At 68.9% G+C, this 53,149-nt stretch carries 56 protein-coding genes, 1 tRNA gene and 1 other RNA gene (1 of these 58 cut by a window edge); 30 read left to right on the forward strand and 28 right to left on the reverse strand.

Annotated elements, in window-relative coordinates; all coding sequences use genetic code 11:
• The coding region (locus BLQ14_RS12435; protein ID WP_143004495.1) for an integrase core domain-containing protein at positions 1-333 on the forward strand (333 nt) is incomplete at its 5' end.
• A 13-nt stretch (positions 334-346) separates the two neighbouring features.
• Here the strand turns inward: BLQ14_RS12435 and BLQ14_RS12440 are convergent.
• Positions 347-436 (reverse strand) — tRNA-Ser (locus tag BLQ14_RS12440).
• A gap of 161 nt (positions 437-597) precedes the next feature.
• On the opposite strand from BLQ14_RS12440, the gene BLQ14_RS12445 reads away from it, so the two are divergent.
• From BLQ14_RS12445 to BLQ14_RS12475, 7 genes are all read left to right on the forward strand, one after another.
• Positions 598-1,479, forward strand: coding sequence for a DUF2059 domain-containing protein (locus BLQ14_RS12445; protein ID WP_170068464.1), 882 nt, complete (start codon positions 598-600; stop codon positions 1,477-1,479).
• 226 nt (positions 1,480-1,705) lie between these two features.
• Positions 1,706-2,359 (forward strand): 50S ribosomal protein L21, encoded by a 654-nt coding sequence (locus BLQ14_RS12450; protein ID WP_092500902.1) that lies wholly within the window; start codon positions 1,706-1,708, stop codon positions 2,357-2,359.
• A gap of 6 nt (positions 2,360-2,365) precedes the next feature.
• On the forward strand, positions 2,366-2,635 hold the full coding sequence (rpmA, locus tag BLQ14_RS12455; protein ID WP_092500903.1) for a 50S ribosomal protein L27: 270 nt from the start codon (positions 2,366-2,368) through the stop codon (positions 2,633-2,635).
• 114 nt (positions 2,636-2,749) lie between these two features.
• A complete protein-coding gene (locus tag BLQ14_RS12460; RefSeq protein WP_092500904.1) occupies positions 2,750-3,319 on the forward strand; it encodes a GNAT family N-acetyltransferase in 570 nt (189 codons plus the stop codon).
• A gap of 143 nt (positions 3,320-3,462) precedes the next feature.
• Positions 3,463-4,503: a GTPase ObgE gene (gene obgE, locus BLQ14_RS12465; RefSeq protein WP_092500905.1), complete on the forward strand. Its 1,041-nt coding sequence runs from the start codon at positions 3,463-3,465 to the stop codon at positions 4,501-4,503.
• Positions 4,491-5,648 carry a glutamate 5-kinase gene (gene proB / locus BLQ14_RS12470; RefSeq protein ID WP_092500906.1) on the forward strand — a complete coding sequence of 386 codons (1,158 nt, stop codon included), beginning with the start codon at positions 4,491-4,493 and terminating at the stop codon, positions 5,646-5,648. Before obgE ends, proB begins: the two co-directional genes overlap by 13 nt.
• 59 nt (positions 5,649-5,707) lie before the next feature.
• Positions 5,708-6,973, forward strand: a complete 1,266-nt coding sequence (locus BLQ14_RS12475; RefSeq protein ID WP_092500907.1) for a glutamate-5-semialdehyde dehydrogenase — start codon at positions 5,708-5,710, stop codon at positions 6,971-6,973.
• A gap of 12 nt (positions 6,974-6,985) precedes the next feature.
• Here BLQ14_RS12475 and BLQ14_RS12480 read toward each other — a convergent pair whose 3' ends face one another.
• Positions 6,986-7,600: a histidine phosphotransferase family protein gene (locus BLQ14_RS12480; protein ID WP_092500908.1), complete on the reverse strand. Its 615-nt coding sequence runs from the start codon at positions 7,598-7,600 to the stop codon at positions 6,986-6,988.
• Between the two features lie 47 nt (positions 7,601-7,647).
• Between BLQ14_RS12480 and BLQ14_RS12485 the strand changes: the two genes are divergently transcribed.
• From BLQ14_RS12485 to olsA, 3 genes are all read left to right on the forward strand, one after another.
• Positions 7,648-7,830: a DUF3553 domain-containing protein gene (locus tag BLQ14_RS12485; RefSeq protein WP_092500909.1), complete on the forward strand. Its 183-nt coding sequence runs from the start codon at positions 7,648-7,650 to the stop codon at positions 7,828-7,830.
• 167 nt (positions 7,831-7,997) lie between these two features.
• Positions 7,998-8,792 (forward strand): L-ornithine N(alpha)-acyltransferase, encoded by a 795-nt coding sequence (gene olsB / locus BLQ14_RS12490; RefSeq protein WP_092500910.1) that lies wholly within the window; start codon positions 7,998-8,000, stop codon positions 8,790-8,792.
• The gene (gene olsA / locus BLQ14_RS12495; protein WP_092500911.1) at positions 8,789-9,658 is read left to right on the forward strand and encodes a lyso-ornithine lipid O-acyltransferase; all 870 of its coding nucleotides are present in this window, start codon (positions 8,789-8,791) and stop codon (positions 9,656-9,658) included. Before olsB ends, olsA begins: the two co-directional genes overlap by 4 nt.
• Here olsA and BLQ14_RS12500 read toward each other — a convergent pair.
• A complete protein-coding gene (locus BLQ14_RS12500; protein WP_092500912.1) occupies positions 9,644-10,285 on the reverse strand; it encodes a thiamine phosphate synthase in 642 nt (213 codons plus the stop codon). The two genes, olsA and BLQ14_RS12500, sit on opposite strands and share 15 nt — an antisense overlap.
• Positions 10,286-10,422: 137 nt before the next feature.
• On the opposite strand from BLQ14_RS12500, the gene BLQ14_RS12505 reads away from it, so the two are divergent.
• The 3 genes from BLQ14_RS12505 (at position 10,423) to BLQ14_RS12515 (ending at position 13,854) form a co-directional block, all read left to right on the forward strand.
• A complete protein-coding gene (locus BLQ14_RS12505; protein ID WP_092500913.1) occupies positions 10,423-11,166 on the forward strand; it encodes an RNA methyltransferase in 744 nt (247 codons plus the stop codon).
• A gap of 67 nt (positions 11,167-11,233) precedes the next feature.
• The gene (gene ctaA, locus BLQ14_RS12510; RefSeq protein ID WP_092500914.1) at positions 11,234-12,376 is read left to right on the forward strand and encodes a heme A synthase; all 1,143 of its coding nucleotides are present in this window, start codon (positions 11,234-11,236) and stop codon (positions 12,374-12,376) included.
• Positions 12,376-13,854, forward strand: coding sequence for a carboxypeptidase M32 (locus BLQ14_RS12515; RefSeq protein ID WP_092500915.1), 1,479 nt, complete (start codon positions 12,376-12,378; stop codon positions 13,852-13,854). The genes ctaA and BLQ14_RS12515 overlap by 1 nt, the downstream gene beginning before the upstream one ends.
• Before the next feature lie 63 nt (positions 13,855-13,917).
• On the opposite strand, the gene selD is transcribed toward BLQ14_RS12515, so the two are convergent.
• Both selD and BLQ14_RS12525 read right to left on the reverse strand, forming a co-directional pair.
• Entirely contained in the window at positions 13,918-16,095 is a 2,178-nt protein-coding gene (selD, locus tag BLQ14_RS12520; RefSeq protein ID WP_092500916.1) for a selenide, water dikinase SelD, read from the reverse strand.
• A 70-nt stretch (positions 16,096-16,165) separates the two neighbouring features.
• The gene (locus BLQ14_RS12525; RefSeq protein WP_245657100.1) at positions 16,166-17,275 is read right to left on the reverse strand and encodes a lipocalin-like domain-containing protein; all 1,110 of its coding nucleotides are present in this window, start codon (positions 17,273-17,275) and stop codon (positions 16,166-16,168) included.
• Between BLQ14_RS12525 and BLQ14_RS12530 the strand changes: the two genes are divergently transcribed.
• Positions 17,256-17,963 (forward strand): molecular chaperone DjiA, encoded by a 708-nt coding sequence (locus BLQ14_RS12530; protein WP_092500917.1) that lies wholly within the window; start codon positions 17,256-17,258, stop codon positions 17,961-17,963. The two genes, BLQ14_RS12525 and BLQ14_RS12530, sit on opposite strands and share 20 nt — an antisense overlap.
• Complete coding sequence (locus BLQ14_RS12535; protein WP_092500918.1) at positions 17,963-18,991, forward strand: endonuclease/exonuclease/phosphatase family protein; 1,029 nt, start codon at positions 17,963-17,965, stop codon at positions 18,989-18,991. The genes BLQ14_RS12530 and BLQ14_RS12535 overlap by 1 nt, the downstream gene beginning before the upstream one ends.
• Before the next feature lie 104 nt (positions 18,992-19,095).
• Here the strand turns inward: BLQ14_RS12535 and purD are convergent, their stop codons facing one another.
• Entirely contained in the window at positions 19,096-20,364 is a 1,269-nt protein-coding gene (gene purD / locus BLQ14_RS12540; RefSeq protein ID WP_092500919.1) for a phosphoribosylamine--glycine ligase, read from the reverse strand.
• 79 nt (positions 20,365-20,443) lie between these two features.
• On the opposite strand from purD, the gene xseA reads away from it, so the two are divergent.
• Complete coding sequence (xseA, locus tag BLQ14_RS12545; RefSeq protein ID WP_092500920.1) at positions 20,444-22,006, forward strand: exodeoxyribonuclease VII large subunit; 1,563 nt, start codon at positions 20,444-20,446, stop codon at positions 22,004-22,006.
• Positions 22,007-22,025: 19 nt separating this feature from the next.
• Here the strand turns inward: xseA and BLQ14_RS12550 are convergent, their stop codons facing one another.
• Positions 22,026-22,505: a hypothetical protein gene (locus tag BLQ14_RS12550; protein ID WP_245657101.1), complete on the reverse strand. Its 480-nt coding sequence runs from the start codon at positions 22,503-22,505 to the stop codon at positions 22,026-22,028.
• 151 nt (positions 22,506-22,656) lie between these two features.
• On the opposite strand from BLQ14_RS12550, the gene BLQ14_RS12555 reads away from it, so the two are divergent.
• Positions 22,657-23,085: a SufE family protein gene (locus BLQ14_RS12555; protein ID WP_092500921.1), complete on the forward strand. Its 429-nt coding sequence runs from the start codon at positions 22,657-22,659 to the stop codon at positions 23,083-23,085.
• A gap of 6 nt (positions 23,086-23,091) precedes the next feature.
• Here BLQ14_RS12555 and BLQ14_RS12560 read toward each other — a convergent pair whose 3' ends face one another.
• The 4 genes from BLQ14_RS12560 to BLQ14_RS12575 all read right to left on the reverse strand — a co-directional run bounded on the left by BLQ14_RS12560 (position 23,092) and on the right by BLQ14_RS12575 (position 25,088).
• Positions 23,092-23,754, reverse strand: coding sequence for a DUF1638 domain-containing protein (locus tag BLQ14_RS12560; protein WP_092500922.1), 663 nt, complete (start codon positions 23,752-23,754; stop codon positions 23,092-23,094).
• Positions 23,754-24,089, reverse strand: coding sequence for a YbjQ family protein (locus BLQ14_RS12565; protein WP_245657102.1), 336 nt, complete (start codon positions 24,087-24,089; stop codon positions 23,754-23,756). The genes BLQ14_RS12560 and BLQ14_RS12565 overlap by 1 nt, the downstream gene beginning before the upstream one ends.
• The gene (locus tag BLQ14_RS12570; protein ID WP_092500924.1) at positions 24,070-24,288 is read right to left on the reverse strand and encodes a hypothetical protein; all 219 of its coding nucleotides are present in this window, start codon (positions 24,286-24,288) and stop codon (positions 24,070-24,072) included. The genes BLQ14_RS12565 and BLQ14_RS12570 overlap by 20 nt, the downstream gene beginning before the upstream one ends.
• Before the next feature lie 95 nt (positions 24,289-24,383).
• The gene (locus BLQ14_RS12575) at positions 24,384-25,088 is read right to left on the reverse strand and encodes a corrinoid protein (protein WP_092500925.1); all 705 of its coding nucleotides are present in this window, start codon (positions 25,086-25,088) and stop codon (positions 24,384-24,386) included.
• A 204-nt stretch (positions 25,089-25,292) separates the two neighbouring features.
• Between BLQ14_RS12575 and BLQ14_RS12580 the strand changes: the two genes are divergently transcribed.
• Positions 25,293-26,396 carry a PA0069 family radical SAM protein gene (locus tag BLQ14_RS12580; protein WP_092500926.1) on the forward strand — a complete coding sequence of 368 codons (1,104 nt, stop codon included), beginning with the start codon at positions 25,293-25,295 and terminating at the stop codon, positions 26,394-26,396.
• A 122-nt stretch (positions 26,397-26,518) separates the two neighbouring features.
• On the opposite strand, the gene bmt is transcribed toward BLQ14_RS12580, so the two are convergent.
• Positions 26,519-27,535 (reverse strand): betaine--homocysteine S-methyltransferase, encoded by a 1,017-nt coding sequence (gene bmt / locus BLQ14_RS12585; protein ID WP_092500927.1) that lies wholly within the window; start codon positions 27,533-27,535, stop codon positions 26,519-26,521.
• 157 nt (positions 27,536-27,692) lie between these two features.
• Positions 27,693-28,007, reverse strand: a complete 315-nt coding sequence (locus tag BLQ14_RS12590) for a DUF1476 domain-containing protein (RefSeq protein ID WP_092500928.1) — start codon at positions 28,005-28,007, stop codon at positions 27,693-27,695.
• A gap of 179 nt (positions 28,008-28,186) precedes the next feature.
• Between BLQ14_RS12590 and purC the strand changes: the two genes are divergently transcribed.
• The 6 genes from purC to BLQ14_RS12620 are packed head-to-tail and all read left to right on the forward strand — an operon-like array spanning position 28,187 to position 34,196.
• Positions 28,187-28,948 (forward strand): phosphoribosylaminoimidazolesuccinocarboxamide synthase, encoded by a 762-nt coding sequence (purC, locus tag BLQ14_RS12595; RefSeq protein WP_092500929.1) that lies wholly within the window; start codon positions 28,187-28,189, stop codon positions 28,946-28,948.
• A 37-nt stretch (positions 28,949-28,985) separates the two neighbouring features.
• A complete protein-coding gene (gene purS / locus BLQ14_RS12600) occupies positions 28,986-29,240 on the forward strand; it encodes a phosphoribosylformylglycinamidine synthase subunit PurS (RefSeq protein ID WP_092500930.1) in 255 nt (84 codons plus the stop codon).
• Between the two features lie 14 nt (positions 29,241-29,254).
• Positions 29,255-30,298, forward strand: a complete 1,044-nt coding sequence (locus tag BLQ14_RS12605; RefSeq protein WP_092500931.1) for a zinc-binding dehydrogenase — start codon at positions 29,255-29,257, stop codon at positions 30,296-30,298.
• 12 nt (positions 30,299-30,310) lie between these two features.
• Positions 30,311-30,979 (forward strand): phosphoribosylformylglycinamidine synthase subunit PurQ, encoded by a 669-nt coding sequence (gene purQ / locus BLQ14_RS12610; protein ID WP_092500932.1) that lies wholly within the window; start codon positions 30,311-30,313, stop codon positions 30,977-30,979.
• A 44-nt stretch (positions 30,980-31,023) separates the two neighbouring features.
• The gene (locus tag BLQ14_RS12615; RefSeq protein ID WP_092500933.1) at positions 31,024-32,826 is read left to right on the forward strand and encodes a sensor histidine kinase; all 1,803 of its coding nucleotides are present in this window, start codon (positions 31,024-31,026) and stop codon (positions 32,824-32,826) included.
• 35 nt (positions 32,827-32,861) lie between these two features.
• Entirely contained in the window at positions 32,862-34,196 is a 1,335-nt protein-coding gene (locus BLQ14_RS12620) for a sigma-54-dependent transcriptional regulator (protein ID WP_092500934.1), read from the forward strand.
• Positions 34,197-34,265: 69 nt separating this feature from the next.
• Here the strand turns inward: BLQ14_RS12620 and BLQ14_RS12625 are convergent, their stop codons facing one another.
• The gene (locus tag BLQ14_RS12625) at positions 34,266-35,051 is read right to left on the reverse strand and encodes an enoyl-CoA hydratase (RefSeq protein ID WP_092500935.1); all 786 of its coding nucleotides are present in this window, start codon (positions 35,049-35,051) and stop codon (positions 34,266-34,268) included.
• A gap of 61 nt (positions 35,052-35,112) precedes the next feature.
• Here BLQ14_RS12625 and BLQ14_RS12630 point away from each other — a divergent pair, with 61 nt between their 5' ends.
• Positions 35,113-35,535, forward strand: a complete 423-nt coding sequence (locus BLQ14_RS12630) for a PaaI family thioesterase (protein ID WP_092500936.1) — start codon at positions 35,113-35,115, stop codon at positions 35,533-35,535.
• Position 35,536: 1 nt separating this feature from the next.
• Here the strand turns inward: BLQ14_RS12630 and BLQ14_RS12635 are convergent, their stop codons facing one another.
• From BLQ14_RS12635 to speD, 3 genes are all read right to left on the reverse strand, one after another.
• On the reverse strand, positions 35,537-37,081 hold the full coding sequence (locus BLQ14_RS12635) for a trimethylamine methyltransferase family protein (protein WP_092500937.1): 1,545 nt from the start codon (positions 37,079-37,081) through the stop codon (positions 35,537-35,539).
• A gap of 101 nt (positions 37,082-37,182) precedes the next feature.
• Positions 37,183-38,028: a polyamine aminopropyltransferase gene (speE, locus tag BLQ14_RS12640; RefSeq protein ID WP_092500938.1), complete on the reverse strand. Its 846-nt coding sequence runs from the start codon at positions 38,026-38,028 to the stop codon at positions 37,183-37,185.
• Positions 38,025-38,609 carry an adenosylmethionine decarboxylase gene (gene speD / locus BLQ14_RS12645; RefSeq protein WP_092500939.1) on the reverse strand — a complete coding sequence of 195 codons (585 nt, stop codon included), beginning with the start codon at positions 38,607-38,609 and terminating at the stop codon, positions 38,025-38,027. The genes speE and speD overlap by 4 nt, the downstream gene beginning before the upstream one ends.
• Before the next feature lie 433 nt (positions 38,610-39,042).
• On the opposite strand from speD, the gene rplM reads away from it, so the two are divergent.
• Together rplM and rpsI are read left to right on the forward strand one after the other, a co-directional pair.
• Positions 39,043-39,501, forward strand: a complete 459-nt coding sequence (gene rplM / locus BLQ14_RS12650; protein ID WP_092500940.1) for a 50S ribosomal protein L13 — start codon at positions 39,043-39,045, stop codon at positions 39,499-39,501.
• A gap of 2 nt (positions 39,502-39,503) precedes the next feature.
• Positions 39,504-39,995, forward strand: coding sequence for a 30S ribosomal protein S9 (rpsI, locus tag BLQ14_RS12655; RefSeq protein WP_092500941.1), 492 nt, complete (start codon positions 39,504-39,506; stop codon positions 39,993-39,995).
• A gap of 133 nt (positions 39,996-40,128) precedes the next feature.
• Here rpsI and ppk2 read toward each other — a convergent pair whose 3' ends face one another.
• The 7 genes from ppk2 to guaA all read right to left on the reverse strand — a co-directional run bounded on the left by ppk2 (position 40,129) and on the right by guaA (position 47,843).
• Positions 40,129-41,013 carry a polyphosphate kinase 2 gene (gene ppk2 / locus BLQ14_RS12660; protein WP_092500942.1) on the reverse strand — a complete coding sequence of 295 codons (885 nt, stop codon included), beginning with the start codon at positions 41,011-41,013 and terminating at the stop codon, positions 40,129-40,131.
• 128 nt (positions 41,014-41,141) lie between these two features.
• On the reverse strand, positions 41,142-42,065 hold the full coding sequence (metA, locus tag BLQ14_RS12665; protein ID WP_092500943.1) for a homoserine O-acetyltransferase MetA: 924 nt from the start codon (positions 42,063-42,065) through the stop codon (positions 41,142-41,144).
• 50 nt (positions 42,066-42,115) lie between these two features.
• A complete protein-coding gene (locus tag BLQ14_RS12670) occupies positions 42,116-42,976 on the reverse strand; it encodes an ATPase (RefSeq protein ID WP_092501014.1) in 861 nt (286 codons plus the stop codon).
• Between the two features lie 73 nt (positions 42,977-43,049).
• Positions 43,050-43,988 (reverse strand): DMT family transporter, encoded by a 939-nt coding sequence (locus tag BLQ14_RS12675; protein ID WP_092500944.1) that lies wholly within the window; start codon positions 43,986-43,988, stop codon positions 43,050-43,052.
• 114 nt (positions 43,989-44,102) lie between these two features.
• On the reverse strand, positions 44,103-45,224 hold the full coding sequence (locus BLQ14_RS12680) for an OmpP1/FadL family transporter (protein ID WP_092500945.1): 1,122 nt from the start codon (positions 45,222-45,224) through the stop codon (positions 44,103-44,105).
• Positions 45,225-45,363: 139 nt separating this feature from the next.
• On the reverse strand, positions 45,364-46,290 hold the full coding sequence (locus tag BLQ14_RS12685) for a DMT family transporter (RefSeq protein WP_092500946.1): 927 nt from the start codon (positions 46,288-46,290) through the stop codon (positions 45,364-45,366).
• Entirely contained in the window at positions 46,281-47,843 is a 1,563-nt protein-coding gene (gene guaA / locus BLQ14_RS12690) for a glutamine-hydrolyzing GMP synthase (RefSeq protein WP_092500947.1), read from the reverse strand. Before guaA ends, BLQ14_RS12685 begins: the two co-directional genes overlap by 10 nt.
• Positions 47,844-48,293: 450 nt before the next feature.
• On the opposite strand from guaA, the gene BLQ14_RS12695 reads away from it, so the two are divergent.
• Complete coding sequence (locus BLQ14_RS12695) at positions 48,294-49,838, forward strand: trimethylamine methyltransferase family protein (RefSeq protein ID WP_092500948.1); 1,545 nt, start codon at positions 48,294-48,296, stop codon at positions 49,836-49,838.
• Between the two features lie 57 nt (positions 49,839-49,895).
• On the opposite strand, the gene BLQ14_RS12700 is transcribed toward BLQ14_RS12695, so the two are convergent.
• Positions 49,896-50,195, reverse strand: a complete 300-nt coding sequence (locus BLQ14_RS12700; protein WP_092500949.1) for a DUF6477 family protein — start codon at positions 50,193-50,195, stop codon at positions 49,896-49,898.
• A 251-nt stretch (positions 50,196-50,446) separates the two neighbouring features.
• Here BLQ14_RS12700 and BLQ14_RS12705 point away from each other — a divergent pair, with 251 nt between their 5' ends.
• The gene (locus tag BLQ14_RS12705) at positions 50,447-51,574 is read left to right on the forward strand and encodes a DUF6456 domain-containing protein (protein WP_092500950.1); all 1,128 of its coding nucleotides are present in this window, start codon (positions 50,447-50,449) and stop codon (positions 51,572-51,574) included.
• A 7-nt stretch (positions 51,575-51,581) separates the two neighbouring features.
• On the opposite strand, the gene BLQ14_RS12710 is transcribed toward BLQ14_RS12705, so the two are convergent.
• The 3 genes from BLQ14_RS12710 to BLQ14_RS12720 all read right to left on the reverse strand — a co-directional run.
• A complete protein-coding gene (locus BLQ14_RS12710) occupies positions 51,582-52,319 on the reverse strand; it encodes a VIT1/CCC1 transporter family protein (protein WP_092500951.1) in 738 nt (245 codons plus the stop codon).
• A gap of 86 nt (positions 52,320-52,405) precedes the next feature.
• Positions 52,406-52,753, reverse strand: a transfer-messenger RNA (tmRNA) gene (gene ssrA / locus BLQ14_RS12715).
• Positions 52,746-53,149 carry the 3' portion of a FadR/GntR family transcriptional regulator gene (locus BLQ14_RS12720; protein ID WP_170068462.1) on the reverse strand. It continues 352 nt past the right edge of the window, so 404 of the gene's 756 nt are visible here — the last part of the coding sequence; the start codon falls outside the window, past its right edge; it ends in the stop codon at positions 52,746-52,748. Before BLQ14_RS12720 ends, ssrA begins: the two co-directional genes overlap by 8 nt.

Below are 53,149 nucleotides of genomic sequence, written 5' to 3' on the forward strand. Positions count from 1 at the left end.
AAGGCGATCCTCACCGACAACGGCCGCGAGTTCTGCGGCAGCGAGAACCACCCCTACGAGCTCTACCTCGACCTCAACGGCATCGAGCACCGGCGCACCAAGGTCCGCAGCCCCAAGACCAACGGCTTCGTGGAACGCTTCAACCGCACCGTGCTCGACGAGTTCTTCCGGGTGAAGATGCGCGAGACCTTCTACGAGACCGTGGAGGCGCTGCAGGCGGACCTCGATGCCTGGCTCGTCCACTACAACACCGAGCGCCCGCATCTGGGCTACCGGAACCAGGGCAGACGCCCCATCGAGACCGTCATGTCATTCGTCAGTCAAGAAGGTTAAGTGAACAGGCAAGTGGCGGAGAGACAGGGATTCGAACCCTGGGACCCCTTGCGGGGTCAACGGTTTTCGAGACCGCCCCGTTCGACCACTCCGGCACCTCTCCGCGGTCGCCACGGGAGATAGGACAACTGTGCCGCCCGTGCAAGCCCCCCGCTGCCCTTCGCCGTTGCCCCTCTCTGGCCCGCGACACATCGCGCCCTTTTGCCGCTTGGAATGGCGCAGCACCCAAGCTACCAATCCGGCAGAAGGGAGGGGGGTACACAGATGGCCAGGTCGCTTTTTGCCGCCACAGCCGCCCGCCGTGCGCCGGCGCTCGTCGCGCTTCTCGTTGCGCTGGTGGCGCTCGCTCACGTCCCCGCCGGGGCGCAGGAGCGGGATGTGGCCGCGCCCGAGGGCCTTGCAGAACTCCATTCTCTTCTCGGCCTGCCCGAGACGCTCGAGATCATGGCGCTCGAGGGGCTCGACTATGCGCGCGATCTTGATCGTGAGCTGCTCGGCGGCGAAGGCGGGGCGGGGTGGATGGCGCGTGCCGCAGAGATCTACGACGTGGCACGCATGGACAGGATGATGCGCCGCACGCTTGCGCGCGAGCTCGCGGGGGCTGATCTTGCGCCGATGCTCGAGTTCTTCGGCTCCGAGCGCGGCCGGCGCATCATCGAGCTCGAGGTCGCCGCCCGTCGCGCCTTTCTCGAGCCCGATGTCGAGCAAGCCGCCCGCGAGGCCGCGCGCGCAATGCGCGCCGAGCGTCCCCCGCGGCTAGAGCTTCTGGAGCGATTCATCGCGGTGAACGATCTCGTCAACGCCAATGTCGCGGGCGCGCTCAATGCCAATTACGCTTTCTATGCCGCGCTGGTGGAGGCCGGAGGGCTGCCCGAACAGCCCGGCGAGCGGGAGATCCTGGCCGATGTCTGGGCGCAGGAGGGGGCGATCCGCGAAGACACGGCCGAATGGCTGCTCGCCTATCTCGCCATGGCTTATGGCCCGCTCGACGATGCCGACCTCGAGGCCTACATCGCCTTTTCCGAAACGCCGGCAGGCCGGCGCCTCAACCGCGCCATCTTTGCCGCCTTCGACGAGCTCTTCGTCGACATCTCGCGCCGGCTCGGGACCGCCGCGGCACTGTTCCTCAGCGGTGAGGAGCTCTGAACGCTGACGGCCCGGCCGGGACGGCGCGCGCCCGGGCGGGGAGGGGTTGACGGCGCGGGCGTTCTCGCCGATAAGCGCGGCTCGCGGGCGGAATCCATATTCCGCCGGCCGCTTTTTCTGGTTTGCAACGACGCCCCGAAGGGCGCGCTGCCCGAGGCGCCGCAAAGCGCGGCAGAACGCCGGAGAACCCGGGGCCACAGGGCGCGGAAGTGAAAGGATGACGCCTATGTATGCGGTCGTGAGGACCGGCGGCAAGCAGTATCGGGTGACGAACGGAGATGTGCTCCGCGTCGAGAAGCTCGCAGCCGAGGCCGGAGAGAAGGTTCAGTTCAACGAGGTTCTGATGCTCGGCGGCGAGGAGCCGGTCATCGGCACCCCGCTGGTGGAAGGCGCGGCCGTGCTGGCCGAGGTGATCGACCAGATCAAGGGCGAGAAGGTCATCCATTTCGTGCGCCGCCGCCGCAAGCATTCCTCCAAGCGCACCAAGGGGCATCGCCAGCAGCTCACGCTGCTGCGGATCACCGAGATCCTCGCCGAAGGCGCCGACAAGACCGGCGTGAAGGCCGCGGTGGGCGCGGGCTCGGTTCCGCGCAGCGCAGCGCCCAAGCCGGCGGCGAAGAAGGCTGCCGCGAAGAAGGCGGCTCCGAAGAAGGCCGAGACGGCGGCCGCGGCGGAGGGCGACGATCTCACCAGGCTCTCGGGCGTCGGCCCGGTGCTGGCGAAGAAGCTGAAGGAGGCCGGCGTGACCACCTTCGCCCAGATCGCCGCCTGGACGCCGGAGGATGTGGCGGCGATGGACGAGAAGCTTTCGTTCAAGGGCCGGATCGAGCGCGAAGGCTGGATCGAGCAGGCGAAGAAGCTCGCCAAAGGCAAGGAGTAAGGACCGATGGCACACAAGAAAGCAGGCGGCTCCTCCCGCAACGGCCGCGATTCCGCGGGCCGGCGACTGGGCGTGAAGCTCTTTGGCGGGCAGCACGCGATTCCGGGCAACATCATCGTGCGCCAGCGCGGCACCAAGTGGTGGCCGGGCCAGGGCGTGGGCATTGGCAAGGATCACACCATCTTCGCCATCGCCGAGGGCCGCGTGACCTTCCACAAGGGTCTCAAGGGCCGCACCTATGTGTCCGTGCTTCCCGACGTGGAGGCCGCCGAGTAGCCGAAACCTCGGGCTGAGAGTTTTCAAGGGGGATCGGCGAAAGGCCGGTCCCCCTTCCTCGTTTTTCACCACGCGTGCGGGGCTCGCGCAGCATCCCGGAGGAGGAGTCGGGAAATGACGATCGCACAAAGAAACGTGCCGGCAGGCGGGACGGGCACGCGGGCACAGCCCGTCATCCCGGCCGAGAGGTTCGAGCTGCGCCCATTGCGGCCTTCGGACAAGGGGCTTCTGGAGCTCTATGCCGGCGACCGCCGCGTCGCCGAGATGACAAGCTCGATCCCCCACCCCCTGCCGCCGGGTGCGGCCGAGGCCTTCATCGCCCGGGCGAATGCGCCGGACCGCAATGAGGACATCTGGGCGATGGACGGAAGCCGGGCGGGGCTTTCGGAGCTTCTGGGGGTGATCTCGCTCAAGCGGCTCGACCGCGAGCAGTCCGAGGTTGGCTACTGGGTGGGTCCGGCGTTCTGGAACACGGGGATTGCGTCCGAGGCGGTGGCGGCGCTGGTCGCGGCAAACCCGCATGGCGCGCGCACGCTCTTTGCCTCGGTGTTTCAGGACAACCCGTTTTCGGCGCGTGTGCTCACCGCAAACGGCTTCGAATACATCGGTGACGCCGAAAGCTACTCGGTGGCGCGCGCCGCGCGCGTGCCGACCTGGACCTATCTGCGCGCGATGGAGGGGTAGGGCGCCCGGGCCCGCCTCGCCTGCCCATTCTTGCCACCTCCGGCCGGAAACCCCATATGCCGTGCCACGCAGCCCGCGCCGCTTGAGCCGGCGGCGGATTCGGGCTAGCGAAGATCCCTGCCCAATCCCGAAAGCCTTGTCCCATGAAATTCCTCGATCTTGCCCGCGTTCACATCCGCTCCGGTTCCGGTGGCGCCGGCTGCGTCAGCTTCCGGCGCGAGAAGTTCATCGAATACGGCGGCCCCGACGGCGGTGACGGCGGCAAGGGGGGCGATGTCTGGGCCGAGGCAGTGGAGGGGCTCAACACGCTCATCGACTTCCGCTACCAGCAGCATTTCTTTGCCAAGAACGGCCAGCCCGGCATGGGGCGCCAGCGCACCGGCAAGAGCGGCGAGGACATCGTGCTGAAGGTGCCGGTGGGCACCGAGATTCTCGAGGAGGATCAGGAAACGGTCGTGGCCGATCTCACCGAGGTCGGCCAGCGGGTGCTGCTTGCGCGCGGGGGAAACGGCGGCTTCGGCAACCTGCACTTCAAGTCGTCCACCAACCAGGCGCCGCGCCATGCCAACCCCGGCCAGCCGGGGGTGGAGCGCACGCTGTGGCTGAGGCTCAAGCTCATCGCCGATGCCGGGCTCGTTGGCCTGCCCAATGCCGGCAAGTCCACCTTTCTTGCCGCCACCTCCAACGCGCGCCCGAAGATCGCCGATTACCCCTTCACCACGCTTCACCCCAATCTCGGGGTGGTGGGCGTCGATGGCGCCGAGTTCGTGCTCGCCGACATCCCCGGCCTGATCGAGGGCGCCCATGAGGGCCGTGGCATCGGCGACCGGTTCCTTGGCCATGTGGAACGCTGCGCGGTGCTCCTGCATCTCGTCGATGCCACTTCGGAGGATGTGGCGGCCGACTGGCGCACGGTGCGCGCCGAGCTCGAGGCCTACGGTCACGGGCTTGCCGAAAAGCCGCGGCTGACGGCGCTTTCCAAGGCCGATGCGCTCGATACCGGGACGCTGGCCGAGCGCCGCGCCGCGCTGGAGGCCGAGACGGGCGCGCCGGTGATGGTGCTCTCGGCGGCAAGCGGTCAGGGGGTGACGGAGGCGCTGCGGGCGCTCCGCGCCGAAGTGCAGCGCGTCCGCGGCGCGGCGGCGCGGCAGGCGCAGGAGGAGGCCGGGCCGTGGCATCCCTGAGCGCGGCGCGGCGGGTCGTCGTCAAGATCGGCTCGGCGCTTCTGGTGGACGCCGCAAGCGGCGCGCTGCGCGCCGAATGGCTGCGAACGCTTGCCGAGGATGTCGCCCGGCTCAAGCGGCGCGGGGCGGATGTGGTGCTGGTCTCCTCGGGCTCGATCGCGCTCGGGCGCGCGGTGCTGGGGCTCGCGCCGGGGGCGCTGCCGCTCGAGCAGAGCCAGGCCGCGGCGGCGGTGGGGCAGATCCGGCTCGCGCGCGCCTATGAGGAAGTGCTCGCCCCGCATGGCCTCACGGCGGCGCAGGTTCTGCTGACGCTGGAAGACAGCGCGAACCGCCGCCGCTACCTCAACTCGCGCGCCACGCTCGCCCAGCTTCTCGCTTTCGGCGCGGTGCCGATCGTGAACGAGAACGACACCGTCGCCACCGACGAGATCCGCTACGGCGACAACGACCGCCTCGCCGCCCAGATCGCGGTGACGGTTGGGGCGGATGTGCTTGTGCTCCTGTCGGATGTGGACGGCTTCTACACCGCCAACCCGCGCGAGGATCCCGGCGCGCGCCGGCTCGAGGTGATCGAGCGCATCACCCCCGAGATCGAGGCGATGGCGGGCGATGCCGGCACGGGCCTTTCCAAGGGCGGCATGAAGACCAAGCTCATGGCGGCGCGCACGGCCACCCGCGCGGGCTGCGCCATGGTCATCGCGGCCGGGGCGCGCCCCCACCCGTTGCGCGCGCTGGAAGACGGAGCGCCCTGCACCTGGTTTGCGGCGCAGGACGACCCGCAGGCGGCGCGCAAGCGCTGGATCGCGGCGATGAAGCCGCGCGGCGAGATCGTCGTCGATGCCGGAGCCGAGGCCGCGCTGCGGCACGGGAAATCGCTGTTGCCGGCGGGGGTGGTTTCGGTCTCGGGCCGGTTCGGGCGCGGCGACCCGGTGGCGATCGTCGGCCCCTCGGGGCGGATCGGCGTGGGGCTTGCGCGCTATACCGCCGAGGAGGCGCGCGCCATTGCCGGGCATCGCTCCGCCGAGATCGAGGCGGTGCTGGGTTACCCCGGGCGCGCCTCGCTGGTTCACCGCGACGACATGGTCGTCGACCTGCCCGCCGAAGCCGGGTCCGGCGCCGAGACCGGAGCGGCGCGGCCGGCGTGACTTTGCCGCCGCCATGGCCTAGAGAGGCGGCATACGGGCCGAAAAGCACAGGACTTGCGATGAAGGACACCGACACCCTTTCCGCCGTCATGGCCGGGATCGGCGCGCGCGCCCGCGCGGCCGCCGCCGAGCTCGCCTTCGCCTCGCCCGAGGCCAAGCGCGCCGCGCTCGAGGCCGCGGCCCAAGCCGTGCGCGCCCGCGAGGCCGTAATTCTCGAGGCCAACGCCGCCGACATGGCCTTCGGCCGCGACAAGGGGCTTTCGCCGGCCATGCTCGACCGGCTCGCGCTGACACCGGCGCGGCTCGAGGCCATCGCCGCAAGCCTTGAGGCCATCGCCGCGCAGAAGGATCCGGTGGGCGAGGTCATCGCCGAGTGGGACCGGCCCTCGGGGCTGCACATCCGCCGCGTGCGCACGCCCCTGGGCGTGATCGGGGTGATCTACGAAAGCCGGCCCAATGTCACCGCCGATGCCGGTGCCCTGTGCCTGAAATCGGGCAATGCGGTGATCCTGCGCGGCGGCTCGGAGAGTTTCCACTCCTCCACCGCGCTGCACGCATGCCTCGTCGACGGGCTGCGCGCGGCGGGTCTGCCCGAGGACGCCATTCAGCTCGTGCCCACCCGCGACCGCGCCGCCGTCTCCGAGATGCTGAAGATGACCGAGTTCATCGACGTGATCGTGCCGCGGGGCGGCAAGGGGCTCGTGGGGCTCGTCCAGCGCGAGGCGCGGGTGCCGGTCTTCGCCCATCTCGAGGGCATCGTGCACATCTACATCGATGCCGCCGCCGACCCGGAGAAAACGCTCAGGGTGGTGCTCAACGCCAAGACGCGCCGGCCGGGCATCTGCGGCGCGGCCGAGTGCCTGCTGATCCACCGCGACGTGGCCGAGGGGCTGGGCCGCGAGGTGATCGAGGCGCTGATTGCTGCGGGGGTGACGGTGCACGCCGACGAGGCGCTTCAGAGGGTCGAGGGCACCGTGCCCGCCACCGAGGCCGACTGGGGGCGGGAGTATCTCGACATGGAGATCGCCGCGCGCGTGGTCGATGACATCGACGCGGCGATCGCGCACATCCGCCGCTACGGCTCCCAGCACACCGACGCGATCATGACCGAGGACGATGCCGCCGCCGCGCGCTTCTTCGAGCGGCTCGATTCGGCGATCCTGATGCGCAACGCCTCCACCCAGTTCGCCGATGGGGGAGAGTTCGGGATGGGCGCGGAGATCGGCATTGCCACCGGCAAGCTGCACGCCCGCGGGCCGGTGGGCGCCGAGCAGCTCACCTCCTTCAAGTACATCGTCGAGGGCGATGGCACGGTGCGCCCCTGAGGGCGGCCTGCATCAGAAGGAGAGCCGCAGCCAGCCCTCGCCATGGGCCACGGTGATCTCGCGCCTCAGCTGCAGCGCCACGAGCCGGGCGAGCAGAAACTGCACCTGTGCCGGCGACAAGCTGTGCGGGAGCGAGGTCGGGGGGACATCTGGCCCGAGTTGCGCCCATGTTTCGGGCTCGAACTTCAGCCGGTCGCCGTGCGCCTCGACCACCCAGCCGCCCGCCACGGCACGGCGCGCGGCGAGATGGCCGCCCCGCGGCAGCGCCGTGGCTGCACACAGAAGGGCCAGAAGCAGCAGCTTCGCCGTCGGCCGGGGCAGTGCCTCGCGAAGCTCGAGCGCAACCTCGATCCGGCCCTCGGCGGAAAGCGCCGGGGCGAGTTCCTGCAGCTCGGCGCGCGAGACCGTCTGATCGGCTATGGCCGTACCGAAGGCCATGCGGTAGAGACGGATGCGCAGGCTGGCGCTGCGCGCGCTTTCCTCCACAAGCGAAAGCTCCTGGCCTGGGCCTGCGCCGGCCATTTCCATCAGCTCGAGACCGTTGGAGATGGCGCCGAGCGGCGATATGAGATCATGGCAGATGCGGCTGCCGAGGAGTTCCGCGAGCCGGGCAAGCCTGTCAGGCATGGAAAGGCTCCGTCGGCGGAGAAGGGCAGCGGTCAGGGAATGAAGGCATGGACGACCTCAACGCATTGCTGGAGCCGGGCGATCTGGTGCGCCACCCGCAGCGCGAGGATTGGGGCCTTGGACAGGTGCAGTCGAACATCGGCGGCAGGATCACCGTGAACTTCGAGCATGCCGGCAAGGTGGTCATCGACAGCCGCCGCATCGCGCTCCTCCCCGTTCGCGGCGCCTGAGGCACCGCGGCGCACCGCAAGAGTGATCTGCGAATGGTTAACACAGCCTTAAATTGAAACAAGCCGCTTCCGGGGGCGGCGGCGTTTGCATCGCCCCGCGGGCTTGGCTAGATGCCACGGTCCTGGCAAGGTCTGGACGGGACGGCGCGGAGGCCGGCACGACAGTGATGACGGTGATGGAACCCGCCTTCGAGCTGCGCCTTGCAGCGTCAGAGGAGGAGACGCGCGCCGCGCAGCGGCTGCGCTATGACGTCTTCGTGCGCGAGCTTGGCGGCGACGGGCCGCTCGTCGACCATGCGCAGGGCCTCGAGCGCGACCGGTTCGACGCACACGCCGATCATCTCCTGCTTCTGGACCGCAACCGCGCGGCGCGGGGGCTGTCGCCCGTGGTGGGGGTCTACAGGCTCATGCGCGAAGAGCAGGCCCGCGCCGCTGGCGGCTTCTACAGCGCTTCGGAATATGACCTCGGCCCGCTCCTCAAGTCGGGCCGGAGGCTTCTCGAGCTTGGCCGCTCCTGCCTTCACCCCGACTACCGCGGTGGGGCGGCGATGATGCATCTGTGGAGTGGTCTTGCCGACTATGTGCAGCGCCACGGCATCGAGCTGATGTTCGGCGTGGCCTCCTTCCACGGCACCGATGTCGAGGCGCTCGCCGAGCCGCTCTCGCTGCTGCACGCCCGCCACCTCGCTCCCGAGGAAATCCGCCCGCGCGCGCTGGCGCCGCATTGTCGTCGGATGGACATGATACCGCCCGAAAAGATCGACCGCCGCCGCGCGATGCTGGCCACTCCGGCGCTCATCAAGGCCTATCTGCGGCTTGGCGGCTTCGTGGGCGAGGGCGCCTTCGTCGATCACGCCTTCAACACCACCGACGTGTGCCTCGTGCTCGACACCGCCCGCCTCAACCCCCGCCAGCGGGAAATCTACACTCGCCGGGGCGGGAGCGGAGGCCGCCGCGCATGAGCGCGACATGGCGCGAGGTGCCGCCACCGCCGGTGCCGCCGATCCCGCCGCTCGGCTGGCTGCGGGTGCTCTGGCGCGGCGCGGCGCTCGGCACGGTGACCTTCGGCTGCCTCGGCATCCTGCTTCTGGTGCGGCTCGTGGAGCGCCCGCTGTTCGGGCTTGACCGGCCCTGGACGCCTTACATCACCCAGTTCGTCTGCCGCTCGGCCTTCGTCATCCTGCGCCTGCCCCACCGCACCCGCGGCAGGCCGATGCTCGAGCGCGGCGCGGCGGTGGCCAATCACGCAAGCTGGCTCGACATCTTCGCGCTCAACGCTCCCAAGCGCATCTACTTCGTCTCCAAGGCCGAGGTGGCGCGCTGGCCGGCCATCGGCTGGCTCGCCCGCGCCACCGGCACGCTCTTCATCAATCGCGACCGGCGCGAGGCGGCGGCACAGAAGCGGCTCTTCGAGGAGCGGCTGAAGGCCGGGCACCGGCTGATGTTCTTCCCCGAGGGAACCTCCACTGACGGTCGGCGCGTTCTTCCCTTCAAATCAACGCTGTTTGCGGCGTTCTTTGAGCATGGTCTGAAGGAAACCATGCACATCCAGCCGGTCACGCTCGTCTATCGCGCGCCCGAGGGAGCCGATCCGCGCTTCTACGGCTGGTGGGGAGACATGAATTTCGGCACGCATCTTCTGCAGGTGCTGGCCGCGCCGCGTCAGGGCTCGGTGGAGGTCATCTATCACCCGCCGCTGCGCGTGGCCGATTTCCCCGACCGCAAGGCGCTGGCGCTGGCCTGCGAGCAGGCGGTGCGGGCCGGGCTCGACGAGGCGCTGGCGCGGGAGGCGGGCGCGGTCGCGGAAGCGGACTCAGCCCGCGGCTGAGGCGCGGATCGTCTCGGCGAAGGTGGCAAGCCGGGCGGCCGGGTTCTCGGCGCTCCAGATCTCGGGGCCGAAGGCGAAGAAGTCGGCGACCGGCGCGAGATCGCGCACCAGCGCCTCGCTCAGCCCGCCCTCGGCCACCACCGGCAGCTCGATCATCTCCGACCACCATTCGAAGAGCGCGCGCTCGGCGCGCCGCGCCTCGCCAAGCCCGGTCTCGCCCACCGGGCCGAAGGCGATGTAGTCGGCGCCGGCCTCGCCCGCCGTCATCCCGTCATGGCGCGAGGCGCCGCAGAAGGCGCCGATGATCGCCTCCCGCCCCAGCGCCTTGCGCGCGCGGCGCACCGAGCGCGCGCCGTCGGGCAGATGCACCCCGTCGAGCCCGTGGCGCTCCACCAGCATCAGGTGGGTTTCGATCAGCACCGGAATGTCGCGGGCATGAGCGATCTCGCGGATGACGTCGGCCGCGCGCCCCAGCCGGTCGGCATCGGCCGACTCCAGCGCCGAGGCGATGCGGATGCAGGCCACGGGTGCTGCGTCGAGCACCGGCGCGAGCTGGTCGGGAAAGGTCGCGAAATCGGGCTCGGGCGGGGTGATGAGGTAGATCTGCGGCAGTTCCGGCTCGGCCATGGCTCGCCTCATGTCTCGGTGTTGGCGCGCCGCCCTATAGCCTTTGGCGCGGTGCAAGGGAAAGGGGGCGCGACGCGTGCCTTGCCCTTGCCATCGGTCAAGCGTATCACGCCGCCGCTCCGATAGAATGACAGGCCATGACCGACGCGATCGAGCCCATTCCCCCCGCCTTCGTCCTCGTGCGCCCGCAGATGGGCGAGAACATCGGGGCGGCGGCGCGCGCGATGCTCAACTTCGGGCTCGAGCGCATGCGCCTCGTCGCCCCGCGCGACGGCTGGCCCAATCCGCGCGCGGTGGCGATGGCCTCGGGCGCGGGGCGGGTGCTCGATGCGGCGGGGCTCTTCGACACCACCGCCGAGGCCGTGGCCGACTGCACCCATGTCTATGCCACCACCGCCCGCCCGCGCGGGCTTGTGAAACGCGTGCTCACGCCCGAGGCGGCGATGGCCGAGGCGCGGGAGCTCACCGCTGAGGGCGCGCGGGTGGGCGTGCTGTTCGGCCCCGAGCGCTCTGGCCTCGAGAATGACGACATCGCGCGGGCCACGGCGATCATCACCGTGCCGGTGAACCCCGCCTTTCCCTCGCTCAACCTCGCGCAATCGGTGCTGCTCATGGCCTATGAGTGGGGGCGGCAGACCATTCCGCCCCCCGCCGGGGCGCCGGCGGCCGATCTGGCCACGCGCGAGGAGGTGGAGCGGCTGGCCGATCACTGGGAGGCGCGGCTTGAGGAGGCGGGCTTCTTCTTCCCGCCCGAGAAGGCGGCGGGGATGAAGCTCAACCTGCGCAATCTCTGGGCGCGGATGCCGCTCACGCGCGGGGACGTGCAGATATTTCACGGCGCGTTGCGCCAGCTGGTGCGGCGAAGAGACACCGGCGGATGACGGACCGCGCCGTTGCAGGCCGGGGGGCGCGGCCCTAGGCTCGCGCGAGGCTCAAGGAGAGAGACGCATGACCGGGAAGCGGACGATCTTCGAGGAAGTGGGGGCGAAGAGCCCCGAGGCGGCCCCGCAGGGCGGGCTCATCGACCGGGGGAGAAGCGGTGCGCGCGGCGCGATCCGGGCCTGGCTCGTGCTTCTCTTCGTGATGGTGGTGGCGATGATCGCGGTGGGCGGGCTCACCCGGCTCACCGATTCGGGGCTTTCCATCACCGAGTGGCGGCCGGTGACCGGCGCGCTGCCGCCAATGAGCGAGGCCGCCTGGCAGGAGGAATTCGCCAAGTACCAGCAGATCCCCGAGTACCAGCTTCAGAACCGGGGCATGACGCTCGAGGAATTCAAGTTCATCTACTGGTGGGAGTGGGGCCACCGCCAGCTTGGACGGCTGATCGGGCTCGTCTGGGCGGTGGGCTTCTTCGGCTTTCTGGCCGCGCGCAAGATCCCGCCGGGCTGGACGGGCCGGCTCCTCATCCCCGGCATCCTCGGCGGGCTGCAGGGGGCGGTCGGCTGGTGGATGGTGGCCTCGGGGCTCGAGGGCGCGCGGCTTGACGTGGCCTCCTACCGGCTTGCCACCCATCTGGGGCTTGCCTTCGTGATCCTTGGCGTGCTCGCCTGGTATGTGTTCCGCCTCGGCCGGCCGGAGCGGGAGCTGATGCAGGCGCGGCGCTTGCGCGAGGAGGGGCTGATGCGCGCGGCGGGCTGGCTGGCCGCGCTTGCCTTCCTGCAGATCCTTCTCGGTGCGCTCGTGGCCGGCATCGACGCGGGGCGCAACTACATCGACTGGCCGTGGATGGCCGGCGGCTTCCTGCCCCCCCAGCCCTTCGAGCTTGAGCCCTGGTGGCGCAACTTCTTCGAGAATGACGGCATGGTGCAGTTCATCCACCGCATGGTCGCCTATCTTCTGGTGCTCGCGGGTCTCATTGTCTGGTGGCGCGCGCGCCGCAGCCCCAACCCCGCAACCCGCACCGCCTTTGCCTGGGTGGCGGTGGCGATCTTTGCCCAGATGGTGCTTGGCATCGTGACGGTGATGCACTCCTCGCCCTGGTCGATCGCGCTTCTCCACCAGCTCGGCGCGGTGGCGGTGTGGGTGCTGATCCTGCGCGCCCGCTTCATGGCCGCCTATCCCCGCGCCGTCTCTGTCCGGGAGGGCCTGTAATGGGGGCCTATGAGGAGCTGATGGCCTTCCAGCGCGTCACCGAGGCGCTGGCGCAGGTCTCCGGCCGGCTCGGCTGGGATCAGGAAACGGTGATGCCGCGCGGCGCGGCGCGCCAGCGGGGCGAGGAGATGGCGGCGATGGAGGAGGTGCTCCACGCCCGCCGCACCGACCCGCGCATCGGCGACTGGCTCGCCGCGATCGACGAGGCCGCGCTTGACGACACGGCCCGCGCCAATCTGCGCCTGATCCGCCGCTCCTGGGAGCGGGCCACGCGCGTGCCGGCCGCGCTTGCCACCGAGATCGCGCGGGTGACGAGCCTCGCGCAGGGGATCTGGGCCGAGGCGCGGCGCGAGGACGATTTCGCGCGTTTTGCGCCGACGCTCGAGACGGTGGTGCGGCTCAAGCGCGAGGAGGCGGCCGCGCTCGCCGATGGCGGCGATCTCTACGATGCGCTTCTGGAGGACTACGAGCCCGAGACTTCCGCCGCCGAGATCGCGGCGCTGTTCGACGCGATGCGCCCGCGCCTTGTCGCCCTGCGCGAACGCATCCTCGGGCTCGAGCGCACGCCGCCCGCGCTTTCGGGCCATTTCGACGAGGCCGGGCAGATGCAGCTTTCGCGCGAGATGGCCGAGGCCTTCGGCTACGACTTCTCGCGCGGGCGGATCGACAAGGCGGTGCACCCCTTCTCCTCGGGCTCGGGCGATGACGTGCGCATCACCACCCGCACCGTCACCCACGATCCGTTCAACTGCATCTATTCCACCATCCACGAGGTCGGCCACGCCGCCTACGAGCAGAACATCGCGCCCGAGCATCACCTGACCCCGGTGGGGCGGGGCGTGTCGATGGGCGTGCACGAGAGCCAGAGCCGCTCATACGAGAACCAGCTCGGCCGCTCGCGCGCCTTCACCGGCTGGCTCTACGGGCGGATGCGCGCGCTCTGGGGCGACTTCGGCGTTGCCGATGCCGATGCCTCCTATGCGATCGTCAACCGCGTGGTGCCCGGCTTCATCCGCACCGAGGCGGACGAGGTGCATTACAACCTGCACATCTTCCTGCGCTTCGATCTGGAGCGCGCGCTGATCGCGGGCAGGCTCGAGGTGGCCGATCTGCCCGAGGCGTGGAACGCGCGCTTCCGCGAGGATTTCGGCGTTGCGGTGGACCGCCCCAGCCACGGCGTGCTGCAGGACGTGCACTGGTCGGTCGGGCTCTTCGGCTACTTCCCGACCTATGCGCTCGGAAACGTCTATGCCGGCTGCCTGATGGCGGCGCTCAGGCGCGACGTGCCCGACCTTGACGCGCATCTCGCCCGCGGCGACACGCGCCCGGCGACGGCATGGATGGCCGAGCATCTGCAGCGCTTCGGCGGGCTCAGGACACCGCGGGAGACGATCCGCCACGCCACCGGCGCGGAGCCGAGCGAGGCGCCGCTTCTCGATTACCTCGAGGCAAAGTTCGGCGAGCTCTACGGGCTGTAGGGGGGCTCCGGGTTTGCCCGGGCCTGAGGCCGGGCAGCGCCCGACCCGCCTCCCAGCTGTCCTTCATTTTATTACCAGCCTATTGCCTTGGTCGGTCACCCGCCCCACCTGCGCCGCGTCATATCCCGCGTTCAGCAGTGCTGTCAGAATCCTGTCAGCTTCCCCGGCCGGCACCGCCGCCAAAAGCCCCCCGGCCGTCTGCGGGTCGAAGAGGAGCGCCGCCCGCGCATTCACGGGCGCCTCGACCCGGCCCTCGGTGGCGGCGCGGTTGGCGGCCCAGAGAGTTGAGCGGATCCCGCGCGCGGCGAGCGCCTCGGCGCCGGGCAGAAGCGGCAGGCGGGAAAGCGCGATCTCCGCCCCCGTGCCCGAAGCCGCGCAGATCTCCAAAAGATGCCCGGCAAGGCCGAAGCCCGTCACATCGGTCATCGCCCGGGCCACCGGCGCGAGGATCGCCGCCGCCGCGCCCTGTGGCCGCGCCATCGAGGCAAGCGCTGCGGCGACCCATTCGCCCTTCGCCTCAAGCGCCATCTCGGCGGCGAGGATGGTGCCGGTGCCAATGGGCTTGGTCAGGATCAGCGCATCACCCGGCTGCGCGCCGCCCTTTCCCACCGGTGTCTCGGCAAGCCCGGTGACGGTGAAGCCCAGCGAGAGCTCCGCGCCAAGCCCCGTGTGCCCGCCGACGATGGCCGCTCCCGCCGCCTCCATAACCTCTGCCGCCGCACCCATGATCTCGCCCAGAGTGCGCGCCTGCAGGGAGGGCGACATCGGCGGCAGCACGACATTGGCAAGCGCGGCCTGAGGGCGCGCGCCCATCGCCCAGACATCGCCCAGCGCATGCACGGCGGCGATGCGCGCGAAGAGGCCGTAATCCTCGGTGAAGGCGCGCAGCTGGTCGGTGGTGATGACCTGACGGCAGCTGGCAAACTGCAGCACCGCCGCGTCGTCACCGGCACCCGCCGCGATGTCGGCGCGCGGCGGACGCGGCAGGGACGCCAGCATCTGCGCAAGCGTCGCCCCGCCCACCTTCGCCCCGCAGCCTGCGCACATCGGCTGGCCGCCCGCCAGCGCCTCGACCACGCCTTGCGCGGCCCGGCGCGGCGGGGGCGGGGGGCTCATGCGGGGCAGGTCGTGGAACTTCTCCATGAAGCGCCGGTCGATGCGGTCCTTCCAGCGCCACAGAAGCCGGCCCTCGAGCCTGAGCCCGAACTTGTCGGCGAGCGCTGCCTTCTCGCCGAGCGAGACGAGCTTGAGATAGTCGCGCTGCGGGCGGTAGCGGCGAAACCGCGCGCCCCCCGTGAGCGCCTCGGCAAGGTTGTGGGCAAGCACCGGCGCCTGGCGCACGGCATAGACCCCGGCCTTGGGGCGCGGGGCATGGGACATATGCGCGCAGTCGCCCGCGGCGAAGACGCGGGGGTCGGAGGTTCTGAGATCGGGGCCGATCTCGATGAAGCCGTCCACGAGCTTGAGCCCCGTCTCGGCAAGCCAACCATGCGGGCGCGCGCCCGCCACGCCCACGGTGAGGCGGGAGGGGATTTCGCGCCCATCCGCAAGCCGCACCGCCTGCGCCGTCACCTCCACCGGCGCCACGCCCTCGATCAGCGTGATGCCGGCTGCGGAGAGCCGCGCCATCAGCGCCCGCCGTGCCCCCGCGCCGATGTGGGGAAGCGCGGCGCGCGCCTCGATGAGGGTCAGGCGCGGGGCGAAATCGCGCAGCGCATGCGCCATGGCAAGCGCAAGCTCCACCCCGCCGACACCCGCACCGATCACGGCGATCTCGGGCGGCACCCTGCCATCCGCCACTGCCTTGCGAAATTCCGCCCACCGCTCGGCATAGGCGCCAAGGGGCTTTGCGGCGATGCCATGTTCGGCGAAGCCCTTGAGCCGGGGCGGGTCGGAGGCGATGCCGATGTCGATCGAGGTCACGTCATAGGCGATCTCGCCGCGGCCCTTCACCCGCACCCGCCGGCGGGCGAGATCGATCCCCTCGGCCTCGCCGAGGATCAGCCGCGCCCCGGCAAAGCGCGCGAGCCGCACAAGGTCGATCTCCAGCGCCTCGCGATCGTAGTGCCCGGCAATGTGACCGGGCAGCATGCCCGTATAGGGGGCGCTCGGGCCGGGGTTGATGAGCGTCAGCCGCGCGCCCGGCAGCGGCTTCATCCCCCAGCGGCGCAGCACCAGCGCATGGGCGTGGCCGCCTCCGATCAGCACCAGATCGCGGGTCAGCGGCAGGGGCAGTTGCATCGCGTGCGTATCCTCGACCTTTGGCGCCTCGCCATGGCGTCGGGGCCGCCATTTGGCGAGGGCAGGGCGCTCAATAGCCCGTCATCTCCAGATAGCCCATGCCCGAATGCGAGCCGGAAACCCGCACCGGCCCCTCCCAGTAGGGCGGCGTGAGCGCCTGCCAGGCGCCGTCGAAGACGGCCGCAAGCTCCATCTCGAGCCCGCGCGCGGGCAGCGCCACGCGCCAGCGCACCGGCACCCGCCGCCCCGCCACCCGTGCCGTGGCCAGCGGCGTCATCTCAAGCGCGCCGTCGGGATAGGGGGTGGCGGTGCCGTCGGCCGCGATCCATGTGGCCGCGGTGAAGACGCCTCCTGCGGCGCTGCGCAGACGAAAGCCCATGAGCTTCTCGCCCGTGTCGAGGTGCAGCGAGATCCAGTCCCAGCCGGTCTGATCGGGGGCAAGCGGCTGCGACGACCACTCGCGATCCATCCACGCTAGCCCCTCGACAGCGATGGTGCCCTCCGGCACGATGAGTTCGCCCCGCGCCTCGAGAAAGGGTTGCGAATAGTAATGGCTCGCCCGCCCGTCCGGTGACTTCACCGAGTAACCCCGGTCGCCATGCAGGACGAGCGACCCCCGCGCCTCAAGCGACAGCGAAAAGGCAAACTCGCCACCGACCGCGCGCGCCTCCATCGCCGCCTCGGGCGCGCCGCGCAGATGCCACTCGTCGATCCAGGCCGAAAAGGGATGCGCCCGCACCCCCGCCTGGCCAATGCCGCCGCGGCCCCGCCGCTCGGCGGAGAAGTGGCGCTCGGGCGTGGTCAGCCCGGCATGGGCGAGCCACAGCTGCGGGCTCTGCCAGCCCTCCGACTCGAAAGGGGAGAGCGCGCTGCGAAACAGCGTCCACTGACAGCCGAAATCGCGGCCTCGCCCGTCGCGCAGATTGGCGGTGAGATACCACCACTCGATGCGGAAGTCGGGATGCGGCCCGTGATCGGCCGGAAAGATCAGCTCCCGCCCCCGCTCGGGCAGGGCGAAACCCTCCGCCGCGGCTCCCAGCCCGGCAAACCCTTGCGCGCGCGCGCCACCGGCAAGGCAGGCGAGTGCGCCGGCAAGAAAACCCCGCCGCGGCAGAGCCTGAAGGTTCCACCCGGCGCACGGTTGATCTAGTCTCCGCCGCATGTCGATCTGGTCCCGCATTGCCGAAGCGCTCTCCCGCCTTGCCCGTGGCGAGGGCCTTGGCGCGCTCTTCGAGCGCCGCCGCCGCCCGCCCGAGCTCTCCGTCGCCTTCACCATCGCCGTGATCGCGCTTGGTGCCAAGATGGCCAAGGCCGACGGCCATGTCACCCGCGACGAGGTCGCGGCCTTCCGTGAGGTCTTCGTGATCCCGCCCGAAGAGGAGAAGAACGCCGCGCGCGTCTTCAACCTCGCCCGCACCGATGTCGCCGGTTTCGAGGACTACGCCCGCCGCATCGCGCGCATGTTCAAGGACCGCCCCGAGGTGCTGTGCGACCTCATGGAGGGGCTCTTTCACATCGCGCTCGCCGATGGCGAATACCACCCGCATGAAGATGCCTTCCTCTCCCGCGTGGCGGAGATCTTCGGCATCCCGCGCGCGCGCTTTGCCGCACTCAGGGCACGTTTCGTGAGGGGCGCCGAGCCCGACCCCTACGCGGTGCTCGAGGTCTCGCCCGATGCGCCGCTCGAGGAGGTGCGCGCTGCCTGGAGGCGGATCGCGCGCGATTGCCACCCCGACCGTCTGATGGCCCGCGGCCTGCCCGAGGAGGCGATCGAAATAGGCCAGAAACGCCTCGCCGCCGCAAACGCCGCCTGGGAGGCGATTCGCGCCGAGCGCGGCGGCGAGAGGCTGCCCGAAGCGGCGGGCTGATGCGCATCGCCACCTACAACGTCGAGTGGTTCACGAATCTCTTCGACGCCCACGGCCGGCTTCTCGAAGACACCGGCGCCTCGGGGCGCGAGGGCATCACGCGCGCCGAACAGCTCACCGCGCTCGGCATCGTCTTCACCGCGCTCGATGCCGACATGGTGCTGGTGGTGGAAGCACCCGACAGTCACGAGCACCGCTCGACGGTCGCCTGCCTCGAAAGCTTCGCCGCGCGCTATGGGCTCAGGTGCCGCAACGCGATCCGGGGTTTCGAGAGCGAAACCCAGCAGGAAATCGCGCTGATGTTTGACCCCGATGTCGTCACCGCGCGGCACGACCCGATGGGCGACCCGCGCGGGGAGGACATCTTTGACGCCCCGCGCTTTGATGCGAGCTTTGCCATCGACCTCGACGTGGACGCCGAGCCCGAAACCGTCACCTTCTCCAAGCCGCCGCTCGAGGCGGCGGTGACGGTGCTGGCCAGCGGCTTTGCCTTCCGTCTCATCGGCGTGCACATCAAGTCGAAGGCACCGCATGGCGCGCGCAATCCCGAGGAGGCGCGGCGCATCGCCATCGCCAATCGCCGCAAGCAGCACGCCCAGTGCCTCTGGCTGCGCCGCCGCATCGAGGGGCACCTCGCCGCGGGCGACCCCCTGATCGTGCTCGGCGACTTCAACGACGGCCCCGGCCTTGACGAATACGAGCAGCTCTTCGGCCGCTCGGGCGTCGAGATCGTGATGGGCGAGGGCGCCTCGGGCCCGAAACTTTACGATCCCAACGCGCGCCTTGCCTTGAGCCAGAGGGTCGGCGCGATGCCCGTGACCGCGCGCTTCTGGATCGCCGAGGAGAGGCGCTGGATGCAGGCGCTCCTCGACTACATCATGATCTCGCCCGATCTGTGCGCCCGCAACCCGCGCTGGCGCATCTGGCACCCCTTCGATGATCCGGTGTGCTACGACACGCCCGAGCTGCGCGAGGCACTCCTGACCGCCTCCGATCACTTCCCCGTCACGCTCGACATCGATCTCTGAGCCGTTCGACCTCCCTCGTGCCGCCGGGGCGCCGGGCGCGTGCCCCGGCCCCCATCACCCTGGGCAAAATACCCACTGCGCCACGGCACCGCCGGGCGCGCGGCTCAGCGCTTCAGGGCCCGCCAGCCGATGTCGCGGCGGAAGTAGCCATCCGGCCAGTCGATCCGCTCGATCAGCCCATAGGCGCGCGCGGCCGCCTCCTCGAGCGTGTCGCCCCGGCCCGTGGCGTTGAGCACCCGCCCGCCGGCCGCCTCGATGCGGCCCTCCACCTCGCGCGTGCCGGCGTGAAACACCATCTCCCGGCTCGTCTCGGGCAGCTCTTCGAGCCCGCGGATCACGGTGCCCGTGGCATATCTGCCCGGATAGCCGCGCGCGGCCATCACCACCGTCATCGCGTGATCGTCGGCCCAGTTCACCTTTGCCTCGCCAAGCCGTCCCTCGGCGCAGGCGTGGATGAGATCGAGCGCCTGCCCGCCGAGCCGCATCATCAGCACCTGACACTCCGGATCGCCGAAGCGCACGTTGTATTCGACAAGCCGCGGCGCGCCGTCCTTCACCATGAGCCCGGCATAGAGCACACCCTGATAGGGCGTGCCGCGCCGGGCCATCTCGGCAAGCGTCGGGCGAACGATCTCCTCGAGCGCGCGCGCGGTCACCTCGCGCGTCATCACCGGCGCCGGCGAATAGGCGCCCATGCCGCCGGTGTTGGGGCCGGTGTCGCCCTCGCCGATGCGCTTGTGATCCTGCGCAGTGCCGATCTCGAGCATCTCCTCGCCGTCGGCCAGCACGAACAGCGAGGCTTCCTCGCCCTCCATGAACTCCTCGATCACCACCTCGGCGCCCGCCGCGCCGAAGGCGCCGGCGAACATCTCGTCCACGGCCGCCTCCGCATCCTCGAGGTGCATGGCCACCACCACGCCCTTGCCCGCGGCAAGCCCGTCGGCCTTGACCACGATCGGCGCGGCCTTCTCGCGCAGATAGGCCTTGGCCGCCGCAGGCTCGGAAAACCGCGCCCAGGCCGCCGTGGGCACCCCGGCCGCGGCGCAGATCTCCTTGGTGAATCCCTTCGAGGCCTCGAGCCGCGCCGCCGCCGCCGAGGGGCCGAAGACCAGAACGCCCGCCGTGCGCAGCGCATCCGCCACCCCCGCCGCAAGCGGCGCCTCGGGACCGACGATGACAAGGTCGATGCTGTTTTCCACGGCAAAGGCAGCAACTTGTGCGCCGTCATTGATGTCGAGGCGCGCGCATTCGGCGATGGCGGCGATCCCGGCATTGCCCGGCGCGGCGATGAGCCGGTCGCATTTGGGGTTCTGCATCGCCGCCCATGCAAGCGCATGCTCTCGCCCGCCGCCGCCGAGAATGAGAATGTTCATGCCCCGCCTTCCCCTTGCTGGCTTTTCCTTGGCCCGGCGCTGTTCTAGGCTGCCCCCTGCTGTGAGACAAGGCAGGCACATGACCGATCTCATCGACAACCCGCAGCCCGGCGAGAACGCCCACGAATTCACCGTCTCCGAGATCTCCGGCGCCATCCGCCGGGTGATCGAGGACGAGTTCGGCCGCGTGCGTGTGCGCGGCGAGGTGGGGCGGGTGTTTCTGGCCCGCTCGGGCCATCTCTACTTCGACCTCAAGGACGAGCGCAGCGTGCTCGCCGCGGTAAGCTGGAAGGGGCAGGTGGGCCGGCTCACCGTCCGCCCCGAGGAGGGGATGGAGGTTGTGGCCACGGGCCGGCTCACCACCTTCGCCAGCCAGTCGAAGTATCAGCTCAATGTCGAGGATGTGCGCCCCGCCGGGGTGGGCGCGCTGATGGCGATGCTGGAGAAGCGCAAGGCCAAGCTCGCCGCCGAGGGGCTGTTCGCGCCCGAGCGCAAGAAGCGTCTGCCGTTCCTGCCCGAGGTGATCGGGGTTGTCACCTCGCCGGCAGGCGCGGTCATCCGCGACATCCTGCACCGGCTGCGCGACCGCTTCCCGCGCCATGTGATCATCTGGCCGGTGGCGGTGCAGGGCGAGGCCTGCGCGCCCGAGGTCGCCCGCGCCATCGAGGGCTTCAACCGCCTCGCGCCCGGCGGGCCGATCCCGCGGCCCGATGTCATCATCGTCGCCCGCGGCGGCGGATCGATCGAGGATCTGTGGGGGTTCAACGACGAGTCGGTGGTGCGCGCGGTGGCGGCCTCGGATATCCCGGTGATCTCGGCGGTGGGGCATGAGACAGACACCACGCTGATCGACTACGCCGCCGATCTGCGGGCGCCCACGCCCACCGCCGCGGCCGAGATGGCGGTGCCGGTGCGGCTTGAGCTTCTCGCCAGGCTCACCGACATGGAGGCGCGCCTGACCCGCGCCATCGGTCTCGCGCTCGACCGCCGCCGACAGCGCCTCGCCGATCTGTCACGCGCGCTGCCGCGCCCCGAGTCGCTGACGCTCGCCCACGCCCAGCGGCTTGACATGCTCTCCGAACGGCTGCCACGCGCGCTGCGGGCGGTGGTGCAGGTCAAGCGCCTGCAGCTCACCCGTACCGCCGCGCCGCTTCGCCCCGGTGCGCTGAAGGCGCTCAGCGCCGAGCGCCGCCGCCTGCTCGAGGACCGCGCCGAGCGGCTCGAGCTGGCCATGCGCCGCAATCTGCAGCGCCGCAGCGAGCGGCTTCAGCGGCTGGCCGCCGGCCTGCGCCCCGCGCCCCTGCGGCGCGAATTGCAGGAAGGGCGGCGCGCGCTCGCCCGTCTTTCTGAACGGCTCGCCGCAGCCGGGCGCACGCGGCTCTCGGCAGCGCGCGAGCGGCTCGCGGGGCTTGAGCGGCTGCGCCAGAATCTGGGCTATACCGAAACGCTCCGGCGCGGCTTTGCGGTGGTGCGCGCGGGCGGGCATGTCGTCACGCGGCGCGCGCGGGCGGCCGAGGCCGAAACGCTCGAGATCGAGTTCTCCGACGGCAGGCTTGATGCCCGGCCCGTGCGGCGAGAGGCGTCATCAGCCCGACGTCCGCGCTCGGACTCCTCGGAGGGCGGGCAGGGAACGCTCTTCTGATGGTGCGGCTGGCGCCCGCTCAGCGGCGCGCCACCAGCGCATTCGTCCGGCCGCGCACCTGAATGGCGCGCACGCCCTCAAGCTTTTCGTCCGAGACGAAGCGCGCCACCACGACTTCGCGTGATCGCGGCGGGCCAACGCGCTTGGCGACCGGGGGCGGGGCGATGCGGAATTCGTAGGCTAGCGTCCCGGCGACGGGCAGCTCGTCGCCAAGCGGCACAAGCTCTGCCGCCCACCATCCCTGGGTGGGAGGCAGGCCGCGCGCGGTGACGATGGCGCCGCCGGGGCGCCGGGCGATCTCGAGGGCCACCACCCGCTCAACGAGCGGACGCGGGTCGCGGACGGTCTCGGCCTCGACGGCGTCGACGGTGACCTCCTCGGCCTGACCGAACCAGTTGAGGGGGTTGAGCCTGCCCAGGCCCTGCACGCATCCGCCAAGAGACAGCGCCAGCCCCGCGAAAAGGGCCACGCCCAGCGTGATCGCGCGTCTTCTGCCCATGCTCCGGCCTCCTCACCCGCACCTCCTTGGGGGTAGCCGAAACCGCGCGGCTTGAAAAGCCGCAGTTGCCCCGGTGCCTCGCGTCCTCTGGACATGGCAGCCGCGCGGGCCTAGCTGTCGGTGAGCCCTGAATGAAGATGAGGATGAAGCGGTGGCCAGCGAAGCCTTCGAGGATATTGCCGAGACCTTCGAGTTTCTCGACGACTGGGAGGACCGCTACCGCCATGTCATCGAGCTTGGCCGTGAGATGCCGCCGCTTGCCGAGGCGCTCAAGGTGCCGGCGACCAAGGTCGAGGGCTGCGCAAGCCAGGTCTGGCTGGTGCCGCGCATCGAGGGCGAGGGGCCCGAGGCGCGGTTCTGTTTCGACGGTGATTCGGATGCGATGATCGTGCGCGGGCTCATCGCCATCCTGCGCGCGCTATACTGCGGGCTCACGCTGCGCGAGGTGCTCGAGGTTGATGCCCAGGCCGAGCTTGCACGTCTCGGGCTTGACCAGCACCTCTCCTCCCAGCGCTCGAACGGGGTGAGAGCGATGATCGGCCGCATTCGCGCGCTTGCCGAACAGGCGGTCGCGGCCTGACGCAGATTACTCCCCAAGCCAAGCCTGAAGCTCGCGCGCAAGATCGCCGTAGCCGGTGAAGCGGCGCTCATAGGCAAGCCCGAGCCGTGCCGCGCACTCCCGCGCCTTCGCATCGAGCGCGGGGTCGTCGGTCTGGGCGAGATAGACGAGCTTCTCGTAATGGCCGAAGTAGGCGTCGCGCAGCTCGGGGTGGCGGTCGAGGCCGAGCGGCTTCCACACGAAGGCGTCGAACTGGCGCACCAGAAAATCGGTGAGATAGAAGGCGGTGAATTCGTCCTCGGCGCGGGCGGCGAAGATCTCGTTGCCCTCGAAGAAGGAGTAGCAGTGCGGGCCGGGCACCATCTCGATCCCGAGCTCTTCGCAAAGCGCCGCAAGCCGCCCGCCGGTGCCGCAGTCGGCATAGACGAGGTGGATTGCCTGATAGGCGCCGCGATGGCGCTCCACCGCCTCGCGCACTGCCTGGGGGATCTTCTCGGGCGTGTTGTGCAGGATCGCCGGCAGGCAGGCGAGGTCGACATGCTCCCAGCCATTGGCGCGGATCAGCGCGAGAATCTCGCGCGCGAGCGCACCGCAGGCCAGAAGCAGAACCCGCCCCCGCGCCGCCGGCGCAAGGCCCGCTTCAGTGAGCGTCGCGTCATCGGGCAGGGTTGGGCTCTTGCTCCCGTCCATCAGGCCAGCCGCACCGCCGTGCCATAGCAGAGGATCTCGCTCGCCCCCTGCTGGATCATCGAGGTCTCCATCCGTACGGCCACCACGGCATCCGCACCCAGCGCGCGTGCCTCGGCGACCATCCGGTCAAGCGCCTGTTCGCGCGCGCCGGCCAGAAGCGAGGCGTATTCGCGCACCTCGCCTCCCACCAGATTCCTCAGCCCCGCGACGATGTCCGCCCCGATATGCTTGGCACGCACCGAGGAGCCGCGCACGAGGCCCAGCGCCTCGGCGATCTCGTGGCCGGGCACCGTTTCGGTGGTCAGCACCGGCATGTCACTTCTCGATGCGGTCATAGCGGTCGTCCTCGGAGTTTGAGAGCCGCTCGGCGATCACGCGCCAGACGATGTAGCCCACGAGCGCCGCCGGGATCAGTGCCAGCCACACCGCCCCGCCCACCTCGAAGGCGGCGAAGATCAACGCGCCGAGCCACACCGTGACCGCGGCGGCGACGAGGACGATCACGATGATCAGCACCAGACGGTCAAGCGGCATGGCCTGCCTCCCCTAACGGCCCGCGCACCATCATAGCCGCGGGAGCCTTGTCAGGCCAGCCGGGCTTCCGAGCGCGACGGCAGAAGGGCCGCAGCTCAGCCTGCCGCCATCTGGTTGTGCTTGCGGGCGATGAACTGCTTGGCCGTCTCGACCGCCACCGCGGCATCGCGGCAATAGGCATCGGCGCCGATCGCGCGGCCGAATTCCTCGTTGAGCGGCGCGCCGCCCACAAGCACGATGTAGTTGTCGCGGATGCCCTTCTCCACGAGGGCGTCGATGACAACCTTCATGTAGGGCATGGTCGTGGTCAGCAGCGCCGACATCCCGAGAATGTCGGCCTCTTCCCGCTCGAGCGCCTCGAGATAGTTCTCGACGGGGTTGTTGATGCCGAGGTCGATCACCTCGAAGCCCGCGCCCTCCATCATCATCGCCACGAGGTTCTTGCCGATGTCATGGATGTCGCCCTTGACGGTGCCGATCACCATCTTGCCGACCTTGGGCGCGCCGGTCTCGGCCAGAAGCGGCTTGAGGATCGCCATGCCCGCCTTCATGGCGTTCGCCGCCAGCAGCACCTCGGGCACGAAGAGGATGCCGTCGCGGAAGTCGTCGCCGACAATCTTCATGCCCCCCACCAGCGCCTCGGTGAGCACCTTGTAGGGCTCCCAGCCGCGCTCGAGCAGAATGCGCACGCCTTCCTCGATCTCTTCCTTCAGGCCGTCATAGAGGTCGTCGTGCATCTGCTGCACGAGTTCCTCGTCGTCGAGCTCGCTCAGGATCAGTTCGTCGTCTTCTTCGGCCATCGCTCAACTCCGGCAGGGCGCCGCCGGGGCGCCGTTGGTTTCAGCCCTCAATGCGCGCAGCGCCGCCGCCGCGCCAGACGAATTGCGACATTCGGACGCGCGCAACCGACTCGCAGCGGCCGGGCGGTGCGCAACGGTCGATCCGCGCCGATGACGCTGCGGCGGATGGTGGAAAATGTTCTCAATTTGTTCTAGTCTCGCTCCATGACTGGCATGGATGATTCGGCAACGCCCTGGCTGATGGGCGCTCGGGCGCGGGGGCGCGGCGCCGTCTCCAACCGGGTGGGGCGCTTCGAGCCCGCGGCGCGCACCGATGCCGACGACGGCTGGGCGCGCCCGCCCGAAGACACGCTGCCGCCCCTGCGCACCGAGGTCAGCATCGAGATCCCGCGCAGCGTCATCACCCGCAACGCCTCGCCCGATCTCGGCTTCGAGCGCTCGATCAACCCCTACCGCGGCTGCGAGCACGGCTGCATCTACTGCTTCGCGCGGCCCACCCACGCCTTTCTGGGGCTTTCGCCGGGGCTCGATTTCGAGACCCGCATAATCGCCCGCCCCGGTGCCGCAGAGGTTCTTAAAAAGCATCTTTCGGCAAGCAGTTACCGACCGAAGCTCATTGCCATCGGCACCAACACCGACCCTTACCAGCCCATCGAGGCGCGCTTTCGGGCGATGCGTGCCATTCTCGAAGTGCTGGCCGAGTTCCGCCACCCTGTCGGCATCGTCACCAAGGGCAGCCTGATCGAACGCGACATCGACATTCTCGCGCCGATGGCCGAAGAGGGGCTCGTGCACGTGGGTATCTCGGTGACCACGCTCGACGCGGCGCTTGCGCGCAAGATGGAGCCGCGCGTGCCTGCCCCCTCCCGCAGGCTCGAGACGATCCGCCGGCTGAGCGCGGCCGGCATTCCGGTGCGCGCCATGGTCTCGCCGGTCATCCCGGGCCTCACCGATCACGAGATCGAGGCGATCCTTGCCGCTTGCGCCGAGGCCGGTGCGCGCGCGGCGAGCTGGATCGCGCTGAGGCTCACCGGCGAGGTGGCCGAGCTCTTCACCGAATGGCTCGAGGCGCATTTCCCCGACCGCGCCGCAAAGGTTCTCGGCCGGGTTCGCAGCCTGCACGGCGGGCGCGACTATGACGGGCGCTTCGGGCACCGGATGCGCGGGCAGGGCGTTCATGCCGAGCTGATCGCCCGGCGCTTCGAGATCGCGGCGCGCCGGTTGGGGCTCGACGGCCCGCTTCCACCCCTGCGCTGCGATCTCTTCACCGTGCCTCGAAAGGGGCCGACGCAGTTGTCGCTCTTCTGACCCGTTCACCGCACGGGCGTGGTGTGCCGGCGCGCGTGCGGAAACATGCATGGCGGCTGCCCGAAGCTCGCGCATTTTCTCACAAACGACCGATAAATATTTGAGGGAGCGTCGTTTTGTCATCACCCCCGGCGCCGTCTGCGCGCGCGCTCTGGCCGCTGGGCCGTATCGGTACCGGAGCCGTCGCCAGGTGAGGAGAAGGCGCCGAGGCGCGCGGCAATCTCCTCGAGCGATGGCCGGGGGCCCGGCGGTGTGGTCTCGAGCGCCTCGCGCATGCGTGCCAGATGGTCGGGCGTGGTGCCGCAGCAGCCGCCGATGATCCGCGCGCCGCAGTCGCGGGCGAGCACGGCGTAGTCGGCCATCAGCTCCGGCGTGCCGTCATAATGGATATGCCCGTGCTCGTACTTGGGTATCCCGGCGTTGCCCTTGGCGATGATGGGCCGCTCGCTGCCCTGAGCGACGAAACCCAGCACGGTGCGCAGAAGGTCGGAGGCGCCGACCCCGCAGTTGGCGCCGTAGGCGATGGGCGGGTTGGGGAGCTTCTCTACGAGCGTGGCGAGTTGTGCCGGCGTCACGCCCATCATGGTACGCCCGGCGGTGTCGAAGGTCATGGTGCCGCACCAGGGCATGCCGGTGAGCCGCGCCGCCTCGGCCGCGGCGCGGAATTCCTCAACCGCCGAGATCGTCTCCACCCACAACACATCGGCGCCGCCTTCCTTCAGCCCCTCGGCCTGCTCGTGGAAAATCTCCACCGCCGCCTCATGGGTGAGGCTTCCCATCGGTGCCATGATCTCCCCTGTCGGCCCCATGGAGCCGGCCACCACGATCGGCCGGCCGGCCCGGTCGGCCTCCTCGCGCGCAAGCTCCGCGGCGACGCGCGAGAGCTCGCGGGCGCGCGCCTGAGCCCCGTGCAGCTTGAGCCGCGCGGCGTTGGAGCCGAAGCTGTTGGTGAGAAACAGATCGCAGCCCACCTCGACCCAGCCGCGATAAAGCGCGCGCACCTTGTCGGGGTGATCGGTGTTCCAGAGCTCGGGCGGCTCGCCCGAGGCCAGCCCCATGTTGAAGAGATTGGTCCCCGTCGCGCCATCGGCGAGAATCCAGTCGCGCTCGGCAAGCAGGCGGGAGAGCAGGTCGGCCATCGGATCACCACGCAGCAAAAGGGCCGCGCAGAAGATTCCCGCGCGCGGCCAGTCATGTCATCTGTCTCATTTCACGGCTCAGACCATGACGCAAATTCATATTTGTCATGATCTGTTTGAGGATCGCCTCAAGTTGAAGGTGGGCTGTGCCGTGCGCTCAGCTCTCCTCCATGAGTTGCGCCTTGGCGATCTTCATCAGCTCGGCCATCTTCGCGCGAATCGTCGCCTCGTCGACCCGGTCGCCAAGATCAGCGGCGACCTTGCGGAACACGTCCTCGTCACCGGCTTCCTCGAAATCGGCCCTGATCACTTCGCGCGCATAGGCTTCGGCGTCTTCGCCGGTCTTGCCCATCAGTTCGGCCGCCCACAGGCCAAGGAGCTTGTTGCGCCGCGCCTGGGCCTTGAACTGCATCTCCTGGTCATGGGCGAATTTGGCCTCGAAGGCATGTTCGCGCTCGTCGAAGGTGGTCATGTCGATCCTTTCGGCGTCACTTGGAGTTTCCTCCGATATGGACCGGGCACGCGGCTGCCGCAAGGGGCGAGAGCGGTTGTGCGGCGTTGCTTGCGAGGGCGGGGGGCTTGGGCTAAGTGAGCGCGCAACGGGCGCCGCCGGCCCGCGCCGCGGCGCCGCTTCCGATTCGGGGGTGCCCCATGGCACGGCGCAAGAAAATCTACGAAGGCAAGGCGAAGATCCTCTATGAAGGGCCGGAACCCGGCACGCTGGTGCAATATTTCAAGGACGACGCCACCGCCTACAATGCCGAGAAGCACGCGGTGATCGACGGCAAGGGCGTGCTCAACAACCGCCTCAGCGAGTTCTTCATGACCGGCCTCAACGCCATCGGCGTGCCGACGCATTTCATCCGCCGGCTCAACATGCGCGAGCAGCTGGTGCGGCAGGTGGAGATCATCCCGCTCGAGGTGGTGGTGCGCAACTTCGCCGCGGGCTCGCTTTCCAAGCGGCTCGGGCTCGAGGAGGGCACGCAGCTGCCCCGTCCGATCGTGGAGTTCTACTACAAGGACGACAGGCTCGGCGATCCGCTGGTGGCCGAGGAGCACATCATCGCCTTCGGTTGGGCCAGCCAGCAGGATCTCGACGACATGGTGGCGCTGGCGCTCAGGGTGAATGACTTTCTCTCCGGCGTCATGCTGGCCGTCGGCATCCGCCTTGTCGACTTCAAGATCGAGATCGGCCGGCTCTGGGAGGGCGACTTCCAGCGGCTGGTGGTGGCCGACGAGATCAGCCCCGACAGCTGCCGGCTGTGGGACATCGAGACGGGCCGGCATCTCGACAAGGATGTCTTCCGCCGCGATCTGGGCGATCTGGCCGACGCCTACTCGGAGGTGGCCCGGCGGCTCGGGGTGCTGCCCACGAACGTCACCCATTCGGGCAAGCCGCGGCTGATCAACTGAGCCGCAGGCGCGCCAGAGAGGCAAGGAGGGCAGGTCGATGAAGGCACGGGTCACGGTGATGTTGAAGAAGGGCGTGCTCGACCCGCAGGGGCAGGCGATTGCCCATGCGCTGGGGGCGCTCGGCTTTGAGGGCGTGGGCGAGGTGCGCCAGGGCAAGGTGATCGAGATCGAGCTTGACGAAAGCAACGCCGCCCGTGCCGAGGCGACGGTGCGGCGCATGGCCGAGGAGCTGCTGGCGAACACGGTCATCGAGACCTACCGGGTGGAGATTCTTCCCGACGAGGCAGGCTAGGCCGAGAGGGCGCCATGAAGGCCGCGCTTCTGACCAGATACCGCGCGCCGCTCGAGATCACCGAGCTGCCCGACCCCGACTGCCCCGGTGACGGGGTGGTGCTCGAGGTTCTCGCCTGCGGCATCTGCCGCTCCGACTGGCACGCCTGGACGGGTGCAGACCCGGATGTGAAACTGCCGCATGTGCCCGGTCACGAGTTCTGTGGCGTGGTGGTGGAGACCGGCCCCGACTGCGGACGCTGGAAGCGCGGCGACAGGGTGATCGCGCCCTTCATCCTCGCCTGCGGCCAATGCCCCGACTGTCAGGCGGGCAACCAGACGATCTGCGCCAATCAGGCGGTGCCGGGCTTCACCATCCCCGGCGCCTTCGCAAGCCGCATCGCCGTGCCGCATGCCGACACCAACCTTGCGGCGCTGCCCGAGGGCATGGACCCGGCCCTTGCCGCGGCACTTGGCTGTCGCGTGACCACCGCTTGGCACGCCCTGACGGGGCGCGCCGCGCTGCGGCCCGGCGAGTGGCTCGGCATCTGGGGGTTCGGCGGCATCGGCATGTCGGCGCTTCTTTTGGCGCGGGCGCTGGGCGCGCGGGCGGTCGTCGCCGACGTGGTGCCCGAGAAGCTCGCCGCCGCGCGTGATCTGGGCGCGGCGGCGGTGATCGACGCGCGCGTGGGTGATGCGGCAGAGGCGATGCGCGAGGCCACGGGCGGTGGCGTCGATGTCGCCATCGAGGCGCTCGGCCTGCCCGTAACGGCCCGCAACGCCCTGCGCTCGCTGAAAAAGCTTGGGCGCATGGTGCAGGTGGGCATGCCCGCCGGCGAACACGCTGCAGTGGAGATGCCGTGGGACGTGCTCTATTCGTCGCAGGCCGCGATTTACGGCACGCGCGGGATGCCGGCACACCGCTACCCCTCGCTTTTCGCCCTGATCGAGGCCGCCGGGCTCGATCTCTCGCCGCTCATCGCTCGGCGGGTGAAGCTTTCCGACGTCTCCGCCGAGCTTGCCGCCTTCGACGGGCCGACGCCGCCGGGGGTGGCCGTCATCACCGATTTCACCGCCTGAGGAGAAACGCCCATGCGTGCCGCCGTTCTGGTATTTCCCGGTTCCAACTGTGACCGTGATCTCGCGGAGGCGCTCGAGCGCGCCGGCGCCCGCGTCACCATGGTCTGGCACAAGGACAGCGAGCTGCCCGCAGGCCTCGACCTCGTGGCGATTCCGGGCGGCTTCTCATTCGGCGACTATCTGCGCTGCGGAGCGATCGCCGCGCATTCGCCGATCATGCGCGAGGTGGTGCGCTTTGCCGGGGCGGGCGGGCATGTGCTGGGCATCTGCAACGGCTTTCAGGTGCTCACCGAAGCGGGGCTTCTGCCCGGCGCGCTGATCCGCAACGCGGGGCTCAAGTTCGTGTGCCGCACGGTGCGGCTGCGGGTGGAGACGACCGCCACCCCCTACACTTGCGCCTACAGCGAGGGTCAGGAGATCGCGCTGCCGGTGGCCCATCACGACGGCAACTATCAGGCCGACGAGGCCACGCTCGACCTTCTGGAAGCGGAGGGGCGGGTGGCCTTCCGCTATCTCGACAATCCCAACGGCTCGGCGCGCGACATCGCCGGCGTCACCTCGGCCAACGGCCGCGTTCTGGGCATGATGCCTCACCCCGAGCGCGCGGTGGACGCGCTCACCGGCAACACCGACGGTGCGCCGCTTTTCGCCGGTCTTGTCGCGGCCATGGCAGATGCCTGAGCGTCGCGCTTGAGGCAAGGGCGGGCGCGGCCTACCTTTGGTCCATGAGCGCGCCGCGAAATCCCTCGGGCCTGTCCGAAACCACCGGCGTTGCGGCGCCGGACTGGCTGCGCCGGCCGCTGCCCTGGGGCGGCAGGATCGCCGTTGTGCTTCTCGTCATCGTCGCGGTGGCGGTGGTGTGGGTCACCAACAGGCTCCTGAGCGAGCGTTACACCGCCGACACCCGCGCCCGCGCCGAGGTGCGGCTGGCGCTCTATGTCGGCAACCTGATGTCGGAGCTGCAGCGCAACTCGGTCGTGCCGCTGTTGCTGGCGCGCGATCCGCTGCTGATCGGGGCGCTGAATTCGGGCGATTTCACCAAGTCTTCGCAACGGCTGATCGAGTACGGGCAGGAGATCGGGGCGGCCTCCATCCTGCTGATGGATGCGAGCGGGCGGATCGTCGCGGCAACGGACCGCTCGAGGCTTGGCATGGTGCATCGGAACGATCCCTTCTTCGTCTCCGCCCTGCGCTCCAACGAGACGGTATTTACCGAAGAGCGGCTCGAGAGCGGAGCATTCCGCTTCACATACAGCCGGCGGGTGGAATCGGCCGGGCAGCTGCTTGGCGTGGTGGCGGTGGAGGCCAATCTGCGCAAGTTCGAGCGCAGCTGGGCAGGCACCGCCGACGCCGTTGCCGTGCTCAACAGCGCCGGACAGGTGATTCTCTCCACCGAGCCGCGCTGGCGGGGGCTCAGCGAGGCCGAGGCGCTCGCGGTGCAGTCGGCCCCTTCGGCGATTGCCCGCGCGATACGGGCCGCGACGGACTGGACGGCGACGCCGGCCGAGGCCTTCTACAGCGGTGACGCATTGATGCGCACCACGGCGCGCATACCGTTTCAGGGCTGGCAGATGATCGCGTTTACCAGCTACGGCAGCGTGCGCGCGCGCGTCAACGCGGTTCTGGCGATGGAAATCATGGGCTTTGCCATGCTGCTCGCCGGCGCGTTCTGGCTGGCCAGCCGCCGCGCGCTCGCGCGCCAGATCTTCTTTCAACGCGAAACCGCGGAGCTGCGCCGCCTCAACGCCGCGCTTCAGCGCGAGATCGCCGAGCGTGAACGCGTCGAGAAGAGCCTCCAGGTGGCCGAGCAGACCATCGCCCAGGCCTCCAAGCTCGCCGCCTTGGGAGAAATGTCCGCGGCGGTGAGCCATGAGCTCAACCAGCCTCTCGCGGCGATGAAGACCTATCTGGCGGGAGCGAAGCTTCTGCTGCAACGGCGGCGGCCGGACGAGGCGCTGTCCTCCTTCCAGCGTATCGACGATCTTCTCGAGCGCATGGGGGCGATCACCCGCCAGCTCAAATCCTACGCCCGCAAGGGCGCGGAGGCGGCCGAGCCGGTGGACCTGCGCGAGTGCATTTCCTCGGCGCTGACGATGATGGAGCCGCAGCTCAAGCGCCGGAGGGTGGAGGTCACCCGCGCCGTGCCGGAGACGCCGGTGATCGTGATGGCCGACCGTTTGCGCCTTGAACAGGTGCTCATCAACCTCTTGCGCAACGCCGTTGATGCCACGCGGGATGTCGCGGCGCCGCGCATCGACATCGTGCTCACCGCCGGCGAGGAGGCGATGATCAGCGTGCGCGACAACGGTCACGGCATTGCCGATCTGAACGCGCTCTTCGAGCCCTTCTACACCACCAAGGCGCCGGGTGACGGGGTGGGGCTGGGCCTTGCAATCTCCTCCTCGATCGTGACTGATTTTGGCGGCAGGCTGACGGCGCGCAATGGCACCGAGGGCGGGGCAGTGTTCGATGTGCATCTGCCGCTGGCGCGGGTGGGCGCCGAGAACGGCATGAAGGCGGCGGAATAGATCGCTGGCAACCGGGGCAAGTGGGGAGAACACCCATGTCACAGGCAATGAAGATCGCCATCGTCGATGACGAGAAGGACATGCGCCAGTCAATCGGCCAGTGGCTGGCGCTCTCGGGTTTCGAGACCGAGACCTACGCCGGCGCCGAGGAGGCGCTCAGGGCGATCGGCCCGGACTGGCCGGGCGTCGTCATTACCGACATCAAGATGCCGGGCATGGACGGAATGGCGTTTCTGCGCCGCTTGATGGCGCAGGATTCGGCACTGCCGGTGATCGTGATCACCGGCCATGGGGATGTTCCGATGGCGGTGGAGGCGATGCGGCTCGGCGCCTTCGACTTTCTCGAGAAGCCCTTCAACCCCGACCGGCTGACCGAGCTCGCCAAGAAGGCCTCCCAACGGCGGCGCGTCGCGCTCGACAACCGCCAGCTGCGGCGCGAGCTTGCCGATGGCGGCACGCTGATGAAGAAGCTGATCGGCACGAGCCCGGTGATGGACCGGCTGCGCGAGGAGATCCTCGACATCGGCCATGCCGAGGGGCATGTGCTCATCCAGGGCGAGACGGGGACCGGCAAGACGCTGGTGGCCCACGCCCTGCACGCGGTCAGTCCGCGGGCCGGGCGGCCGTTTGTGCTGGTGGCCTGCGCGGGGCAGGAGGAGGAGGCGCTCGGGCGGCGCCTCTTCGGCCCGCTCGAACCTTCCGAAGGCGTGCCGGCGCTGGAGGAGGCGCGCGGGGGCACGCTGGTGATCGAGGACATCGAGGCGCTGCCCGAGGCGCTGCAGGCCCGGCTCCTGAACTGGATCAACGCCCAGGGAAGCCCGCCGGAGACGCGCATCATCGCCATCTCCAACCTCCAGGAGCAGGGAAAGACCTGTGCCGACCGGTTGCGGCCCGATCTCTATTACCGTCTCAGCGCGATGTCGTTGACGCTGCCGCCGCTGCGCGCGCGGGGGGAAGACATCCTGATGCTCTTCACCCACTACGCCGACCGCTTTGCCGAGGAATACGGCTGCGCAGCGCCCCAGATCAGCGCCCAGGAGGCGGCGCAGCTTCTGCAGGCGCCCTGGCCGGGCAACATCCGCCAGCTGATCAATGTGGCCGAACGGGCGGTGCTGCAGGCGCGCCGGGGCGGGGGGACAATCGCCTCGCTGTTGATGAGCGAAGGCGAGGAGGTGCAGGCGGTGATGACCACCGAGGGCAAGCCGCTGAAGGAATATGTGGAAGCCTTCGAGCGGATGCTGATCGACAACACCATGCGCCGGCACAAGGGCTCGATCGCGGCGGTGATGGAGGAGCTGTGCCTGCCGCGCCGCACGCTCAACGAGAAGATGGCGAAATACGGGCTGCAGCGCTCGGATTATCTCCCCTGAGCGGGACGGGCGCGGGCTTGCGCCCTCGCCCGTGCCTGCGGCGCGGGTATTTGGCCCAGGGTGATGGAGCTACTGCCGCCACTCCGGGCGGCGCTTCTCGAGAAAGGCGGCGATGCCCTCGGCAGTGTCGCGGTCGAGCATGTTCTCCACCATCACCTCGCCGGTGTAGGCATAGGCCTGGGCAAGCGGCATTTCCAGCTGTTCGTAGAAGGCGCGCTTGCCGATCCTGACCGCGGTGGCGAGCTTGCCGGCGATCTTGCCGGCGAGGGCTGCGGTCTCCTCGCGCAGAACCGCTCCCGGCACGACCCGGTTGACAAGGCCAAGCTCGCGCGCGCGGGGGGCCTCGATGAAATCTCCGGTGACCAGCATCTCGAAGGCCTGCTTGCGGGGCACGTTGCGGCTGAGCGCGACCATGGGGGTGGAGCAGAAGAGCCCGATGTTGACGCCATTGACCCCGAAGCGGGCGTCTTCCGCGGCCACGGCGAGATCGCAGGAGGCGACGAGCTGGCAGCCCGCGGCGGTGGCGATGCCGTGGACCTCGGCGATCACCGGCTGGGGCAGGGTGGGGATGGTCTGCATCAGCCGGGCACAGCGCGAGAAGAGGTCGGCGAAATAGGCCGCACCGCCGTCTGGCGCCTGGCGGCCCTGGGTCATCTCCTTGAGGTCATGGCCGGCGCAGAAGGCCTTGCCGCTGCCTGCGAGGATCACCGCGCGAATGGCGCGGTCTTCCTTCAGCCGGTCGAATTCGGCCTGCAGCGCGGCCAGCATCGCGTCTGACAGCGCATTGAGTCGTTCGGGGGCGTTCATCGTCAGGCGCGCCACCGCGCCGTCGTCCTCGCGCAGAACCAGGGTCATGGGGCTTGTCCTTCCTTGCTGTCTCGGCCAACCCTAGCGCCGAGAGGCATGGGGGAAAAGCATGACGCTGGCGATGAATGCCGACGAGCTGATGGAGTTCATGGCCGCCGAGTTTCCGCAGGTGGCCGAGCAGTTCCGCATCGAGAATCTCACGCCGGAGAGTCTCACGGTGCGCATGCCTGTCTCCGATCGGCATCTGCGCCCGGGCGGGACGGTTTCGGGGCCGAGCATGTTCGCGCTGGCGGATGTCGCGATCTACCTGCTGGTGCTGAGCCGGATCGGGCCGAAGGCGCTGGCGGTGACCACGAACTGCTCGATCGACTTCATGCGCAAGCCGGCGGCGGGGGTGGATCTTCTGGCCGAGGCGCGGCTTCTGAAACTGGGGCGCAGCCTTGCGGTGGGCGAGGTGCACATCCACTCCGAGGGGGTGGCGAAATATGTCGCGCGGGCGAGCCTGACCTACGCGATCCCGCCTGAGCGCTGACTCAGATCACTTCGCGGCGGCCGGAGATCTTGCGTGATTTCGGCAGGATGTCGGCGTCGGCCGCGGCGCGGATGGCGGCGATCTCGCGGCAGGCATCCTCATCGGGCAGGGCCGGGGGCGGCGGCGCGGCGATGAGCTCGAGCGCACGCGCGCGGGCGGCCTCGAAGGCGCCGGCGCGGCCCGCCTTCTCGTAGTCGTCGCGGCCCATGCGCTGGAAGACGCCCGGCCGATACTGGTTGCGGCAGTGCTCGAGCGTGTGCGTCGAGGCGAGGAAATGCGCGCCGATGCCCACTTGCCGCACCTCTTCCCAGTTGAGCGCGGCGTCGTCGATTTCCGGGCTCTGGATGGTGGCGCGCAGGAAGGCGCCGAGCTCGTCATCGAGCACCGCCTGGACGGGCGAGAAGACCGTGGCCGTCTCGAGCTGCCCGACGCCGCCCAAGATGTCGGCGCCGGCAAGCGCGACCATCTGGCCAAGCATCGCGCGTTCGGCCATCGACTGACCGTCGACATCGGGGGTGTCCGAGCCCATGCCGTAAGTATGGGTGAGAAGGCCGAGATCGCGCAGGCAGGCAACCGCGAGCGCCTTGGCCTGCAGGCTTTCGGGGCAGGCGTGCAGCGCCCGGCCCGTGGCCATGTCGAGGGTGAACATCAAGGGCGTGGCGATCACCGGCGTGCCGGGGGCAAGCACATGGGCCATGGTGACCATGGCGATGATCTCCGCCAGTGCCATCAGCGCATTGCCGCCAACCGATAAGGGCGCGGTGCCGCCCGCCGAGGGCAGCGAGCAGGCGTGCACCGGCAGGCCCGCGCGGCCCGCCTGAATGAGCGCCTCCACGTCCATCACCTTGAACTCGAGCGGCGAGAAGGAGCAGACGATCATCGAGGCGATGGGCCGGGCGGGGGTGGAGCCCGCCGCCTCGACGATGCGGACGAGATACTCGACGTTCTCGACATTGTAGGGCTGCAGCCAGATGTGCTTGTCGGTGCGGGTGACAAGCTCGCCCACGGCGTGGATGTCGCTGGTGAGCTCATGCACGCCATAGCAGAAGGGATGGGCGATGAAGCCAACCTGATCGAGCCCGTTACCCAACGCGGCGATGGTGGCGACATCGCCGATGTCCATGTTGCGGTAGCGGCCGGTGTCGGGTTCGATGAAGCCGTGCGCGCCCGTGCCGGTGCGCATGATGAAGCCGTGATCGGCGCGCGGCAGCGTGATGTCGCGCTCGGGGCGCTTGCCGCAGAGGGTGACGGTTTTCGGCGTGGCGTCCAGCGCCTCCGATTGCAGGGCGCGCGGCAGGCGGATGCGGATTGCCTCGCGCCCCGGCTTGGCGCCCGCCTTCAGCATCGCCGCGCGGGCTGGCTCATGGACGACGGCGATGCCGTGTTCGGCAAGGAGCTGCCGGGCACGGGTGATGAGATGCGCGCGCGCCGCCTCCGGCGCCATGGCAAAGGCCGGGCGCGGGCGGGGCGGGGCGGCGAGATGGAAGGCATCGGCAGGCGGGGGCGCGGCGGCGAGCTCGGCGTTGCGTCTTGATCTGCGTGCCATCGTGGCCCCCTCGCGCGGTTTGGCGGCACACACCGTTTAGGCTCACTGCGGGCCCACTTGAGCGGGAAAAGCCTGCGCGAGATGCGCGCGCAAATCAAGCCTCAGGGCAGAAGGCGCTGGATGTAACCCGGCAGTGCAAAGGCGGCGAGGTGAACTTCGGGCGTGTAGTAATCGCAGGCAAGCCCCGCCGCGGCATGGCGCGCCTTCAGCGTCTCAAGATCCACCTTGCGCGCCTCCCCGTCCGTGCCCCAGCCAAAGGCCATCGGCCCGCCGGCGTAGGTGGGGATGGTGGCGATGTAGCAGGTCCAGTCGGCGAACAGCGCCTTGAAGGCGCGCATCGTGTTGGTCAGCTCCTGGCCCTGCAGGAAGGGCACGCCGTTTTGCGTCACGAGGATGCCGCCCGGTGCCAGCGCGCGCCTTGCATGGCCATAGAAGGTGTCGGTGAAGAGCACCTCGCCCGGCCCGATCGGATCGGTCGAATCGACGATGATGACGTCAAAGCCGCCTTCCGTCTCGCGGATGAACTGCGCGCCGTCGGCGATGACGAGCTCAAGGCGCGGGTCGTCGAAGGCGCCCTGGCTGAGGTTCGGCAGGTATTTCTTCGAGAACTCGATCACGCCCGCGTCGATCTCGACCATGGTGACATGCTCGACGCTTGCGTGCCGCAGCACCTCGCGCGCCATGCCGCCGTCGCCGCCGCCGATGATGAGCACCCGCCGCGCCGCGCCATGGGCGAGGATCGGCACATGGCTCATCATCTCGTGGTAGATGAAATTGTCGCCCTCGGTGGTCTGCACCACATCATCGAGCGTCAGGATGCGCCCGAAGGTGGGGTTCTGGAAGACGCGCAGCCGCTGGTGCTCGGTCTTGCTGTCATAATGCAGCTTCTCGATGCGCAGCGACTGCGCGAAGTCGCGGTGCAGCTTCTCGGTGAACCACTCGCTCACGCCGCCTTCTCCGCCGCCAGTGCCGCCTCCACGAGCCCCTCGCCGCGGCGCAGCTCGGTCACCCGAACGTCATCGGTTGCGAAGGCGCGCTTGAGGATGGGCACGGCCTTCCACGGGTCGGCATCGCCGCACATGAAGACATCAAATGCCCCGTAGCCGATCTCGGGCCAGGTGTGCACCGAGATGTGGCTTTCGGCGAGAACGGCAACGCCGGAGACGCCCTGCGGGGTAAACTTGTGGGTGTGGATGTGCAGAAGCGTGGCGCCCGCAGCCTCGATCGAGTCGAGGAAGGCGCGGCGGATGCGCGCCTCGTCGTCAAGCCCGTGGCCGTTGACCACCTCGATGATGAGGTGCGTGCCGGCAAAGACGGCGCCATCGCGGCGGATGAAGTGATCCTCCCGCTCCGATTCGGTGAGCCGCGCAATCGCCGCCGCCCGCTCGCCTGTATGGGCGTCGAGGTCCGCTTTTGCGTCGGTGGTGGTTGCGGTGGTCGTCGCGGCAATGCCGCAGGGTGCGGTTTCTTCCTCGTGGGCGCCTGTCTCCAGACCGATCCCCAGTTGGAAGAGGTCGGCGCGTTCCATGGGCGCGTCCCCCTCTCTCAGCCAGCAGATGGAATCCAGAGGCTCCTTAGCGCCCCCCCGAGTGCTCCGGGGTTGGGATCGGACCCTCGCGTGCCGGCGGCAGATAAGGGTTCGTGCGGATTCGTTCAAGCCTTTTCTTCGCCCGCGTCAGGATTCCGCGAGCATCCCCGCCTCCGCAGCATGCCCGCGCGCGGTGCTGCCCGCGTGACTGGCGGCGTGACTGGCGGCGGGACTGGCAGCCGGACAGCCGAGAAAGCGGTCAGGAAATGGGGTATTAAATAACCCCAATCACAAGGCGCTGATATGCCGTCAGTATTTTCGCGCAATGCCTCTTGACTGTATCGCCCGCCGCGATAGAAACGCGCCATCCCGAAGCGGCCCCGGCAGGGTGCCGGCTTTGGCTGCGGAATTCCGATCCTGAAGGATGCAAGCAATGAAGACCTACACCGCCACTCCGGCGGAGATCGAGAAGAAGTGGATCCTGATCGATGCGGAAGGCGTCGTTCTGGGCCGGCTCGCCTCGATCGTCGCCAACCGGCTGCGTGGCAAGCACAAGCCGAGCTTCACCCCCCACATGGACATGGGCGACAACGTGATCGTCATCAACGCGGACAAGGTGCAGCTCACCGGCCGCAAGCGCGAGAAGCCCAACTACTGGCACACCGGCTATCCGGGTGGCATCAAGTCACGCACCACGGGCCAGATCCTCGAGGGCCCGCACCCGGAGCGGGTGGTGATGCAGGCGGTGCGGCGCATGCTGCCGAAGAACCGGCTGGCGCGCCGCCAGATGACGCATCTGCGCGTCTATGCGGGGCCCGAGCATCCCCATGCGGCGCAGAACCCCGAAGTGCTGGACGTGAAGTCCATGAACCGCAAGAACACCCGGAGCTGAGCATGGCCGAAGAAATCAGATCGCTCGAAGAGCTGGGCGCTGTCGCCGGCGCCGAGGCGGCCGTGGCGGCCGAGCCCGAAACCCCGCGCGAGCCGGTGCGCGACGAGTTCGGCCGCAGCTACGCGACGGGCAAGCGCAAGGACGCGGTGGCCCGCGTCTGGATCAAGCCCGGTTCGGGCAAGGTCACCGTGAACGGCAAGGACATGGCGCAGTACTTCGCCCGGCCGGTTCTGCAGATGATCCTGCGTCAGCCATTCCAGGTGGCGGGCGTTGACGGCCAGTTTGACGTGATGGCCACCGTCAGGGGCGGCGGGCTGTCGGGGCAGGCCGGCGCGGTCAAGCACGGCATCTCCAAGGCGCTGCAGCTCTATGACCCGAGCCTGAGGCCGGCACTGAAGGCGGCGGGTTTCCTCACCCGCGACGCGCGCGTGGTGGAGCGCAAGAAATACGGCAAGCGCAAGGCGCGCCGCAGCTTCCAGTTCTCCAAGCGCTGAGAACTGGTTTCAGGAAAGTCGAGGGGCCGGTGGCAATGCCGGCCCCTTTTCCTTTGGCGGAACTCGAGCGCAGGCCGCGGGCCGCCCTGCGGGCGGCAATGGGTATTTGCACCAGGATGATGGGGCAGGGGGCTCAGACTGGCCCGGCGTCGTGCCAGATCTCGGGACCACCACAGATTACCGGGTCCGGCGTGCTGACGGCGGCATGATCTTTTGCCGTGTAGTCGAGACGCGAGAGCACCGCGCTCATCGCCGCCAGCCGGGCGCGTCGCTTGTCGTCGCCGCGGATCACCGTCCAAGGTGCGGCCGGGCTGTGGGAGCGCTCGAAGGTTTCGGCAATGGCCCGTGTGTAGTCATCCCAGCGCGACAGCCCCTCGACATCGATGCGGCTGAGCTTCCACTGCTTGAGAGGATTTCTCTCGCGGGCGAGGAAGCGGCGCAGCTGTTCGGCGCGGCTGACATTCAGCCAGATCTTGAAAAGCGCGATGCCCTCCTCCACCAGCATGGCTTCGAACTCGGGAATCTGGGCGAAGAAGCGCGCGCGCTGCTCGTCGGTGCAGAAGCCGAACACCTTTTCCACCACGCCCCTGTTGTACCAGGAGCGGTCGAACAGCACGATCTCGCCTGCGCCCGGCAGCTGGCGCACGTAGCGCTGGAAATACCACTCGCCGGCCTCCCGCTCGGTCGGCTTGGGCAGCGCCACGACCCGCGCCACGCGAGGATTGAGATTCTCGCGGAAGCGTTTGATGGTGCCGCCCTTGCCGGCCGCATCGCGCCCCTCGAAGATCACCACCACCCGCTTTCCGGTGGCCCTGACATCCGCCTGAAGCTTCACGAGTTCGAGCTGCAGCGCATCGAAACGGCGCCGATACTCCTTGCCGCCCATGCGCCGGCGATAGGGGAAGGATGGATCGAGCATCTCCTCATCCCCGGCCGCCTCGATTGCGCGGCGAATGTCGTCCGGCGCCTCTTCGTGAAAGAAGCGCGATATGGCGCCCTCGAAAGGCAGATCGGTCATGTCCTGCGGCCTCCCATCCTGGCGCCAGTAAAGGGCGGGCGAGGGGCGCGCGCAATGGCTCTCCGGGCGCGCCCCTTGTCCCCATCACCCTGGTTCAAATACCCATGCCGCCCGCAGGGCGGCGCCTCTCACCGCCCGATGGCATCGAGATCATAGGGTGTGGTCTGATAGATCTCGTTGATCCAGTTGCCGTAGAGCAGATGCGCGTGACTGCGCCAGCGGTTGAGCGGCGTGAGCGTCGGGTCGTCGTTGGGGAAGTAGTTGACCGGCACGTTGATCTCGACGCCGGCGGCAACGTCGCGGTCATACTCCTGCTTGAGCGTGTCGGTGTCGTATTCGAAATGGTTGAAGATGTAGAGGGCGCGATGGTCGCGGTCCTCAACGAGACAGGGGCCGACCTCCTCGCTGCCCAGAAGCGTGGAAAGCTCGGGGATGGCGTCGATCTCCTCCTGGCGCACCTCCGTCCAGCGGCTCACCGGTACCACGCAATCGTCGGAGAAGCCGCGCAGATAGGGCGAGGCCGGCGCGAGATTCTGATGGCGGAAGCAGCCGAAGGCCTTGTGCGGCAGCATGTGCTTCCTGAGCCCGTGGAAGTGCCAGGCCATGGCCATGCCGCCCCAGCAGACGCCGAAGGTGGAGTGGACATGCGTCTGCGTCCAGTCCATCACCCGCGTGAGTTCGTCCCAGTAGGTGACCTCCTCGAAGGGCAGGTGCTCGATCGGGGCGCCGGTGATGATGAGCCCGTCGAACTTCTCGCCCGAGGCCTCGACCTCGGCGAAGGGGCGGTAGAAGGCTTCCATGTGCTCGGCGGCGGTGTTCTTGGGGCGGTGCTCCGTCATGCGGATGAGCCTGAGCTCGATCTGCAGCGGCGTGGCCCCGATCAGCCGGGCAAACTGCGTCTCGGTCTGGATCTTCTTCGGCATCAGATTGAGAAGCCCGATCCTGAGCGGGCGGATGTCCTGCCGCTCGGCAAGCTCCTCGGACATCACCATCACCCCTTCGCGGCGGAGAACCTCGAAGGCGGGCAGATCGGCGGGAAGCTTGATCGGCATGGCGTTTTTCTGTCCATGGATGCGGGGGAGCCGAAGAGATAGAGGGATTGTCAGCGCCGCTCAAGGGCGCGGGCGATGAGCGCGATGAAGCTCTCGTCGTCGGTGACGGCGGCGATCTCCTCGGCCTTGACCGAAATGCCCCAGTTGCGCGCCATGGCCGCATAGCGCGGCTGACGGTGGGCCAGCGCGCGCGCATAGGTCCAGCGCATGAAGTCGTCGGGGTCGACTTCCTCTTCCGCGAGTCCCGTCTCGGCGAGATACTCGGCCCAGGCCGCCTCGAGAAAGTCACGCTGGTAGTACATGGGCTTCGGCGCGCGCACGAAGCGGCGCACGAGTTCCTCGGTATGCGCCTCGCTGCCCTCGATCCAGACCATCAGGAGATGGCCGGCGAGCACGTTGAGCACCGGGTCGTCGGGGTCGTCGGGGTCCACCACCTCGCAGATCGAGCCGCCCGAGTCGCAGACGAAATGGCGATAGCCGTAGATGTCCTCGGCGCGGTCGATGAAGTGGGGGGTGTCGAGAAGCGCGGAGACCTCGGCCGAGCGGTGCTGGTCCTGTCGGCGCAGGTATTCGGCAAAGGGCAGGCCGCCCTTTTCGGGGTTCCCGGGCTTGCCGAGATAGCGCGAGAGCGGCTGGAGATTGTTGAAGGTGATGTTCGAGGCGATGTAGATCGAGTCGTTCATCAGATGCTCGCGCAGGAACGGCACCTTCATCGCCTCGCGCTTGAAGTTGTCGACGATGTGCTCGCCCATGTAGCGCGTGCCGATGCGGTAATCGACCGAGTAGTGAAACCAGTTGCCCGACTGGCGCAGGAGGTTCGAGACATGGGTCTTGCCGAGCCCCGACATCCCGAACAGGAGCACCCGCTTGCGCTCCGCTTCAAGCCAGTCATCCGCGCTTGCGTAGATCATCGCCGCCACCGCCCGGGAACGCATGCTGCTGTCGCCATCGAGGGCAGGCGATAGCCGTTTTGGGGGTGGCAATTCAATGGCCATCGCGCCGCGGCAGCCTCGGCGCAAGGCGGTGGAGAGCGCCAAGAAGCCGCCCATCGAGCACCGCAAGGCCGAGTGCGATCAGCCCGAAGCCGGAAAGCGCATGGGCCGGCAGCGCTTCGCCGCGAAAGAGCGCCCCGAGTACGATCGCGATCGGCGGAATGAGAAGCGTGCACAGCATCAGATTGCCCGCGCCGGCCACCGCGAGCACGCGGTAATAAAGGAGATATGCCAGCGCCGTGGCGAGCACCGCGTAGTAACCGATCGCGCCCCATGTCTGAGGCTCCAGCGCGAGGCGCGGCGGACCATCGAGCCAGAGTGCAGCCGGCACCATCACGAGACTCGCGCCGGTGAGCATCCCCGCTGCCGCCACCTCTGGCGCGAGCGAGGAGAGGCGCGCCCGCGCCCAGGCGCTGGCGAGCGAATAGGAGAAGGCCCCGCCCAGCACCGCGAGCTGGGCGAGCGAGCGCAGGTCAAGTGCGAGCAACGCCTCGAGCCCCATCGTCACGGCCACGCCCGCGAGGCCCAGCACTGCGCCGGCGAACCGGCGTGGTGTCAGCCGCTCGTCGGCGAAGAAGGCCGCAGCCACTGCCACGCCGAAGATGGCGGTGGTCGCGTTCAGGATCGCCGCAAGCCCGCTTTCGATATGGAGCTGTCCCCAGGCCATCAGGCTGAAGGGGATGACGTTGTTGAGAAGCCCCATGACGAGGAAGGCGCCCCAGAGGCGGGCCGAGCGCGGCAGCGCCAGCCCGCGCCAGGCAATGATGGCCCACAGGATCAGTGCTGCCCAGACCACCCGGTGGGCCACTGCGGTGACAAAGCCGATCTCGTCAAGCGCGATGCGGATTGCCAGAAAGGAACCGCCCCAGAGCGTGGAGAGTGCCAAGAGCTCGGCCCAGGCGCCAGGGGTGAGGGATTTCTGCTCGGTCATGGGGCCGCATTAGCCTCACAGCGCAAGGGGAGCGACCCGGAATCGGCGCATTCGACAGCAAAGGCAAGGGCCCGCGCCAGGCGTGCACGCGGGCCCTCCTTGCTATTGCAAGACTCAGAAGTTGAAGCCGACCTTCATTCCCACGGCAAGCGCGCTGTTGCCGGTGAAATCTGAGGCGGCATTGACATCATCCAGCGTGGTCTGGGCGTCGCCCACCATGACATAGCGCACGCCGCCCGAGATCTTCACCTTGCCACGCTGGTGGCTGAGGCCAAGGCCGAGCGAGGTCATACCATCCTTGGGGCCGAGATTGGAGGAAAAGCCGCCCGTGGGCGCTTCATAGCCCAGCGTCACCGCCGCGGAGAGTGTTTCGGTGAGCTTGCGCCCCAGCCCAAGCGTATAGGTGATGGTGTCGCTGTCGTAGGAGACCAGCGCATCGCCCGTGAGCGTCGCATAATCGGCGGGACGCATCTCGAAGCTCGACCATTCCACCCAGCGCACGCCACCGAAGAGAAGCGTCTTCGGGTTGAGGCCGGTCTGGAAGTCGAGGTTCAGCGACTGAGGGAATGTCACCGGCGTTGTCGAGGTGCTGGGGCCGAGCACCGAGCTTTCACTGGTGGCGAGGTTGTGCGAGATCGACGAGTTGTAGGTCACCGCCACGCGCAGGGCATATTGCGGGATCTCATAGGCCGCGCCCGCAACCCAGCCGGTGCCGCTCGAGGTCGCAGCGGTTACCTGATAGGGCGGGGTCACGCCCGGAACGGCAGTCACGAAAGGGATGGTGGCAGTGGCCGATATAGTCTCGATGCGCACGCCGCCGTGAACGCTGAAGCGCTCGCCGAGCCGGTAACGCACAAGCGCAGTGAGCGCGTCGGAATTCAGCGTGGCCGTCGATCCTTGCGCAAAGTAGCCCGTCCCCGCGGGATAGTCCGTGTCCGCGCCCCAGGGTTGGTCGTGCAGAAGCGCGACGCTGAGCCGGTCGCTGATGTCTGTCTTGAAGGCGAAGCTGTAGGCGAAATAGTCGGCCGCCATGTCGCCTGAGCTCGCGCCCGGCGTCGGTGAGGCGGCGGTGGCCACGCCCGAGACGCTGGGTGCAACGAAGCTGAGCGTGAATTCTCCGTAGCTGCCCGCCTCAAAGAGCGGCGATACCGGCTGGCCCGAGCGGTCGAGCCCGCCGGCGATTGCGCTTCCGGCGACAAGTGCCGCGCAAGACGCGGCAAGGCTGAATCTGAGCATCTTTGGTCCTCCCCCGAAGTCCTGCCCTACAGATTCACCGACGGGCCAGTTGCGTCAAAGATGCCGTAGCGTCGCCCTCCGCACACGACCGCTAAGCGTGGCCCGAAGGACACTCTCCAGGCTTCCCCCTGCGTCAGCTCTACACGCGGTGGGAGAGTCGCGATTCGGCGCGGATGTTGATGTAGTTGGCGGCGAAGATCACCGCCCCGCCGACAAGCACCCAGACATCGAGCGGTTCGTGGTAAAGCGCCATGCCGACGAGCCCGATCAGCGGCAGGCGCGCGAAATCGACCGGCATGATGACGGCCGCGGGCGCCATCGACAGCGCCTTGGTCAGGCAGCTGTGCGCCAGAAGGCCGGCAACGGCGATCACCGCCACACCCGGCCAGGCGGCGGTCGACGGCCAGGCGATGTCGCCATCGAATCCCGCGCAGACGAGCCCGAAGACGGACTGCATGGCGGTCAGCCAGAACATGATGGTCAGGATTGTCTCGGTGCGGGTCAGAAGCCGGGTGAAGAGTGCCGAGCCAGCGAAACCGAGCGCAGCGCCGGCCGCGGCAACCAGCCCGATGCCGGGCGCACCGACATCGGGGCGTGTGACGATGAGCACGCCGATGAAGCCAAGCCCTGCGCTGAGCACCCGCACCGGCGTGAGCCGCTCGCCGAGCACCAGCGGTGCAAACAGCATCGCCCAGATCGGCGTGGTGAACTCCAGCGCGAAAACCTGCGTCAGCGGGGCCACGGTTATGGCGAAGAACCACAGGTTCTGCCCGGCGAAATGGCTGACATTGCGCAAGGCGTGCAGGCCGATCCGGCGCGTCGCAAACTCTCCCGTGCGCCCCAGCCGAAGCGCCACGAGCACGACGACCGCCACCCCGATCACCGAGCGATAGAGCATGATCTCGAAGGTATCGAGCTCGGCGGACACCGCCCGCCCCGCCACCGCCATGGAGGTGAAGGAAACGATCGCCCCCAGCATCCAGACGGCGGCAAGCGCGATCCGCCGCGGATCGCCGGCGGTCGCGAGGCCTGCGCTTTCGGAGGGCGCGAGCTGCCTCACTCCCATTCGATCGTCCCCGGCGGCTTCGAGGTGATGTCGTAGGTGACGCGGTTGATGCCCCTGACCTCGCCGACGATGCGGTTCGCCGTCTCGGAGAGGAACTCATGGCTGAAGGGGTAGTAGTCGGCCGTCATCCCGTCCACCGAAGTGACGGCCCTGAGCGCGCAGGCATAGTCATAGGTGCGCGCGTCTCCCATCACCCCTACCGTACGCACCGGCAGGATCACGGCAAAGGCCTGCCAGATCTCGTCATAGAGACCGTGGCGGCGGATCTGGTCGATGAAGACGGCATCCGCCCGGCGCAGGATCTCGAGCTTCTCGCGGGTGATCTCGCCGGGGCAGCGGATGGCAAGGCCGGGCCCGGGGAAAGGGTGGCGGCCGATGAAGCGCTCGGGCAATCCCAGCTCGCGGCCGAGCTCGCGCACCTCGTCCTTGAACAGTTCGCGCAAGGGCTCCACGAGCTTGAGCCCCATCTTCTCGGGCAGCCCGCCCACATTGTGATGCGACTTGATGGTGACCGATGGCCCGCCGGTCACGGAGACCGATTCGATGACGTCCGGATAGAGTGTGCCTTGGGCGAGAAACTCCGCGCCCCCCGCCTCGGCGGCATGTTTCTGGAAGACGTCGATGAAGAGCCGCCCGATCGTCTTGCGCTTCTCCTCGGGGTCGGAGACGCCCTCGAGCGCGCTCAGGAAGAGCTCCGACTCGTCGGCGTGGATGAGGGGGATGTTGTAGTGGTCGCGGAACATGGTCACGACCTCCTCCGCCTCGCCAAGGCGCAACAGCCCGTGATCGACGAAGACGCAGGTGAGGCGATCGCCGATCGCCTCGTGGATCAGCACCGCGGCGACCGACGAGTCCACCCCGCCCGAGAGCCCGCAGATGACCCGGCCGTGCGGGCCGACCTGCTCGCGGATCCTGCGGATGGCCTCCTCCTTGTAGGCGCCCATCGTCCAGTCGCCGGTGAAGCCGGCGATTCGGGTGAAGTTGCGCAGAAGGCGCGCACCGTTCGGGGTGTGGTGCACCTCGGGGTGAAACTGCACGGCATAGAAATGGCGCCTGGGATCGGCGACGATGGCATAAGGGGCGCCGGGCGAGGTGCCATAGACCTCGAAACCCGGGGCAAGCGCGGTGACGCGGTCGCCGTGGCTCATCCACACCTCTTCGCGGCCGTTCTCGAACAGCCCCTCGAAGATCGGCTCGTCGCGGTGGTTGCCCACGGGCTCGACGAAGGCGCGCCCGAACTCGGCCTTGTGGCCCGATTCCACGTGTCCGCCGAGCTGGACCATCATCACCTGCTGGCCGTAGCAGATGCCGAGGATCGGCACGCCCATCTCGAAAAGCTCCTGCGGCGCGCGCGGGCTGCCCGGCTCGGTGACGCTTGCCGGCCCGCCCGAGAGGATCACCGCCTGGGGGGCGAATTCCTTGAGAAAGGCGGCATCCACCTTCTGGTAGGGGTGGATCTCGCAGTAGACGTGAGCTTCACGGAGCCGCCGCGCGATGAGCTGCGTGACCTGGCTGCCGAAGTCGATGATGAGAAGGCGCTGATGGGTGCTCATGCACCCCGCCTTTAGGGGGCTTCGCCGCGGCTGGCAAGCGTGTCCGCCCGCTCCCTTGCTTGGGAACCGCATGCACGGGCTCCGCCTCCTTCGCGGGGTTCGGTCGGGGCTGCCCGAAAGAACGCCGGAAACCCTGGCGAGGCGGTCCGGCAGAAACGGGAGAGCTCGGCAGAGGGAGAGGATGAAACACCCGCCGTGCGCGCTCGCGGCGGGGTCGTCAGGCTTGCCGTCATCGGTGCTTCCGCCTGCGGCTCGGGGGCGGGATCGCGCGGTCCTTTCACGGAAAAGCAGGCGCAACCCCTTCGGTTTCGGAAATGCTTCGGGGTACGGGGCAGAGCCGCGGCGGCGCCGCGCATGTCGCAATCGCGCCATATCCGCCGCAATCCGTGCGTTGTGCGGCCGGTGCTTGCTTTATGACGGCCGTCGGAAATGGCCGGGAGGCACGAGACGATGAGTGAACAGGCAGCACGGCGGCGGGCGCGTTCGGGGGGCGGAGCGGCACGGCGGGCGATGCGGAGCGCGCGCGGCGTCGAGACCGCGCCGGTCATCACCCGGCGCATTCCCGATCTGGAGATTCTCGATGAGGAGGCGCTCGAGATCATCGAGGCCAATGCCGAGACGGTGCTCGAGGAGATCGGCGTTGCCTTCGTCGACAATCCAGGCGCGCTGGCGCGCTGGCGCGAGGCGGGGGCGGATGTGCGCGGCGAGAGGGTGCACATCCCGCGGGGGCTGGCGCGCAAGCTGTGCGCCACGGCGCCTTCGAGCTTCACGCAGCATGCCCGAAACCCGGCGCGGTCGGTGGAGATCGGCGGGCGCAACCTCGTTCTCGCGCCGGTCTACGGCCCGCCCTTCGTGCGCGATCTCGCCGGCGGGCGGCGCTATGCAACGCTCGAGGACTTCCGCAACTTCGTGAAGCTCGGGCAGATGTCGCGCTGGCTGCACCACTCGGGCGGCACCCTCTGCGAGCCCACCGACGTGCCGGTGAGCAAGCGCCATCTCGACATGCTGCTGGCGCACATGACGCTTTCGGACAAGCCTTTCATGGGGTCGGTCACCGAGCCCGATCGCGCCCGCGACTCGGTGGCGATGGCCGAGATACTGTTCGGTCGCGAATTCGTCGCCGAGAACCCGGTGATGGTGTCTCTCATCAACATCAACTCGCCGCTCACCTTCGACTCGACCATGATGGGCGCGCTCGAGGTCTATGCCGCGGCGGGCCAGGGCTGCATCATCTCCCCCTTCATCGTCGGCGGGGCGATGGCACCGGTGTCGGTGGCCGGAACCCTGACGCAGGTGCTGGCCGAGGTGCTCGCGGGCGTGGCCTATTCCCAGCTTGTCCGCCCTGGCGCGCCGGTGATCTTCGGCGCCTTCGTCACCTCGATCGACATGAATTCCGGCGCGCCCACCTTCGGCACGCCCGAGGCGGCGCAGATCACCTATGGCGCGGGCCAGCTCGCCAGGCGGCTCGGCTTGCCCTACCGCTCGGCCGGGGCGTTCACCGGGTCGAAGCTGCCCGACGCGCAGGCCGGTTACGAGAGCGCCAATTCGCTGAACGCCGGGCTTCTGGCCGGGGTCAATTTCATGCTGCACGCCTGCGGCTGGCTCGAGGGCGGGCTTGTGGCGTCATACGAGAAATTCGTCATGGATGCCGATCAGCTCGGCGTTCTTCACCGCCTTGCCGCCGGCGTGGCCGTGGACGAGGCGGCACAGGCGATGGACGCGATCCGCGAGGTTGGCCCGGGGGGGCACTATCTTGGCTGCGCGCACACCCAGGCTCATTTCAAGGAGGCTTTCTGGCGCTCGGAGCTTCTCGACTACAAGCCCTTCGAGACCTGGGCAGAGGAGGGCGCGCGCGACACACAGGCCCTTGCCGCCGCGCGGGTTGCGAAGCTGCTGGCCGAGTACGAGCGCCCCGCGATCGATCCGGGAATCGAGGAGGCGCTCAAGGACTTCGTCGCCCGCCGCAAGGCAGAGCTGCCCGACGCCTTTGCGTAAGGCCCGGTTTGCGCGTGGCCCGGTTCGCGCGAGGTTCGGGGCGATGCCGGCGGGGCCTCAGGCCGGTGCGCCCCCGGAGTCGCCGACCGCGAGCCTCAGCTCTCCCAGCAGCGCCGTCAGGATCTCAACGTGCCGCGCGACCGAGTATTCCGCGCGGCGCGCAAGCCGCGTGCGCTCGAGCTCGGCTTCGGCGGCGATGAGTTCGGGAAGCGCCTGATCCGGCGAGGGAAGGCTGGTGCGCCCGAGCGCGCGGGCGAGGTCGCGGGCGCGGTTGTATTCGGCCATTCCATGACGGGCGGCGGTGATGAGCAGCCGCGGGCGCCGCAGCGAAGCGAGGGTTTCGGCGATCTTCGACATCTCGTGCCTCCGTTCCATTGGATGGGGGCAGACTGACTCGCCTTTTGCGCCCGTTGCGGGCCCGGCGGTAACGGCGTTCGGTGGGTAACCAGATCGTTTACGGATTTGCTTCAATCCTCGGCAATGCGGGGATCGTTAACTTTCGCGCAACAAATACAACCATAGGTTGCTGATGGCAGGTTGGGCATGTCCGCATTCGGCGATCGCCGAGTACGGCATCGCTCACTGGGCAGCCTCCGCGGAGTTCAGGCATGAAGCGACTGGAACAGCATGGGGCGGGGCAGGGCCGGTTTCCAGCCTGGTTGGGAGAGCCGGCGCGTGCCTATCTCGACCATGTTGCGGCCGGACGCAGCCTGCGGGCAGTTGCGCGGGAGCGTGCGGTGCATCCCTCGACCGTCCTGCGCCAGGTGCGGCGGATCGAGGCGCGGCGCGACGATCCGCTGGTGGACGAGGCGCTAGAGGTGCTGTGTGCTGCAATCCCCGCCGATGACAGTCACGACTGCGCAAGGGACAAGCTGCCAATGAATGCCATTTCACCGAAGGACGAGGCCCTGCCGGGCGACGAGGAACTTCAGGCGGAGGCCCGGCGCGTGCTGCGTCGCCTCGCCGAACCGGGGGCCTGCCTTGCCCTCGCCCAGGGGCTCGAGAAGGCCGTTGTGGTGCGCGAGACCGAAGACGGCCGCTCGGTGCGCACCGCGGTGATCGACCGCAAGGTGGCGCGTGCCTTCGCGCTGAAGGACTGGATCGCCTGTACCGGGCAGGGCCGGGTGACGCGCTACCGCATCACCGAGGCGGGCCGGGCGGCGCTGCGGCGCACGGTGGCCGAGGAGAGCGCCCAGAGGCAGGGCTTTGCCGAAGCCCCCATGCCCTTCGCCGCCCAGCATGGGGAGTGGCAGGCGCGCCAGATCGACGGCCCGGACGGGCGCCGGCGCCGGGTGCGCTACAATGCCGCCGAATCGCCGCTGGCGGTGCTCGCGCGCCGGCGCGACAGGCAGGGCAGGCCGTTTCTTGACGCCGCTCTCGTTGCGGCGGGCGAGCGGCTGAGGGAGGATTTCGAGCTCGCCCAGATGGGCCCCCGCGTGACTCAGAACTGGGAGCGGTTCCTGACCGGGGGCGATCGCGGCGGATTCAACCCCGGCGGGATGATCGGCTCGGGGCCGGAGGCGGCGCGGGCGCGGGTGATGGCGGCGCTCAAGGAGCTTGGCCCCGGTCTTGGCGATGTGGCGCTGAGATGCTGCTGCTTTCTCGAGGGGCTCGAGCAGGCCGAAAGGCGCATGGGCTGGTCGGCGCGCTCGGGCAAGATCGTGCTGAGAATCGCGCTGCAGCGGCTCAAGCGCCACTATGAGTCGCTCGGCGAGGCGGCCGATCTGATCGGTTGAGGCGGTCTCAGGCGAATCCGGCCACCAGGGCGCCCGCGGCGTAGGCGACGGCGGCGCAGACCGTGCCGACAAGCACGGTCTCGCCGACCGAGCGCAGCGGGCTCTCCCGCGTGGCCCACCAGCGCATGAGCCCGAGGAGCATGAGCGCGGCAAGCGTGGCTGCCATGGAGACGGGCAGAGCCGCATGCGCCTCGAGCGGCAGCATCCACGGGATCAGCGGAATGAGCCCGAAAGAGATGAAGGCAAAGAAGGTGGACAGCCCGTCCCATACCGGGTTGACGCTGCGGGGGTCGGTCATCTCGAATTCGTAGGCCATCATCAGGTCGGCGACGAATTCCGGTGAGCGGAGGAGAAGCCCGGCCGCCTGCCGTGCATCCTCACGCGACAGTCCCCGTTCGCGCAGAATCTGCTCGAGCTCGGCGCGTTCGGCGGCCGGAGATCGGGCAAGCTCGCGCCGCTCGCGGGCGTGCTGGGCGCGGTAGAGATCGCGTTGCGATCGGCCCGAGAGAAACTCGCTCAGCCCCATCGACACGCCGTCGGCGAAGAGATTGGCAAAGCCGAAGACCAGCACCGCCAGCGCGCCGAACTCCGCCACCCCCTCGGAGGCGGCGCCGGCAAACCCTGCCACCACGGCAAAGGTGGTGACGATGCCGTCATTTCCTCCATAGACGATCTGCTTGAGGAATTCGCGCAGCGGCGTGAGCTGGTGCGCCTCGCGGCGGTGCCTCGGCCAGTTGATCGGCATGGGTGCCCTCCGTTGGCACGAGGCTGCCCCGCGACCGCGCCGGGCGCAAGCGCGGGACAAGGTGCAAACGAACTCATGAAATGAAAAATGCAGGCTTCTGTTGCCAGGTGCCTGCGGACCCCGCCTTGTCTTGCTAGAGACAAGGACTTCAATTTCGGTCTTCGCACCGCTTACGCGGCGAGAGCGACCGGAGCACGATTGTCGTTGGCAATTGTGCGTTGTGGACCGATAACGGTGGTACCTCACCGGGGCAAAGCCACGCCTTTACACGTTCGTCGATCCTGTTTCGGCCCCATGTTCCTCCAACGAAGGTTTCTGGTGGAGCCGCCGGGTACCGCCCCCGGGTCCGATCCGCTTATTACGCGCGCGTTTATGCCCATAGTCCCTTGCGGGACAGTGTGAATATCGGCTTGAAGCGGCGCGATTTCAAGCCCCTTCGGTGTGCCTGTTGACCCGCCGCGCGGCACGCGCGGCCATGACGTCGGCGCCAAGTTCGGCGGTGTAGGCCGCGAGATCGGCAAGGCCCCGGTCCGCCTCGGCGGCATCGCGCGCCTCGATGGCATCCGCGATGCGCCCGTGCAGCGCCCAGATGCGCTCGCGGGAGCGGGCGGTGAAGGTGATCATGTTCATCAAGGGCTGCATCGCCTCGACGGCCCCGGCGAGCTGATAGCTCAGGATCGGGTTGCCCGCCGCATCCACGAGCGCGCGGTGAAAGGCCACGTCGGAGGCGCAGAAGGCTTCGTCCGACAGGCCTGCGGTGGACTGGCGGGCGATCTCTGCGCGCATCGCGGCCAGATGGTCGGCGCTGCGGCGCGCGGCGGCAAGCGGCA

This window comes from Meinhardsimonia xiamenensis, assembly GCF_900102905.1.
GTDB lineage: Bacteria > Pseudomonadota > Alphaproteobacteria > Rhodobacterales > Rhodobacteraceae > Meinhardsimonia > Meinhardsimonia xiamenensis.

What these genes read in the sequence shown, in the direction of transcription:
- BLQ14_RS12445 (WP_170068464.1), top strand. Translation starts at nt 598, where the DNA reads ATGGCCAGGTCGCTTTTTGCCGCCACAGCCGCCCGCCGTGCGCCGGCG.
- BLQ14_RS12450 (WP_092500902.1), top strand. Translation starts at nt 1,706, where the DNA reads ATGTATGCGGTCGTGAGGACCGGCGGCAAGCAGTATCGGGTGACGAAC.
- rpmA (WP_092500903.1), top strand. Translation starts at nt 2,366, where the DNA reads ATGGCACACAAGAAAGCAGGCGGCTCCTCCCGCAACGGCCGCGATTCC.
- BLQ14_RS12460 (WP_092500904.1), top strand. Translation starts at nt 2,750, where the DNA reads ATGACGATCGCACAAAGAAACGTGCCGGCAGGCGGGACGGGCACGCGG.
- obgE (WP_092500905.1), top strand. Translation starts at nt 3,463, where the DNA reads ATGAAATTCCTCGATCTTGCCCGCGTTCACATCCGCTCCGGTTCCGGT.
- BLQ14_RS12475 (WP_092500907.1), top strand. Translation starts at nt 5,708, where the DNA reads ATGAAGGACACCGACACCCTTTCCGCCGTCATGGCCGGGATCGGCGCG.
- BLQ14_RS12480 (WP_092500908.1), bottom strand. Translation starts at nt 7,600, where the DNA reads ATGCCTGACAGGCTTGCCCGGCTCGCGGAACTCCTCGGCAGCCGCATC.
- BLQ14_RS12485 (WP_092500909.1), top strand. Translation starts at nt 7,648, where the DNA reads ATGGACGACCTCAACGCATTGCTGGAGCCGGGCGATCTGGTGCGCCAC.
- olsB (WP_092500910.1), top strand. Translation starts at nt 7,998, where the DNA reads ATGACGGTGATGGAACCCGCCTTCGAGCTGCGCCTTGCAGCGTCAGAG.
- olsA (WP_092500911.1), top strand. Translation starts at nt 8,789, where the DNA reads ATGAGCGCGACATGGCGCGAGGTGCCGCCACCGCCGGTGCCGCCGATC.
- BLQ14_RS12500 (WP_092500912.1), bottom strand. Translation starts at nt 10,285, where the DNA reads ATGGCCGAGCCGGAACTGCCGCAGATCTACCTCATCACCCCGCCCGAG.
- BLQ14_RS12505 (WP_092500913.1), top strand. Translation starts at nt 10,423, where the DNA reads ATGACCGACGCGATCGAGCCCATTCCCCCCGCCTTCGTCCTCGTGCGC.
- ctaA (WP_092500914.1), top strand. Translation starts at nt 11,234, where the DNA reads ATGACCGGGAAGCGGACGATCTTCGAGGAAGTGGGGGCGAAGAGCCCC.
- BLQ14_RS12515 (WP_092500915.1), top strand. Translation starts at nt 12,376, where the DNA reads ATGGGGGCCTATGAGGAGCTGATGGCCTTCCAGCGCGTCACCGAGGCG.
- selD (WP_092500916.1), bottom strand. Translation starts at nt 16,095, where the DNA reads ATGCAACTGCCCCTGCCGCTGACCCGCGATCTGGTGCTGATCGGAGGC.
- BLQ14_RS12530 (WP_092500917.1), top strand. Translation starts at nt 17,256, where the DNA reads ATGTCGATCTGGTCCCGCATTGCCGAAGCGCTCTCCCGCCTTGCCCGT.
- BLQ14_RS12525 (WP_245657100.1), bottom strand. Translation starts at nt 17,275, where the DNA reads ATGCGGGACCAGATCGACATGCGGCGGAGACTAGATCAACCGTGCGCC.
- BLQ14_RS12535 (WP_092500918.1), top strand. Translation starts at nt 17,963, where the DNA reads ATGCGCATCGCCACCTACAACGTCGAGTGGTTCACGAATCTCTTCGAC.
- purD (WP_092500919.1), bottom strand. Translation starts at nt 20,364, where the DNA reads ATGAACATTCTCATTCTCGGCGGCGGCGGGCGAGAGCATGCGCTTGCA.
- xseA (WP_092500920.1), top strand. Translation starts at nt 20,444, where the DNA reads ATGACCGATCTCATCGACAACCCGCAGCCCGGCGAGAACGCCCACGAA.
- BLQ14_RS12550 (WP_245657101.1), bottom strand. Translation starts at nt 22,505, where the DNA reads ATGGGCAGAAGACGCGCGATCACGCTGGGCGTGGCCCTTTTCGCGGGG.
- BLQ14_RS12560 (WP_092500922.1), bottom strand. Translation starts at nt 23,754, where the DNA reads ATGGACGGGAGCAAGAGCCCAACCCTGCCCGATGACGCGACGCTCACT.
- BLQ14_RS12565 (WP_245657102.1), bottom strand. Translation starts at nt 24,089, where the DNA reads ATGACCGCATCGAGAAGTGACATGCCGGTGCTGACCACCGAAACGGTG.
- BLQ14_RS12570 (WP_092500924.1), bottom strand. Translation starts at nt 24,288, where the DNA reads ATGCCGCTTGACCGTCTGGTGCTGATCATCGTGATCGTCCTCGTCGCC.
- BLQ14_RS12575 (WP_092500925.1), bottom strand. Translation starts at nt 25,088, where the DNA reads ATGGCCGAAGAAGACGACGAACTGATCCTGAGCGAGCTCGACGACGAG.
- BLQ14_RS12580 (WP_092500926.1), top strand. Translation starts at nt 25,293, where the DNA reads ATGACTGGCATGGATGATTCGGCAACGCCCTGGCTGATGGGCGCTCGG.
- bmt (WP_092500927.1), bottom strand. Translation starts at nt 27,535, where the DNA reads ATGGCCGACCTGCTCTCCCGCCTGCTTGCCGAGCGCGACTGGATTCTC.
- BLQ14_RS12590 (WP_092500928.1), bottom strand. Translation starts at nt 28,007, where the DNA reads ATGACCACCTTCGACGAGCGCGAACATGCCTTCGAGGCCAAATTCGCC.
- purC (WP_092500929.1), top strand. Translation starts at nt 28,187, where the DNA reads ATGGCACGGCGCAAGAAAATCTACGAAGGCAAGGCGAAGATCCTCTAT.
- purS (WP_092500930.1), top strand. Translation starts at nt 28,986, where the DNA reads ATGAAGGCACGGGTCACGGTGATGTTGAAGAAGGGCGTGCTCGACCCG.
- BLQ14_RS12605 (WP_092500931.1), top strand. Translation starts at nt 29,255, where the DNA reads ATGAAGGCCGCGCTTCTGACCAGATACCGCGCGCCGCTCGAGATCACC.
- purQ (WP_092500932.1), top strand. Translation starts at nt 30,311, where the DNA reads ATGCGTGCCGCCGTTCTGGTATTTCCCGGTTCCAACTGTGACCGTGAT.
- BLQ14_RS12615 (WP_092500933.1), top strand. Translation starts at nt 31,024, where the DNA reads ATGAGCGCGCCGCGAAATCCCTCGGGCCTGTCCGAAACCACCGGCGTT.
- BLQ14_RS12620 (WP_092500934.1), top strand. Translation starts at nt 32,862, where the DNA reads ATGTCACAGGCAATGAAGATCGCCATCGTCGATGACGAGAAGGACATG.
- BLQ14_RS12625 (WP_092500935.1), bottom strand. Translation starts at nt 35,051, where the DNA reads ATGACCCTGGTTCTGCGCGAGGACGACGGCGCGGTGGCGCGCCTGACG.
- BLQ14_RS12630 (WP_092500936.1), top strand. Translation starts at nt 35,113, where the DNA reads ATGACGCTGGCGATGAATGCCGACGAGCTGATGGAGTTCATGGCCGCC.
- BLQ14_RS12635 (WP_092500937.1), bottom strand. Translation starts at nt 37,081, where the DNA reads ATGGCACGCAGATCAAGACGCAACGCCGAGCTCGCCGCCGCGCCCCCG.
- speD (WP_092500939.1), bottom strand. Translation starts at nt 38,609, where the DNA reads ATGGAACGCGCCGACCTCTTCCAACTGGGGATCGGTCTGGAGACAGGC.
- rplM (WP_092500940.1), top strand. Translation starts at nt 39,043, where the DNA reads ATGAAGACCTACACCGCCACTCCGGCGGAGATCGAGAAGAAGTGGATC.
- rpsI (WP_092500941.1), top strand. Translation starts at nt 39,504, where the DNA reads ATGGCCGAAGAAATCAGATCGCTCGAAGAGCTGGGCGCTGTCGCCGGC.
- ppk2 (WP_092500942.1), bottom strand. Translation starts at nt 41,013, where the DNA reads ATGACCGATCTGCCTTTCGAGGGCGCCATATCGCGCTTCTTTCACGAA.
- metA (WP_092500943.1), bottom strand. Translation starts at nt 42,065, where the DNA reads ATGCCGATCAAGCTTCCCGCCGATCTGCCCGCCTTCGAGGTTCTCCGC.
- BLQ14_RS12670 (WP_092501014.1), bottom strand. Translation starts at nt 42,976, where the DNA reads ATGATCTACGCAAGCGCGGATGACTGGCTTGAAGCGGAGCGCAAGCGG.
- BLQ14_RS12675 (WP_092500944.1), bottom strand. Translation starts at nt 43,988, where the DNA reads ATGACCGAGCAGAAATCCCTCACCCCTGGCGCCTGGGCCGAGCTCTTG.
- BLQ14_RS12680 (WP_092500945.1), bottom strand. Translation starts at nt 45,224, where the DNA reads ATGCTCAGATTCAGCCTTGCCGCGTCTTGCGCGGCACTTGTCGCCGGA.
- BLQ14_RS12685 (WP_092500946.1), bottom strand. Translation starts at nt 46,290, where the DNA reads ATGGGAGTGAGGCAGCTCGCGCCCTCCGAAAGCGCAGGCCTCGCGACC.
- guaA (WP_092500947.1), bottom strand. Translation starts at nt 47,843, where the DNA reads ATGAGCACCCATCAGCGCCTTCTCATCATCGACTTCGGCAGCCAGGTC.
- BLQ14_RS12695 (WP_092500948.1), top strand. Translation starts at nt 48,294, where the DNA reads ATGAGTGAACAGGCAGCACGGCGGCGGGCGCGTTCGGGGGGCGGAGCG.
- BLQ14_RS12700 (WP_092500949.1), bottom strand. Translation starts at nt 50,195, where the DNA reads ATGTCGAAGATCGCCGAAACCCTCGCTTCGCTGCGGCGCCCGCGGCTG.
- BLQ14_RS12705 (WP_092500950.1), top strand. Translation starts at nt 50,447, where the DNA reads ATGAAGCGACTGGAACAGCATGGGGCGGGGCAGGGCCGGTTTCCAGCC.
- BLQ14_RS12710 (WP_092500951.1), bottom strand. Translation starts at nt 52,319, where the DNA reads ATGCCGATCAACTGGCCGAGGCACCGCCGCGAGGCGCACCAGCTCACG.